The organism is Ruegeria sp. BHSB056 (assembly GCF_059613305.1).
This window is the reverse complement of record NZ_JBXWSG010000010.1, coordinates 1-57,106: the sequence shown is the minus strand read 5'-3', so window position 1 is coordinate 57,106 and position 57,106 is coordinate 1. Positions and strand designations below refer to the sequence as shown.

General features: G+C 57.6%; 54 protein-coding genes. 31 read left to right on the top strand and 23 right to left on the bottom strand.

Features of this window, described 5'->3' with window-relative positions; all coding sequences use genetic code 11:
* Position 1: 1 nt before the first annotated feature.
* The gene (locus tag AC2FND_RS04500) at positions 2-1,159 is read left to right on the top strand and encodes an efflux RND transporter periplasmic adaptor subunit (protein WP_480505461.1); all 1,158 of its coding nucleotides are present in this window, start codon (positions 2-4) and stop codon (positions 1,157-1,159) included.
* 3 nt (positions 1,160-1,162) lie between these two features.
* Positions 1,163-4,300, top strand: a complete 3,138-nt coding sequence (locus AC2FND_RS04495; RefSeq protein ID WP_480869188.1) for an efflux RND transporter permease subunit — start codon at positions 1,163-1,165, stop codon at positions 4,298-4,300.
* Positions 4,301-4,342: 42 nt separating this feature from the next.
* Here AC2FND_RS04495 and AC2FND_RS04490 read toward each other — a convergent pair whose 3' ends face one another.
* Both AC2FND_RS04490 and glpD read right to left on the bottom strand, forming a co-directional pair.
* Positions 4,343-4,888, bottom strand: coding sequence for a DUF2087 domain-containing protein (locus AC2FND_RS04490; RefSeq protein ID WP_480558587.1), 546 nt, complete (start codon positions 4,886-4,888; stop codon positions 4,343-4,345).
* A 194-nt stretch (positions 4,889-5,082) separates the two neighbouring features.
* Positions 5,083-6,669 (bottom strand): glycerol-3-phosphate dehydrogenase, encoded by a 1,587-nt coding sequence (gene glpD / locus AC2FND_RS04485; protein ID WP_496768170.1) that lies wholly within the window; start codon positions 6,667-6,669, stop codon positions 5,083-5,085.
* A gap of 179 nt (positions 6,670-6,848) precedes the next feature.
* Between glpD and AC2FND_RS04480 the strand changes: the two genes are divergently transcribed.
* From AC2FND_RS04480 to AC2FND_RS04455, 6 genes are all read left to right on the top strand, one after another.
* Positions 6,849-7,610 carry a DeoR/GlpR family DNA-binding transcription regulator gene (locus AC2FND_RS04480; RefSeq protein WP_496768168.1) on the top strand — a complete coding sequence of 254 codons (762 nt, stop codon included), beginning with the start codon at positions 6,849-6,851 and terminating at the stop codon, positions 7,608-7,610.
* Between the two features lie 107 nt (positions 7,611-7,717).
* Positions 7,718-7,873, top strand: coding sequence for a DUF5993 family protein (locus AC2FND_RS04475; protein ID WP_209595994.1), 156 nt, complete (start codon positions 7,718-7,720; stop codon positions 7,871-7,873).
* A 10-nt stretch (positions 7,874-7,883) separates the two neighbouring features.
* The gene (locus AC2FND_RS04470; RefSeq protein ID WP_496768166.1) at positions 7,884-8,453 is read left to right on the top strand and encodes a disulfide bond formation protein B; all 570 of its coding nucleotides are present in this window, start codon (positions 7,884-7,886) and stop codon (positions 8,451-8,453) included.
* A 35-nt stretch (positions 8,454-8,488) separates the two neighbouring features.
* On the top strand, positions 8,489-8,851 hold the full coding sequence (locus AC2FND_RS04465; RefSeq protein WP_209504150.1) for a DUF3302 domain-containing protein: 363 nt from the start codon (positions 8,489-8,491) through the stop codon (positions 8,849-8,851).
* Positions 8,852-8,872: 21 nt separating this feature from the next.
* Positions 8,873-10,018 carry an HlyD family secretion protein gene (locus tag AC2FND_RS04460; RefSeq protein ID WP_209595992.1) on the top strand — a complete coding sequence of 382 codons (1,146 nt, stop codon included), beginning with the start codon at positions 8,873-8,875 and terminating at the stop codon, positions 10,016-10,018.
* An 11-nt stretch (positions 10,019-10,029) separates the two neighbouring features.
* Positions 10,030-11,580, top strand: a complete 1,551-nt coding sequence (locus AC2FND_RS04455) for an efflux transporter outer membrane subunit (RefSeq protein ID WP_496768164.1) — start codon at positions 10,030-10,032, stop codon at positions 11,578-11,580.
* Positions 11,581-11,583: 3 nt separating this feature from the next.
* On the opposite strand, the gene mprF is transcribed toward AC2FND_RS04455, so the two are convergent.
* Entirely contained in the window at positions 11,584-14,193 is a 2,610-nt protein-coding gene (mprF, locus tag AC2FND_RS04450) for a bifunctional lysylphosphatidylglycerol flippase/synthetase MprF (RefSeq protein WP_496768162.1), read from the bottom strand.
* A 113-nt stretch (positions 14,194-14,306) separates the two neighbouring features.
* Entirely contained in the window at positions 14,307-14,735 is a 429-nt protein-coding gene (locus AC2FND_RS04445) for an Lrp/AsnC family transcriptional regulator (protein WP_209504154.1), read from the bottom strand.
* Positions 14,736-14,822: 87 nt separating this feature from the next.
* Here AC2FND_RS04445 and rocF point away from each other — a divergent pair, with 87 nt between their 5' ends.
* From rocF to ocd, 3 genes are read left to right on the top strand one after another with little or no spacing between them, the layout of a single operon-like run.
* The gene (gene rocF / locus AC2FND_RS04440; protein WP_496768161.1) at positions 14,823-15,743 is read left to right on the top strand and encodes an arginase; all 921 of its coding nucleotides are present in this window, start codon (positions 14,823-14,825) and stop codon (positions 15,741-15,743) included.
* A complete protein-coding gene (ctlX, locus tag AC2FND_RS04435) occupies positions 15,743-16,663 on the top strand; it encodes a citrulline utilization hydrolase CtlX (RefSeq protein ID WP_496768159.1) in 921 nt (306 codons plus the stop codon). The genes rocF and ctlX overlap by 1 nt, the downstream gene beginning before the upstream one ends.
* A 9-nt stretch (positions 16,664-16,672) precedes the next feature.
* A complete protein-coding gene (ocd, locus tag AC2FND_RS04430; protein WP_496768157.1) occupies positions 16,673-17,713 on the top strand; it encodes an ornithine cyclodeaminase in 1,041 nt (346 codons plus the stop codon).
* Positions 17,714-17,852: 139 nt separating this feature from the next.
* On the opposite strand, the gene AC2FND_RS04425 is transcribed toward ocd, so the two are convergent.
* From AC2FND_RS04425 to AC2FND_RS04415, 3 genes are read right to left on the bottom strand one after another with little or no spacing between them, the layout of a single operon-like run.
* A complete protein-coding gene (locus AC2FND_RS04425) occupies positions 17,853-19,256 on the bottom strand; it encodes a TRAP transporter large permease (RefSeq protein WP_209595979.1) in 1,404 nt (467 codons plus the stop codon).
* 3 nt (positions 19,257-19,259) lie between these two features.
* Entirely contained in the window at positions 19,260-19,889 is a 630-nt protein-coding gene (locus AC2FND_RS04420; protein WP_480565119.1) for a TRAP transporter small permease, read from the bottom strand.
* 56 nt (positions 19,890-19,945) lie between these two features.
* Positions 19,946-20,962 (bottom strand): C4-dicarboxylate TRAP transporter substrate-binding protein, encoded by a 1,017-nt coding sequence (locus tag AC2FND_RS04415; RefSeq protein WP_496768189.1) that lies wholly within the window; start codon positions 20,960-20,962, stop codon positions 19,946-19,948.
* A 430-nt stretch (positions 20,963-21,392) separates the two neighbouring features.
* Between AC2FND_RS04415 and acs the strand changes: the two genes are divergently transcribed.
* From acs to AC2FND_RS04375, 8 genes are all read left to right on the top strand, one after another.
* Positions 21,393-23,357: an acetate--CoA ligase gene (gene acs, locus AC2FND_RS04410; protein WP_209504160.1), complete on the top strand. Its 1,965-nt coding sequence runs from the start codon at positions 21,393-21,395 to the stop codon at positions 23,355-23,357.
* Between the two features lie 7 nt (positions 23,358-23,364).
* Positions 23,365-24,048: an adenylate kinase gene (locus AC2FND_RS04405; RefSeq protein ID WP_496768156.1), complete on the top strand. Its 684-nt coding sequence runs from the start codon at positions 23,365-23,367 to the stop codon at positions 24,046-24,048.
* Between the two features lie 180 nt (positions 24,049-24,228).
* Positions 24,229-24,513, top strand: coding sequence for a DUF4212 domain-containing protein (locus tag AC2FND_RS04400; protein ID WP_209504901.1), 285 nt, complete (start codon positions 24,229-24,231; stop codon positions 24,511-24,513).
* A gap of 15 nt (positions 24,514-24,528) precedes the next feature.
* The gene (locus AC2FND_RS04395) at positions 24,529-26,313 is read left to right on the top strand and encodes a sodium:solute symporter family protein (RefSeq protein WP_480481301.1); all 1,785 of its coding nucleotides are present in this window, start codon (positions 24,529-24,531) and stop codon (positions 26,311-26,313) included.
* Between the two features lie 108 nt (positions 26,314-26,421).
* Complete coding sequence (locus AC2FND_RS04390) at positions 26,422-28,245, top strand: DUF294 nucleotidyltransferase-like domain-containing protein (protein ID WP_496768154.1); 1,824 nt, start codon at positions 26,422-26,424, stop codon at positions 28,243-28,245.
* A 27-nt stretch (positions 28,246-28,272) separates the two neighbouring features.
* The gene (locus AC2FND_RS04385) at positions 28,273-28,791 is read left to right on the top strand and encodes a hypothetical protein (RefSeq protein WP_480481305.1); all 519 of its coding nucleotides are present in this window, start codon (positions 28,273-28,275) and stop codon (positions 28,789-28,791) included.
* A 2-nt stretch (positions 28,792-28,793) separates the two neighbouring features.
* Positions 28,794-30,206 (top strand): 3'-5' exonuclease, encoded by a 1,413-nt coding sequence (locus AC2FND_RS04380; RefSeq protein ID WP_496768152.1) that lies wholly within the window; start codon positions 28,794-28,796, stop codon positions 30,204-30,206.
* A 90-nt stretch (positions 30,207-30,296) separates the two neighbouring features.
* Positions 30,297-30,797 carry a flavin reductase family protein gene (locus tag AC2FND_RS04375; RefSeq protein WP_496768151.1) on the top strand — a complete coding sequence of 167 codons (501 nt, stop codon included), beginning with the start codon at positions 30,297-30,299 and terminating at the stop codon, positions 30,795-30,797.
* Here AC2FND_RS04375 and AC2FND_RS04370 read toward each other — a convergent pair.
* From AC2FND_RS04370 to AC2FND_RS04360, 3 genes are read right to left on the bottom strand one after another with little or no spacing between them, the layout of a single operon-like run.
* Entirely contained in the window at positions 30,794-31,273 is a 480-nt protein-coding gene (locus tag AC2FND_RS04370; protein WP_480920403.1) for a DUF6505 family protein, read from the bottom strand. The two genes, AC2FND_RS04375 and AC2FND_RS04370, sit on opposite strands and share 4 nt — an antisense overlap.
* A complete protein-coding gene (locus tag AC2FND_RS04365) occupies positions 31,270-31,968 on the bottom strand; it encodes a biotin/lipoate--protein ligase family protein (protein WP_209504168.1) in 699 nt (232 codons plus the stop codon). Before AC2FND_RS04365 ends, AC2FND_RS04370 begins: the two co-directional genes overlap by 4 nt.
* Positions 31,965-33,026 carry an Mrp/NBP35 family ATP-binding protein gene (locus AC2FND_RS04360; protein ID WP_496768149.1) on the bottom strand — a complete coding sequence of 354 codons (1,062 nt, stop codon included), beginning with the start codon at positions 33,024-33,026 and terminating at the stop codon, positions 31,965-31,967. The genes AC2FND_RS04365 and AC2FND_RS04360 overlap by 4 nt, the downstream gene beginning before the upstream one ends.
* 132 nt (positions 33,027-33,158) lie before the next feature.
* On the opposite strand from AC2FND_RS04360, the gene AC2FND_RS04355 reads away from it, so the two are divergent.
* Positions 33,159-33,887 (top strand): hypothetical protein, encoded by a 729-nt coding sequence (locus tag AC2FND_RS04355; protein WP_496768148.1) that lies wholly within the window; start codon positions 33,159-33,161, stop codon positions 33,885-33,887.
* Here AC2FND_RS04355 and AC2FND_RS04350 read toward each other — a convergent pair.
* Positions 33,881-35,833: a 4Fe-4S binding protein gene (locus tag AC2FND_RS04350; RefSeq protein WP_496768146.1), complete on the bottom strand. Its 1,953-nt coding sequence runs from the start codon at positions 35,831-35,833 to the stop codon at positions 33,881-33,883. The two genes, AC2FND_RS04355 and AC2FND_RS04350, sit on opposite strands and share 7 nt — an antisense overlap.
* Before the next feature lie 262 nt (positions 35,834-36,095).
* Between AC2FND_RS04350 and AC2FND_RS04345 the strand changes: the two genes are divergently transcribed.
* From AC2FND_RS04345 to AC2FND_RS04300, 10 genes are all read left to right on the top strand, one after another.
* Positions 36,096-36,650: a DUF3305 domain-containing protein gene (locus AC2FND_RS04345; RefSeq protein ID WP_496768145.1), complete on the top strand. Its 555-nt coding sequence runs from the start codon at positions 36,096-36,098 to the stop codon at positions 36,648-36,650.
* Positions 36,647-37,222 (top strand): DUF3306 domain-containing protein, encoded by a 576-nt coding sequence (locus AC2FND_RS04340; protein ID WP_496768143.1) that lies wholly within the window; start codon positions 36,647-36,649, stop codon positions 37,220-37,222. Before AC2FND_RS04345 ends, AC2FND_RS04340 begins: the two co-directional genes overlap by 4 nt.
* Before the next feature lie 4 nt (positions 37,223-37,226).
* Entirely contained in the window at positions 37,227-37,838 is a 612-nt protein-coding gene (locus tag AC2FND_RS04335; RefSeq protein WP_496768141.1) for a TorD/DmsD family molecular chaperone, read from the top strand.
* 57 nt (positions 37,839-37,895) lie between these two features.
* A complete protein-coding gene (locus AC2FND_RS04330) occupies positions 37,896-38,084 on the top strand; it encodes a ubiquinol-cytochrome c reductase iron-sulfur subunit N-terminal domain-containing protein (RefSeq protein WP_496768139.1) in 189 nt (62 codons plus the stop codon).
* 105 nt (positions 38,085-38,189) lie between these two features.
* On the top strand, positions 38,190-41,084 hold the full coding sequence (locus AC2FND_RS04325) for a formate dehydrogenase subunit alpha (RefSeq protein ID WP_496768137.1): 2,895 nt from the start codon (positions 38,190-38,192) through the stop codon (positions 41,082-41,084).
* Between the two features lie 12 nt (positions 41,085-41,096).
* Positions 41,097-41,690 carry a formate dehydrogenase FDH3 subunit beta gene (gene fdh3B, locus AC2FND_RS04320; protein WP_209504177.1) on the top strand — a complete coding sequence of 198 codons (594 nt, stop codon included), beginning with the start codon at positions 41,097-41,099 and terminating at the stop codon, positions 41,688-41,690.
* 75 nt (positions 41,691-41,765) lie between these two features.
* On the top strand, positions 41,766-42,968 hold the full coding sequence (locus AC2FND_RS04315) for a formate dehydrogenase subunit gamma (protein ID WP_496768136.1): 1,203 nt from the start codon (positions 41,766-41,768) through the stop codon (positions 42,966-42,968).
* Complete coding sequence (locus tag AC2FND_RS04310; protein WP_496768135.1) at positions 42,969-44,231, top strand: c-type cytochrome; 1,263 nt, start codon at positions 42,969-42,971, stop codon at positions 44,229-44,231.
* Between the two features lie 13 nt (positions 44,232-44,244).
* Positions 44,245-44,370: a hypothetical protein gene (locus AC2FND_RS04305; protein WP_280922366.1), complete on the top strand. Its 126-nt coding sequence runs from the start codon at positions 44,245-44,247 to the stop codon at positions 44,368-44,370.
* Positions 44,371-45,243 (top strand): substrate-binding domain-containing protein, encoded by an 873-nt coding sequence (locus tag AC2FND_RS04300; protein WP_496768132.1) that lies wholly within the window; start codon positions 44,371-44,373, stop codon positions 45,241-45,243. It abuts the gene before it with no gap.
* Between the two features lie 64 nt (positions 45,244-45,307).
* Here AC2FND_RS04300 and AC2FND_RS04295 read toward each other — a convergent pair whose 3' ends face one another.
* From AC2FND_RS04295 to AC2FND_RS04250, 10 genes are all read right to left on the bottom strand, one after another.
* Positions 45,308-46,123 carry an ABC transporter substrate-binding protein gene (locus tag AC2FND_RS04295; RefSeq protein WP_480898448.1) on the bottom strand — a complete coding sequence of 272 codons (816 nt, stop codon included), beginning with the start codon at positions 46,121-46,123 and terminating at the stop codon, positions 45,308-45,310.
* A 20-nt stretch (positions 46,124-46,143) separates the two neighbouring features.
* A complete protein-coding gene (locus AC2FND_RS04290; RefSeq protein ID WP_496768131.1) occupies positions 46,144-46,878 on the bottom strand; it encodes an ATP-binding cassette domain-containing protein in 735 nt (244 codons plus the stop codon).
* Complete coding sequence (locus tag AC2FND_RS04285) at positions 46,871-47,584, bottom strand: ABC transporter permease (protein ID WP_496768130.1); 714 nt, start codon at positions 47,582-47,584, stop codon at positions 46,871-46,873. The genes AC2FND_RS04290 and AC2FND_RS04285 overlap by 8 nt, the downstream gene beginning before the upstream one ends.
* A 158-nt stretch (positions 47,585-47,742) precedes the next feature.
* Positions 47,743-48,738 carry an ABC transporter substrate-binding protein gene (locus AC2FND_RS04280; RefSeq protein ID WP_496768128.1) on the bottom strand — a complete coding sequence of 332 codons (996 nt, stop codon included), beginning with the start codon at positions 48,736-48,738 and terminating at the stop codon, positions 47,743-47,745.
* Positions 48,739-48,803: 65 nt separating this feature from the next.
* A complete protein-coding gene (locus AC2FND_RS04275; protein ID WP_496768126.1) occupies positions 48,804-49,649 on the bottom strand; it encodes an ABC transporter permease in 846 nt (281 codons plus the stop codon).
* The gene (locus AC2FND_RS04270) at positions 49,646-50,563 is read right to left on the bottom strand and encodes an ABC transporter permease (RefSeq protein WP_209595945.1); all 918 of its coding nucleotides are present in this window, start codon (positions 50,561-50,563) and stop codon (positions 49,646-49,648) included. The genes AC2FND_RS04275 and AC2FND_RS04270 overlap by 4 nt, the downstream gene beginning before the upstream one ends.
* A complete protein-coding gene (locus AC2FND_RS04265; protein ID WP_480481338.1) occupies positions 50,560-51,003 on the bottom strand; it encodes a GNAT family N-acetyltransferase in 444 nt (147 codons plus the stop codon). Before AC2FND_RS04265 ends, AC2FND_RS04270 begins: the two co-directional genes overlap by 4 nt.
* Complete coding sequence (locus AC2FND_RS04260; RefSeq protein ID WP_496768123.1) at positions 50,993-51,790, bottom strand: ABC transporter ATP-binding protein; 798 nt, start codon at positions 51,788-51,790, stop codon at positions 50,993-50,995. Before AC2FND_RS04260 ends, AC2FND_RS04265 begins: the two co-directional genes overlap by 11 nt.
* Positions 51,791-51,844: 54 nt before the next feature.
* Positions 51,845-53,299, bottom strand: a complete 1,455-nt coding sequence (hydA, locus tag AC2FND_RS04255) for a dihydropyrimidinase (RefSeq protein WP_496768121.1) — start codon at positions 53,297-53,299, stop codon at positions 51,845-51,847.
* 91 nt (positions 53,300-53,390) lie between these two features.
* The gene (locus tag AC2FND_RS04250; protein ID WP_496768120.1) at positions 53,391-54,641 is read right to left on the bottom strand and encodes a Zn-dependent hydrolase; all 1,251 of its coding nucleotides are present in this window, start codon (positions 54,639-54,641) and stop codon (positions 53,391-53,393) included.
* A 172-nt stretch (positions 54,642-54,813) separates the two neighbouring features.
* On the opposite strand from AC2FND_RS04250, the gene AC2FND_RS04245 reads away from it, so the two are divergent.
* Positions 54,814-55,422, top strand: a complete 609-nt coding sequence (locus AC2FND_RS04245) for a TetR family transcriptional regulator C-terminal domain-containing protein (protein ID WP_496768119.1) — start codon at positions 54,814-54,816, stop codon at positions 55,420-55,422.
* Positions 55,423-55,469: 47 nt separating this feature from the next.
* On the opposite strand, the gene preA is transcribed toward AC2FND_RS04245, so the two are convergent.
* Both preA and AC2FND_RS04235 read right to left on the bottom strand, forming a co-directional pair.
* Positions 55,470-56,774, bottom strand: coding sequence for an NAD-dependent dihydropyrimidine dehydrogenase subunit PreA (gene preA / locus AC2FND_RS04240; RefSeq protein ID WP_480505528.1), 1,305 nt, complete (start codon positions 56,772-56,774; stop codon positions 55,470-55,472).
* Between the two features lie 18 nt (positions 56,775-56,792).
* Positions 56,793-57,106: hypothetical protein (locus AC2FND_RS04235; protein WP_496768117.1), on the bottom strand; the 314-nt coding region annotated here is incomplete at its 5' end.

Sequence of the window (57,106 nt, the reverse complement as noted above, 5' to 3'; positions counted from 1 at the left end):
CATGTCCCAAGTTTTCCCTTTTCCAACTCAGGCCCGCAATCCAATTGCCACCGCATTATTGCTGATATCCCTGGGACTGGCCCAACCTGCAACTGCACAGGACGAAGGAGCGGCACCGAAAGTCACGATTGCGGCCGCCTACACCGAGGAAATCACCGACGAGGCTTCCTTCATAGGGCGCGCTCAGGCGATCAATAAGGTCGACATCGTCGCCCGCGTGAACGGTTTTCTCAACAGCCGGAATGTCGAGGATGGGGCTACGGTCAAGGAAGGCGACCTGTTGTTCACTATCGAACCTGACCTTTACGAGGCGACATTGGAGGCCCGAAAAGCTGATCTGAACCGGGCCGAGGCAAATCTTGAGTTGGCCAAGGTGGACCTGGCGCGTAAGGAAGAGCTATACAAGCGCGACGCGACACCTGAATCCGAACGCGACATCGCGCGGGCCAACGAACTGGTCGCCGAGGCTCAGGTCAAGGCCGCAAATGCAGCGATCCAGCAGGCCGAACTGGACCTCAGCTATACACAGATCCACGCGCCTTTTGATGGACGTATAGGCAGCATCACCACCAGTGTCGGTGATGTGGTCGGCCCGACCAACCCGCCGCTGGTGAACATTGTAAGCGAGACGCCGATCTATGTGAATTTCTCGCTCAACGAAAAACTCTTTACTTCGGTTCTTCAGACCGTTGGCGCAAATTCCGCTTCTCTTGCGGACAGCCCGCAAAGCCCCAATGTGCATATCACGCTGCCAAATGGAACCAAGCTGGATGAAACGGGCAGGATCGTATTTGTTGACAATCGTATCGACCCGTTGACCGGCGCGATCACAATGCGCGCCCAGTTCGAAAATGCCGACCGTTTGATCCTGGACGGTGCATTCGTGAATGTGCAGATCGAAGCGTTGCAACCGACCTTGCAAGTTCTGGTGCCGCAAGCTGCGCTGCAACGCGACCAGCGCGGTGACTTTGTGCTTGTAGTAAACGACAAACAGATGGTGGAGCAGCGATACATCACCACAGGCAACACGGAAGGTACCGCCATCATCGTTACCGAAGGTTTGCGTGAGGGCGAAAGCGTGATTGTCGAGGGCCTGCAACGGGTCCGCCCCGGCGTGGCTGTTGACGCGGTCGTCGCCTCTGAACAGCCGGGAGAGTAATCGATGTTCTCAGCCCTGTTCATCAGCCGGCCAAAGCTGGCGTTTGTCATCTCACTGGTGCTGACCATCATGGGTGGCATCGGCTATCTGGTGCTGCCGGTCGCGCAGTTCCCGGACATTACCCCGCCCGTGGTCAACGTCTCCACCAAATACACCGGCGCAAATGCGGAAACAGTGGAGAACACTGTGGCCGCACCGATCGAGGCGCAGGTCAACGGTGTGGACGACATGATCTACATGACATCCAGATCGTCTGACAACGGCTCGTATTCGCTGGACGTAACCTTCGAAGTTGGCACCGACCCCGATATCGCCTCGGTCAACGTGCAGAACCGGGTGGCGCAGGCAATGTCGTCGTTGCCCGCCGAAGTGACATCTTCGGGCGTTGTCACACAAAAATCGTCGACCAATATGCTGATGCTGGTCACGCTGACCTCGCCCAACGGCACCTATGACAGCGTGTTTCTTTCCAACTATGCCTCGATCAACCTGCGCGATGCGCTGGCGCGTGTGCAAGGCGTGGGTAAGGCTGATGTTCTGACCAACCTTGAATACGCCATGCGGGTCTGGATGGACCCTGACAAGATGGCAGCCCTGTCCATCACACCAGGCGATGTAATCAACGCGATCCGCGAACAGAATATCGAAGTGTCTGCCGGGTCGATTGGTGCACCGCCTGTGCCCGAAGGACAGACCTTTCAATACACGATCAAATCCAAAGGTCGACTGACGTCAGCCGAAGAATTTGGCGACATCGTGATCCGTACCGGAGATGCCGGCGCAATTGTCCGCGTAAGAGACATCGCCCGGGTTGAGCTTGGTGCACAGTTCTACTCGGCGTCCGGTTATTTTCAGTCTGTACCCGCCACCGTGATCGGCATCTATCAAGCCCCCGGCGCAAACGCCCTCGCCGTTTCAGAGCGCGTGCAGGCGGAACTGGAGCGGCTGTCCCGCGCATTCCCGTCGGATGTCGAATATGATGTCCCCTTCAACACGACCGACTTTGTCGAAGCCTCGTTGAATGACGTTGTTTCCACACTGATCCTGACCTTCACACTTGTGATCTCGGTCGTTTTTGTGTTCCTCGGCAGTTGGCGTGCCACGATCATTCCGGCGGTTGCCATCCCGGTCTCACTGATTGGCACGTTTGCTTTCTTGCTGGCCTTCGGCATGTCGTTGAACACGATCTCGCTGTTCGCACTGGTGCTGGCTATCGGTATTGTGGTCGATGACGCCATCGTCGTTGTTGAAAACGTCGAGCGCATCATCGCTGATGAGGGGCTGCCCCCGGCAGAAGCCACCCGTAAGGCAATGGGGCAGATCACAGGCCCGGTCATCGCGACCACGCTGGTTCTGTTGGCGGTTTTCGTGCCGGTGACATTCATGCCGGGCATCTCAGGGCGGTTGTACTCTCAGTTCGCTGTCACGATCTCGACCGCTGTTGTGATCTCGTCCATCAACGCGCTGACACTGTCACCTGCCCTGTGCGGGCTGGTCCTTAAGGCCCGCTCAGGGCCGCCCAAAGGGCTACTTGCGCTGTTCGAAAACTTCATTGGTGGCGTTCGCAACGGCTATGTCGCTATTGTGCGCAAACTGCTTGTCTTTCCAGCTATCGCGCTGGCCATCGTGGTTGGTCTCGGCATGGGAACAGGGGCAATCATGTCGAACACCTCAGCCGGGTTTATCCCGCTGGAAGACAATGGTTATCTCTTTGTTGACGTGCAACTGCCTGACGCCGCGACGCTGGAACGGACCGAGGCCGTGACAAAGCGCCTCGATGACCAGATACGCGAGATCCCGGGTGTGTCCAGCACCGTTCTGATCAATGGCTTTTCATTGCTGAACGGCACAATCACCAACGGCGCTGCGATCTTCGTGAACCTCGACAACTGGGCCGAACGGCAGGAGGAGGACCTGAGCGCCAAGGCCATTCTGGCCAAGGTGCTGGCCATCGCGAATAACGAAACCGCAGCCTCGACCGTTGCCTTCAACCCGCCACCAATTCAGGGTCTTGGCATGTCTGCCGGGGTTGAGATGGAGGTGCAGCAAACCGGAGGCGGCTCGCCGCAGGATCTGGCTTCGGCTGTGGGGTCGTTTGTCTATTCGGCCAACCAGCGCCCCGAGATCGGGCAGGCCTATACGACATTCCGCGCCAACGTTCCGCAGCTGTTCGTGGATCTGGACCGCGAGAAAGCCAAAACACTGGACGTCTCGGTGGCTGAGATTTTCCAGACCATGCAGGCCCAGCTGGGGTCGTATTATGTCAACGACTTCAACCTGTTTGGTCGCGTCTATCGCGTAATGATCCAGGCGGAAGGCAGCTATCGCGACAATGTCGATGACATTGCCAGCCTCTATGTGCGCTCTCAGAAGGGCGACATGGTGCCACTGGGCACCCTGATCGACGTAGAAAACGTGTTGGGGCCGGTTCTGCTGAAACGGCATAACCTGTTCCGGTCGGCAACGGTTACGGCGGTGCCTGCACCGGGCCTTTCCAGCGGCGATGCGATCACCGCGATGACAGAGGTCTCTGCTTCAGCCCTGCCGCCGGGATACTCGTTCGAATGGACGGGGACGGCACAACAACAGTTGGCGTCAGGCAGCCTGGTGATCATTATTCTGGGGCTGGCCATCCTATTCGGTTACCTGTTTCTTGTGGGACAGTATGAAAGCTGGACTATGCCGGTCTCGATCCTGCTGTCAGTGGTCGTGGCCCTGTTCGGGGCGGTGGCCGCGGTTGCCATCGTCGGCAGTGACATCAACCTCTATACGCAGATCGGTATGATCATGCTGGTGGGTCTGGCCTCGAAGAACGGCATTCTGATCGTCGAGTTTGCAATGGAACAGCGCGCCAAGGGTCTTTCGATCAAGGAAGCTGCCGTCGAGGCCGCTCATCAGCGTTTCCGCGCTGTCATGATGACTGCCCTGTCTTTCCTGTTGGGGGTCGTACCGCTGCTGGCCGCCAATGGTGCAGGTGCGGCCAGCCAGAAAGCCATCGGTGTCGCCGTGTTCGGTGGCATGTTGGCCGCGACGCTGGTTGGCGTGATCGTGGTGCCTGTCCTCTACGCCCTGATGCAAAGCATGCGTGAGTGGCTGAAAGGCAGCAAAAACGATCCCGGCCCTTCAGAAGAAGCGGCCTGATCCAATCAAAGCCCCGCCCTTCGGCGGGGCTTTTTTCTGGCGTCAGTCTGGTCTTCCCCGCCGACGTTCAGAGAGTTCGCGGATCACCACCTTTGCTTCTGGTGTCGGTGCCTGCTCGACCCGGCGATAATCCGATCCATCCCGGTTCCTTGTCAGCAGCCCACAGGAAATCATGGTCCGGCGCAGGGTTGCAGGGTCATCAAAACAATGTTCGGCATTGAGGCACACGTTGACCTCACCCTCTTGCAGCACCGCGGCTGCCGGTATCGCAGACCAGAGCCCCCACAAAGACAACGTCTGCACCGATCGTTTTGACGGCCATTGTCGAAGCCTGCCTTGTGCGTCGAACAGGTGCAATGTACGCTCAACCGTGCGCATGTCAGCAGCCGGTTGTTTCGGACGGGCCTTGATCCGCCTGGCAGCCGCACTGGTGGCGCGCATATGTTGCACGTTCTGAAACCCGGCGGCACGAGCGACCATATTCATCAGTGTCAGGTGCGACGGGCTGGAGCCGCCAAGCTGTTGGGACAGGGTGCGCACGAATCCGGTCAAATCATCGGCGTGCAAGGGTACAGGAGTTTTGCTCATCACAAATCCATATCGGGCGTTTGCGCGATCGTTGGTCGCTGACTTGACGAAACAACGCCCTGATGGTTGCGATAGTTTCACATACACTGGCAGGTTTAGCACTCTGGGTAAGAGCAGCGACGCCTCGGTGTCTGCCGACCGTGACCAACGGCTAGCACAACACGCATCACCCGCCAAGAGGACAGAAAGATGGATCAGGCCGTGCTGCTGATCCGCCGTTCGGTAATCCATCCGTCGATCCGCGCGATCTGCTCCGCACTCAGTCGCAGGCCCAGCTTGTTGCGCCTCCAGACGACATCTTCGGCGGTCCGTGCATATTCCTTGTCGATCAGCCACGCGACCTCCCGCTCGGTCAGGGTTGCGCCAAAATCCTCACCCAGATCAGACAGCTGCTGCGCATCCCCAAGGACATCTGTTGCTTCGGTTCCATAGGCCCTGATCAGGCGTGCAGCCCAGGCGGCACCCAGAAACGGATACCTGGCCAAAAGCTGATCAGTCAGGGCTTCAACAGCGTCAACCGGAAAGTCACCGCCCGGCAGCGTCACACCGGCGGTCCAGGGGCCCGGCATATTCGGAAAGAATTCGCCAACCTTTTCCAGAGCACTTTCCGCAAGCCGGCGATAGGTGGTGATCTTGCCGCCAAACACGTTCAATACAGGCGCCCCACCCTGCGCATCGACCTTCAGTGTGTAATCCCGCGTTGCGGCGGTGGCACTGCTGGCGCCGTCGTCATAAAGCGGCCGCACACCGGAATAGGTCCACACAACATCTTCGCGGGTCACAGCGCGCTTGAAATACTTCGAAGCGAAGGCGCACAAGTACTCCTGCTCGGCCTCGGTACAGACGGGTTTCGTGTCAGGGTCTGGGTGATCCTGATCCGTTGTGCCGATCAGGGTAAAATCCTGCTCGTATGGTATGGCGAAAATGATGCGGCCGTCTTCGCCCTGAAAAAAATAGCACTTGTCGTGGTCATACAGCCGGGGCGTCACAATATGGCTGCCCCGAACAAGCCGAACACCCTCGCGTGAGTTCACACGGATCTTGGTCTGGATGATGTCCCCGACCCAAGGGCCACCCGCATTTATCAGCATTCTGGCCAGGACAAGACGGATTTCGCCGCTGTCGCGATCACGAATGGATACCTGCCAAAGGTCGTCCACCCGCTCGGCCGAAATCACCTCGGTTCGCACCATGATCTGCGCACCGCGCGCCTCGGCGTCGCGGGCATTCAGGACCACCAACCGTGAATCTTCGATCCAGCAATCGGAGTATTCATAAGCCGTTTCGAACTTGTCCTGTAGCGGGGCGCCTTCCGGAGCCGATCGCAGGTTCAGCGACGTGGTGCCCGGCAGAATTTTGCGGCCACCCAGATTGTCATACATGAACAAACCCAACCGGATCAGCCAGGCCGGACGCCGCCCCCGCATCCACGGCATGACCGTGCTGAGTAGCCGTGAGGTCGGCGTTTCCGAGTCAAACCGCATGTCCTTGTGGTAGGGCAGCACAAAGCGCATCGGCCAGCTGATATGCGGCATCGCGCGCAACAGGATTTCACGCTCGATCAGGGCCTCGCGCACCAGACGGATTTCGAAATACTCCAGATACCGTAACCCGCCATGAAACAGTTTGGTCGAGGCTGATGATGTGGCCGAGGCCAGATCATTCATCTCTGCCAAAGCAACTGACAGCCCGCGGCCAGCAGCATCCCGTGCGATGCCGCAACCATTGATCCCGCCACCGATGATAAAAAGGTCCGTTGTCTGAACGTCCGTTGACTGCATGCCAATGATTCCTTGTCAGGATGGATGATAGGCATTTGCCAGAACATTCTTCGCATGGTCAATGTTTATGTTCGAATTTCTTCGTTTTGCAACACTGTCTGATATTTTCGCATGCCGTTCTTGCAAAACCGGCCAGAAAGAACAAAAACGAAAGAAACACTTCAAGTCTGGAAACACCCATGTCGCTGTCTTTCCGCCAATCTGACATTCTGGACATTGCCGGGGCCGAAGGTCGCGTCACCGTTGACGGGTTGGCCGAAAGATTTGGTGTCACGGTCCAGACGATCCGGCGCGACCTGACCGAGTTGGCCGAGGCAGGTAAACTGGATCGGGTGCATGGCGGCGCGGTGCTGCGCTCGGGCGTGTCAAACATCGGATATGAAGACCGCCGTGCCCTGAACGCCGACGCCAAGACCCGTATTGCACAGGCTTGCGCCATCGATATCCCCGACGGCGCATCGATCTTCATGAACATCGGAACCTCGACCGAGGCCGTGGCGCGGCAATTGCTGAACCACAAGAACCTGATGGTTGTGACCAACAACATGAACGTCGCAAACATTCTGATTGAGAACCCGGATTGTGAGGTCGTCATGGCCGGTGGCGTCCTACGGCGCACAGACGGCGGGTTGATCGGAAACCTGACCGTTTCGACCATTCGGCAATTCAAATTTGATCTTGCCGTGATCGGCTGTTCAGCTTTGGACATTGACGGAGATCTTCTGGACTTCGATTTTCAGGAGGTACAAGTCAGCCAGACCATCATTGCGCAGGCACGCCGTACATTTCTGGTTGCCGACCATTCAAAGTTTCACCGCTCTGCCCCGGCGTGCATCGCTTCTTTGGCTGAAATCGACGCGATCTACACGGATGCGCCGTTACCTGGCGATCTGCACCTGCGCAGTCAGGAATGGCAAACGGACATCGTCCTATGTAGCTAGCGGACATTAAGAATAGTCCCCAAATTACCGCGTCGCTTGCCAGATGCCACCCGGCCTGACACTATCGTCTGCATAAGGATATGTGCACGGGAGGGGAGCACCGGGCCATGATTGCGCTTTTATTTGCATTACTTACTGCCACGATGGGGCTCAACTATTTCAACATGACGAAGGCAGGCAATGCGCTGTTCTTCCTTACGATTGCCCTGAGTATCTACTGGTTGAAATTCCACGCCACCAGTCAGTTGACAATTCAGCTTTGAGGGCCTCGTCATGACACCTGAACTGTCACGTACACTGAACGCGATCGGAATGCTGGCTGTCTGTCTTGTTCTGGCGCTGGCGTTCTTCTATCAACTTGTCCTTTACGAACTACCCTGCCCGCTTTGCCTGTTGCAGCGTGTCGGCTTTGTTGCTGTCGGCGTCGGGCTGGGCTTGAACCTGCTGTATGGCGCGCGACCGCAGCACTATGCCATCATGCTGATTGCCGCTTTGTATGGCGGCAGCGTTTCGATCCGGCAAATCCTATTGCACATTGTGCCGGGAACCGGCCACTACGGTTCGCCCGTTCTGGGGCTGCATTACTACACTTGGGCGGGCATCGCCTTTTTCCTTGTCCTGCTGGGTACGTCGTTCATGCTGCTTTTTGATCGCCAATACGACTCGGGTGCGACCAGCGAGGGGCGATTTGGGGGAAACAAGCTGGCCAAAACCGCCTTCTTTGTCATGCTGGCAATGGCCGTGCTGAATGCCGGTTCAACTCTGCTGGAATGCGGACCAGGCATTTGTGATGACCCACCTACGGACTACAAGTTGATTGACGAACTGAAAGCGAATGATTGAGGATACCCTAACCTTCCCCTGATGGAGGCAAACGCATGGGACTATTGGGCCAGCCGCTTGGCTATTATGACTATCTGACATTTGCCGCGCTGATCCTGCTGCTTGCAGCGGTTATGGCGCTGTTCCTGTTCATTATGGGCCTTCCGGGGCGGATCGCGATCAAACGCAATCATCCCCATGCCGAAGCTGTAAAGATCATGGGCTGGATGGGGTTCTTGGCTGTCGTGCCTTGGGTTCACGCTTTCATGTGGGCTTTCCACGATGGCGTCACGGTCGATATTCGCCGCGGCCCGGACGAGGAAAAAGATGCCATTCGCGATGAAATCAAACGTCTGGGCGGCAAGGTCAAGCCCGAATACCAGGATCGTCTGGACACAGACGACACACAACCCGGTTAAAGCCGAAGGACCCTAATACCTATGTTCGTCGCCCTCGGCATCACGCTGTTCTACATCATTTTCGTCTGGCTCATTTTCTTCAAGCTGGAATGGCTGAAGTTCAACATAGCCTGGGGCATTGTTTCGTTCTGGGTGGGCGCACATCTGCTGCTGATATTCCTTGTGGCATTGCGCTTCTTTCAGCCGTTTTCGGCAGACAGCCACGTGGTGCGTTCGACAATACAGATCATCCCTAAGCTGACACAGCCGACGATCCTGTCCGAGGTGCTTGTTGAACCGAACACACCGGTCACAAAGGGCGATCCGCTTTATCGGTTCGACGATACGGTGTTTTCTCTGGCGGTCGATAATGCGCAGGCCCAGTTGGTGGCGGCACAGCAGAACGCCAAGATCCTTGAACAGGATGTCATTGCCTCGACCGAAGCTGTCGAACGGGCCAATGCACAACTGGCTTATGCGCAAACTCAACAGGCAAGGTATGAAAACCTTGTTCCCGCCGGAGGCGCCCGTCAGGACGACCTCGACCGTTGGAACGAACAGGTGACGGAAGATCAGGCCGCCGTCAAACAGGCCGAGGCGAACCTGGCCAAGGCTCAGCTGGCGCTGGAATCGCAGATTGACGGCGTGAACACCGGCATCCTTCAGGCGCAGGCGCAATTGGCCGAAGCCGAGTATTTTCTGGAAAACACAACAATCTATGCGCCTGAAAATGGCATGATCGTCTCGCAGCAGGCTCGCCCCGGATTGGTAGTCGGTGACGTTCGGTTGGGTGCGATTGCCAGCTTTGTGACTGATGAAAGCCCTTATATCCTTGCCACATTCCGCCAGCAGAACCTGAAATTTGTCGAGCCGGGGCAAGAGGTCGAAGTCGCACTTGATCTTTATCCCGGTGAAATCCTGACAGGCAAGGTCGAAGCGATCTGGTGGGCGACCCGGCAAGGGCAACTCATCCCGTCGGGCCGCCTGCCCGGTTTCGAGCTGCCCAAACTGCCCGGTCGGATTGCTGTTCAGATCACCGTCGATGTTCCGGAAGACCACATTTTCCCAGCGGGCGGCCATGCCGCTGTGGCGATCTATACAGGTCAAGGCAAGAGTTTTGAGTTTCTGAGGCGCATCAACATCCGCCTCTATTCTTTCGCCAACTTCATCCGACCTCTGGATATCTGAGGATGCACGCCATGACACTCCGCAGATTGCTGGGAACCGCCATTTGTGCCGCCACTCTTGCGGCCTGCACACCCGTTGGGCCGGATTTCGTGCGCCCCAAATCACCGGTCGTGAAACAGTGGATCGAGGTCAACAACCCCAGCACTGGTCTAAGCGGGCTGACGTCGCGCAGTGCGCCTGTCGTGAAATGGTGGCAGACATTCAATGATCCGACCCTCAACAAACTGATTGCCGAGGCCTACGCCCAGAACCTGACACTTCAGGTCGCTGGCGCGCGGGTTTTGCAGGCCCGCGCACAACTGGGTATCGCCTTTGGCGAGCTTTATCCACAGTCGCAGGCCATAGGCGGCTCGCTTGAACGGCGCCAGATCAGCGACAATCTAGGGCCAATTTCGGATGTCAATCGCGTCATCCCGCTGGATACCGAGTTCTCGACCTCGCAAGTCGGCTTCGATGCCCAGTGGGAGCTGGACGTCTGGGGCGCGCAGCGGCGCGGCGTTCAGGCCGCGCGATCCAATCTGGCCCTGCAAGTAGCAAACTACGACGACGCGCTGGTGACGCTGACCGGGGATGTCGCCGCGCTTTACGTCAATATCCGGGCGTTGCAGGAGACGCTGGCAATTGCGCGCGAGAACATCAAATTGCAGCAGGACTCGGCAGACCTGACTCAGCTGCGGTTCAACAATGGCGTCACCACGGAACTGGACGTGCAAGAATCCACCGCCCTACTGAACAACACTAAGGCGCTGGTACCGGAACTGGAAAGCGACCTGCAACAGACCAAGAACGCGCTTGCGGTGTTGTTGGGCACGACACCTTCACGCATGACCGGTCTGTTGGGCAATACCGGACGCATTCCATCGGCCCGAGCAAATGTGGCTGTGGGCGTTCCCGCTGAATTGCTGCGCCGCCGCCCGGATGTGCGCGCGGCTGAACTGGCGGCAGCCACGCAATCAGCACAGGTGGGCATCGCGATGGCGGACCTGTATCCCCAATTTATCCTGTCAGGCGCGATCGGTCTGCAGGCATCCGGCGGGCGCGATCTGTTCAGCGGTGGCAGCACAACGGGACTGGCCAGTGCCGGTGTGGTCTGGAATGTGCTGAACTATGGCCGCATCAAGAACAATGTTCGCGCGCAAGACGCCGCTTACCAGGCGCTGATTGCGAATTATCAGAACACTGTGCTGACCGCTTATTCCGAAGTTGAAAGTGCCATGGTCGCTTATGCGCAGGCACGTAAGCAGGTCGGGTTCTATCAGCAAAGTGTCGACGCCTCACGCAAAGCTGCCGAAATCGCCGTCAATCAGTATACAGACGGCATTGCCGATTATTCGCGTGTTCTGAACACTCAGACCGCGCTATTGCGATCACAGGCCAACCTGATCGAGGCGCGGCAGCAGGTATCCAGCAACCTGGTCGCGGTTTACAAGGGCCTGGGCGGCGGATGGCAGATCCGGCAAAATCAGGAATTCCTACCTGAAACCGTTCTGGCCGAGATGGCCTATCGCACGGATTGGGGCGATCTGTTGCAGAAAACCCCAACCCGCGCAAGCCTGAATTAGGTGCTACTTGGTTAACCCGCGCAACCCGCCCGAGATCAGGATATTGACCTCATAGAGGATGCGGGGCGCGGCCAGCCCGCCGGGGCTGGCCAGATAATTCGGGCTCCATTCCGGATCGAACTTCTGCTTGAACGCACGAAGACCCTCAAAATGGTAGAACTGTTCGCCATGTTCGTAAACGAACCCTCCGATCCGGTTCCAAAGCGAGGCAAGCTGACGGTTCTCAATCCCTGAGAACGGTGCGGCACCCAGTGAAAACCAGTGAAACCCCTGCTGCGCGCCCCAATCCATCATGTCGGCGAAAAGAGCGTCCATGACGAAACTTGGGCTATCGGGTTCATAACGCATAAGGTCCAGTGACAGCTCGGACTTGTTCCCTCCTTGGAACAGATTGGCAAAGGCCATGACCTTGCCGGTATTGCCATCACGCAGGATCGCATGATCGAAATAGGACAGGTATTGATCATCAAATCCCCCCAGTGCAAAGCCCTTCTCTGCACCGGCCTTTTGCGCAAGCCAGCGGTCTGAAATCCCACGCAAGTCTGGCAACAGAGGCGCCAGTTCTTCCTTCGGAATGATCTCGAACACATATCCTTCGCGTTCAGCACGGTTCTTGGCCTGCCGGAACCGCTTGCGCGACTTTCCGTCCAGCGAGAAGTCGTGCAATGACACCCGCGCAACCTCGCCAATCTTCAGGATCGACAGTCCAAGATCCAGAAAAGTCGGCAGATATTTGGTCGAGACACTGTAGAACGCGCAGAGTTTACCTTCGCGATCCGCCATTTCCCGAAGTTGCCAGATCAGTTGCTGCCCGGCCCTCTCGTCACCAACCGGTTCTCCTTTTGAAATCAGCGCATTGCCCGTGTCGGCGTAGGCAATAAACGCGGTCTCATCCGGTGAGATCAGGAATTGCTTGTCGCCGGTAAGCGAGATCTGGGATTCCGTATCCTCACTCTCCATCACCAGCTGCTCCACAACCTCTGGGATTTCAACCCGCTGCGGTGTCGGTATCTCACGCCCGAACAGAGAGTTCACGGCAACAATGCCCACGATCACGGCCACAACAAGGCCGGACCGCAGAAAGCGCGAAGCGTCACCGTTCCAGGCAAATTGCCACCACAGATCGTTTTGGTATTCGACATGCGAATATGCAAACAGCCCGATCCAGAAAATCACCGCCAGCAGAACCACGACACTGATCAGCCATGGGATGTTCAGCCTAAATATCGACGCGCCGCTGACTCGGTAGAACGCGCCACGAAACATAGCCAGCAGACCAATCGTTCCCAGCATTGAAAGCGCTTCGTGGATGTCGAGCCCCTTTGCAAGCGAAGCAAAGAACCCTGCCCCCATCAGCACCATCGCAACGATCCATGCCCGGTAGAGCTTGCGGAACAACCCGCGCGAAACCAGCAACAGCAATACGCCTACGACGCTGCCTGCAAGATGCGAAGCCTCGACAAATGATAGGGGAAGCAGATCCTTCAGCGTGCCGAGCTTTTGCGCCCCCGCTGGCAAAGCGCCCGACACCAGCAAGATCACTCCGGCCGCCGCGGCAACCCCGGCCGCGACCATCGGAACCATGGGACGGATCACGCGATAGACCCAGATGGCGGCACCACCAATCATGTGTCTTTGCGTCAAGGCAGATGCAACGGCAATGGAAAGGCTGGCGACTGCAAATGGCAGAAAAGTATAAACCACCCGGTACAGCAGCAACGCAGCAATCACATCCGAACGGCCCGACGCCCCCAGACCGGCAATCAATGTCGCCTCAAACACGCCGATCCCACCCGGCGCATGGCTTAGAATCCCAACGGCAATGGCAGCGATATAGATCGTGAAGAAGTACGGGTACCCGACACCCAGATCATCCGGCATCAAAACGTAAAGCACCATGGATGCGCCAAATAGGTCGCCAATGGCAGCCAACGTCAGCAGGCCCGCCAGTTTCCCGCCGGGCAGATCGAAACCGACGCCTGCAACAGCCAACCGCCGGCCACCGCTGGACAACCATATGAACATCGCGACAAATGCAGCCAGCAAGCACAATCCTATGATGGTTTCGGCCGTTTCGCTGACGGGCATCACCTTGGATATTCCATCCGGGTGCAGGGTCAGCAACAAACCCAAAATCAGGATCAGACCCATCCAGAACGCCACCCACGAGGTCGCGATTACGCCAGCCACCCGGCCAAGGTCCAAGCCAAGCGACGCATATATACGATACCGGATCGCAGTTCCTGTAATGTAGGAAAACCCAAGGCAGTTCGAAACCGCGTATCCGCTGGCTCCGGCCATCCCCGCGACAGGTAACGGCACCTTCCCGTCCGCCACGCTTTGTACCGCGAACACATCATAAAGCGACAGCGACAAAAAGCTAAACGCTGTCCAGCACACCGCAAAAAACATCAGTTTCCATGATGTCGCCGAAATATCGGTCTGGACATCCGACCATTTCACATGGGCCGACAGATCGTGCAAAACCGAAAGGGCAATCCCGGTAATAACGACCGGTAACGCGATGCGCAGCCAAGGTTTTTCCAGCAGGGCAACAAGTCGTTCGACCCATTGTCCGGCTAAAGGCTCGTCGCCCTTTTCAGATGTCGTCATGCCGTAAGCCTTCCGGATATACTGACCCCTTAGACGGCAAGCGACCTACCTTAGGGTAAACCGCACCCTGTCTGCTCACAAACTCTGGCACAATTCGCATTCATCTCAAAGCACTAGAGCCGCCCCTTGCGCGTTGACAGCAGCAGGTTCGTTTCCGAACGTGTAACACCGTCAATCTTGCGAATTTGAAACAAAACCTCGTCCAGTTCAGCCAGAGTTTCTGTACTGATTTCCGCAATCAAATCCCAACTGCCGTTGGTCGAATGGACCGCTGTGACCTGCCGCATGGCTCCAATCCGGGACATCACGCGCTCGGTGCCGCGCCCCTCGATTTCCAGCATCATCAGCCCACGTACCGGGCTTTGCGCCAGATCCCGACGCGTCAACACGGTAAAACCGACGATCTCACCGGATTGCTTGAGCCGTTGCAAACGGCTGCGCACCGTCGTGCGGGTCACACCAAGCGTTTCCGACAGCTCTGACAGGCTGGCGCGCGCGTCGCGCTGCAACGCGCCCAGCAGACGACTATCCAATTCGTCCATACCTCTTTCCCATTAAGGAACTTCCTGAACCATTTTGAGCATTTTGTGCTCTTCACGCAAGACACAGTGACGGCCTAAATGAACCACATGAAACGCAAAAAAATCATTTTAGTCGGCGCGCCGATGGACGCCGGAAAACGGCGTCAGGGTTGCCGAATGGGTCCTGATGCATATCGCGTGGCTGGGCTGGATCAGGCCTTGACCGAACTTGGTCACTCGGTTTGCGATTGGGGCAACGTACAACCTGAAGAAACCGCCTTGCCTGAGCATCCGCACCTGTTCGCGCTGCCCGAATGCATCGGTTGGACACAAGCGCTGAGCAAGGCCGCATTAACAGCGGCTGAACAGGGCATTCCAATCTTCATGGGCGGCGATCATGCATTATCCATGGGAACCGTGACCGGGATGGCCGCCTATGCTGCTAAGGTCGACCGCCCGCTGTTCGTTCTATGGTTGGATGCGCATAGTGACTTTCACACCCCCGACAGCACAGACAGCGGCAACCTGCATGGGACACCCGTCGCTTATTTTACTGGAAGGCCAGGCTTCGAGGCGCTTCCACCCTTACCCGCTATCGTGCCAACGGACCGCGTCAGTATGATCGGCCTGCGCTCTGTCGATCCGGCGGAACGTTCTGCGCTGGAACAGAACCGCGCGATGCTGGCCGACATGCGCAGCATTGACGAACATGGGATCAAGGCCCCGTTGCTGGCGTTTCTGGATCGCGTCAAAGCTGAAGACGCCCTTCTTCACGTCTCGTTGGATGTTGATTTCCTGGACCCGGCCATTGCCCCTGCCGTCGGCACCACTGTTCCTGGCGGCGCGACCGAGCGCGAAGCCCATCTGGTCATGGAACTGCTGCATGAAAGCGGACTGGTCAGTTCTCTGGATCTAGTCGAACTGAACCCGTTTCTGGATGAACGTGGCCGCACGGCAAAGCTGATGGTCGATCTGGCCGCTTCACTTATGGGCCGCCGCATCTTTGACCGCCCCACCCGGAGTTTCTGATGCTATCGCTACAAGCACCATCTGCCGCGGTAATGATCCGGCCACATGCTTTTGCCTCCAACCCGGAAACACGCGATGACAACGCGTTTCAAACGCTGAGTATCACGTCTGACGAAACCACGTCGGAAGCTGCAAGAGATGAGCATGACCAGGCAGTTCAACGCCTGCGCGACACAGGAATCACTGTTCACGTATTTGATGATTTTGGCGATCTCGACACACCCGACAGCGTTTTCCCGAACAATTGGTTTTCCACACATCCTGGTGGTCACATAGCAGTTTACCCGATGTTCGTGCCATCTCGCCGACGCGAGCGGCGAACCGATGTAATCGAACTGCTCAAACACGAGTATCGCGTGCAGGATGTCATAGACTATTCCGGGCTGGAACAAGACAACCTTGCGCTGGAAGGGACCGGTGCGATGGTGTTGGACCACATTGCCCGCATCGCGTATACGGTCACGTCAAATCGCGCCGACCCGGTCTTGCTGGAACGGTTCTGCACGCATTTCAACTATGAACCAATTGCCTTTCAGGCCCGTGACGCAAAAGGCAGGGACGTTTATCATACCAACGTATTGATGGGGATCGGCACTCATTACGCCTTAATCTGCCTCGACATGATATCGGACCCCGACCGCCGCATGACTATTCGCAATCGGTTAGAGGAATCCGGTCGAACCGTGATTGATCTGACTCATGACCAAATCGCCGAGTTTGCGGGGAATGCAATTGAGTTGAAGGGACGCGATGGATTGGTGCTGGCCTTGTCGAGCCGAGCGTTAGGCGCCCTAACCCCTGATCAAATCAAAATAATCCAAGCCAGTGCAACGCCTTTGCCACTGTCCGTCCCAACAATTGAAACTGCTGGTGGGTCAGTGCGCTGCATGATTGCAGGCGTCCACCTTGCCCGCCGATAGGAGAGTACGATGCAACCTTCTGACAAGGCACTCGTGCCTTTTGTGTCCGTCGACAACATGATGCGGCTGGTTCACCACATCGGTGTTGAACAGATGATTGTTCAGATCGCCAATCAGATCGAATCCGATTTCAAACGGTGGGAGAGCTTTGACAAGACACCCCGTATCCCGGCGCATTCTCCCCACGGTGTGATTGAATTGATGCCCACCTCGGATGGTGAGGCATATGGGTTCAAATACGTGAACGGCCATCCCAAAAACACCTCAGAGGGGCTGCAAACAGTGACCGCATTCGGATTGCTGGCGGATGTATACACTGGGTACCCCACCCTGCTGACCGAAATGACGATGCTGACGGCGTTGCGCACGGCGGCAACGTCTGCTCTGGTCGGGCGCTATCTTGCCCCAAAGAATGCCACCACCATGTCCATGATCGGCAATGGGGCGCAGTCCGAGTTTCAATGCCTCGCTTTCAAGGCAATGTGCGGGATCGACACTGTCCGGCTTTATGACACCGATCCTGGTGCAACAGCGAAATGCACCGCAAACCTGCAAGGCAAAGGCCTGACGGTCATCCCATGCAAGGCGCCGGAAGACGCTATTGAAGGCGCTCAGATCATCACCACCTGCACGGCCGACAAGAAATACGCCACCATCCTCACCGACAACATGGTCGGCCCCGGCGTCCACATCAACGCCATCGGTGGCGATTGTCCCGGCAAGACTGAATTGCATCGCGATATCCTGCTACGCTCAGACATCTTCGTCGAATACCCTGAGCAAACCCGGATCGAGGGCGAGATTCAGGCGCTGGATGCCGATCATCCCGTGACCGAGATGTGGCAGGTTATGACCGGTGCCGCCAAAGGGCGCACCGACGACCGCCAAATCACCCTGTTCGACAGCGTTGGCTTCGCGATCGAAGATTTCTCAGCCCTGCGCTATGTCAAGCAGGTGATCGAAGGCACTGCGTTCTTTGAGCCTCTGGACATGTTGGCCGACCCGGACGATCCGCGCGACCTGTTCGGAATGCTGATGCGGGCCGGTTAGGCGCGCCTAAGGAGGCTCTGCCCCCGCCGCCCGTGCCGGGCGCCTCCCCCGGGATATTTATTGGCCAGATGAAGCAGGGGATCCGTTCTTCATCTGGCTTTAAATATCCCGGAGCGCGAGGCAGAGCCTCGCATCCTACCTACCCCGCAAGCGATGGCAGGTAGAGTACAATACCAGGGAAAGCCACGAGCATTGCTATGGTCAGCGCGTCGGCCACGAAAAAGGGTGTCACACCCCTGAAAACATCCTGAACACTCAAATCCGGTCGCACCCCGGCGACGACAAAGCAGTTGAGTCCGATGGGCGGTGTGATCAGACAGAATTCGGCCATCTTGACTACCAGAATTCCGAACCAGATCGCGCACATAGGGCCGGACATGCCAAACGCACTGTCTGCGGCACTGACAGATTCACCACCGTTCAGCGCCATGACCGCCGGATAAACAACAGGTAAGGTCAAGAGCAGCATTCCAATCGCATCCATGAACATGCCCAACACGGCGTAGGCAAGAAGAATACAGATCAGGATCAACATGGGCGCCATCTCGAGCCCAGTTATCCAGTCAGAAAAGGCGCCGGGAAGGTCTGCGAACCCTAGAAACCGCACATAGATCAGAACGCCCCAGATGATCGAAAAGATCATCGCAGTAAGCTTGGCCGTCTCTAGCAACGCGGATTTGAACTCGCTCCAACGCATGCCGTGAAACAGCGCGAAGCAGAAGACAATGAAGGCGCCGATTGCGCCGCCTTCCGTCGGTGTGCCCCACGCTTTTTCACCAAACGGGTTATAGACAAAGCAGATGATAATCAGGATGACGGCGACAATAGGAATGGCTCCGGGAAGGGCCGAAAAGCGCTGTTTCCATGTAAAGCCTGTGACCGGAGGACCGACGGATTTAAATATCACAGCGATCCCGACAATCAGCACGGCATAGATGATCGCTGAAAACGCGCCCGGAATGAACCCCGCCAACAGCAGCTTCCCGACATCCTGCTCGACGATGATCGCGTAGATCACCAGAATAGCCGATGGTGGAATCAGTGATGCCAGCGTTCCTCCGGCGGCCACCACACCAGCAGCAAAGCGTTTGTTGTAGCCGACCTTCAGCATTTCCGGGATCGCGATGCGGGCGAAGACGGCAGAGGTGGCAACCGAGGCACCCGACACCGCGGCGAAACCAGCAGTGGCGAATACGGTTGAAACCGCCAACCCTCCGGGAACCCATGCGACCCAGCGTTTTGCAGCCTCGAACAATGCCCGCGTGAGACCTGCGTAGTAAGCCAGATACCCGATCAGGATAAAGGTCGGGATCAGGCTAAGAGTATGAGAGGCAACTTTGGAATGCGGCACTTGCCCGGCGGTTTTGACCGCAACAGTCAGCGCCTTTCCAAACCGCGCCGGATCATACCCAAACTTGGCCCAAAAAATCCAAATCAGCCCAATTAACCCGGCCAAACCCGCAGCAAAAGCCACGCGCATGCCGACCACGACAAAGACCAGAAGCCCGCCTGTGACCCAGAGGCCAATTTCTATCGTGTCCATAAATCAGTCCTGCCCTTCGAACTGTTCGGCCTCAGCCGCTGCTTGTGCTGCCGCGTCCTGAATCAACGGAACGGCCACCGGAGCTTCCAGTCCCAGCAAAAAAGCCCGGCCATATCCCCAGATCTGCAAGGCAAGCCGCAGGCACAGAACAGAAAACGCGATAGGGGCCAGTAGTTTGGCGGGCCACAGCGGAATTCCGATATCAATGGAACTGTCCCGACTCCACAATGGTGCGCCGAAATCAAAGGAGCGGTCGAAGTGAGACCAGCTGCCCCAAACCAACGCAAGCATCAGAAGCAGGATCAAAACTACCGAGATCAGTTCGAACAACCACAGCCCTCTGCCGTGAAGGCGCGACAGAACGATGTCCATTCGGATGTGGCCACCGTCGCGTTGAACATAAGAAATACCAAGAAATGCGATCAATGGCATCGCCTGTTCGATCCAGTCAACATATCCCGGCAATGGGGCATTCAGGGCATTGCGCCCACTGACCGAGATAACGGCCAGGACCATCAAGCCAAATACTGCCAAACCGCTGATGAGCGCCAGAAAACGCTCCAGTTTCAACAACTGCTGATCCAGCTGGCTCAAACGACTTCCGTCCACCAGCACTGTGGCCTGTCCTGCCATTCCAGTGTTCCCCAATATTCGTGTGCCGGGTGCCTGGCAGGCACCCGGATTCAGGATCAGTTGCCGCCGCGCTGTTGCGTCAGCGTCATCTGCACGAGATCATAAAGATCCTGCGCTGGCAGCCCCTGTGCTGTCATGTCCGCGATCCACTTTTCACGGATTGGATCGGCTGCCTTGGTGCGGAACTCCGCGATCACGGCATCGTCGATCATGACTTTCTGCACACCCTTTTCTTGGAGAACGCTGTCCCATTGCTCGAGCAATCCGCCATAATTCGCGAGGTAGTGCGCAATGGCCTCATCAATCGAGCTGTCCAGTGCCTCGCGATGCGCAGCCGGCAGAGCCTCGTAAGCGTCAATGTTGACCACGACCGGGCAGTTTACCGTTCCCGGGTTCAGGTTAGCCGTCCACCAGTCGGCTTCGTTGATCGTCCCGAAAGACAGATGTGCGTGCTGGGCAAAGGCCACGGTATCGACCACACCGGATTCCATTGCATTGAACGCTTCGGTTGCGGGAACTGATGTCGGAACGCCTCCGACTGCCTCGAAGGCTTGCCCCAAACCACCAGTGGCCCGGACCCGCATTCCTTCAAAATCAGCCAGCTCATCGCGCGGCTCGCCGGTGCCGACCAGATTATACTGTGGCATAGGTGAGGTCATGATGATGCGGGCGTTCCATTGGGCCATCTCATCCTTGACTGCGGGATGGTCATATACCGCATGGCTTACCGCCACCTCCTCCTGCAAGTTGTTCACGCCGAGAAAAGGCAACTCCAGAACGGTAATCGCGCGGTTTTTGTCGCGGTGGTAACCCGCACAGAACTGAGCCATCTCGAATGCGCCGATTTCAATACCGTCCAGATTTTCACGCGGCTTGGACAAACCGCCATAGCTGACATTGATGGTGAATTCGCCACCGGTTTTTTCACTGACAAGCTCGGCTAGTTTTTCAACATGTTCGGTGAAGGCTCGACGCTTGCCCCAGACCGATGCGTTCCATTCAGTAGCAAAAGCTTCGCCGACAAAGGCAAAGCTCAGGGCGGCGACGGCGGCGCCGCTCAACATGTTTTTCATCATTTGATCTCCCATTGATGCGCCTCCTCCCGAGGCGCTTGAGGATCAAGCTAGCGCCAACATTCTAATGTGCCAACCCTGCGCTGGTAATCCGCCGGCCTCGGAAGGAGTTCCCGCTTGGATTGCGCACGAAGAAAAACCAGATGTTCACGGACCGACACCCGCTTATGCCAAGCATCGCAGGCAGGAAATGTGTTACACATATCCGTTTATTTTAAATATGTTTTTACGGAATTTTCGAACTTTCTTTACTACGTGCGACCATAGTTAGAAATTTCTTTACAAATAAATTCAGGGATTCCGGCAATTTATTTATTTATTTTCAGAACTCGGTAATATTCGACCTCGGGGAGGAACGGGATCGACATTGCCGGACCAAGTGGCAAAAAATATCCCAACGAAATCCAGTCCAGAGGGAGGAGCCTCAAAAATGACCACCGCTGCCCAGGCAGATGCCAAGACCTATCCGCCATCCGCAGAAACCGTCGCACGTGCGCATGTTGATGCCGAAAAATATTCCGACATGTACGCCGCTTCGATCAGCGACCCCGACGCATTCTGGGGCGAGCAAGGCAAGCGCGTTGACTGGATCAAACCCTTCACCCAGGTCAAAGACGTTAACTACGATTTCGGTTCGGTTAAGATAAACTGGTATGCCGATGGCACCTTGAATGTTTCGGCCAACTGCCTGGATCGCCACCTGAAAACCCGCGGTGATCAAACGGCAATCATCTGGGAGCCGGACGATCCAAATGATCCGGCTCAGCACATCTCTTACGCAGAGTTGCACCGCCGCACTTGCCGCATGGCAAATGTCCTTGAATCTTTGGGGGTGCGCAAAGGCGACCGCGTCGTCATTTATCTGCCGATGATCCCCGAGGCTGCATATGCCATGCTGGCCTGTGCGCGGATCGGCGCAATTCACTCTATAGTTTTTGCAGGCTTCTCGCCGGACGCGTTGGCGGCCCGGATCAATGGCTGTGACGCCAAAGTCGTCATAACTGCGGACGAGGCTCCGCGCGGTGGTCGTAAAACGCCCCTGAAATCCAATGCCGACGCGGCGCTGCTGCACTGCAAGGATACCGTCAAGTGCCTTGTCGTAAAACGCACCGGTGGTCAGACCACCTGGATCGACGGTCGTGACTTTGATTACAACGAAATGGCCCTTGAGGCGGACGACTACTGCGCACCAGCCGAAATGAGCGCCGAAGATCCGCTGTTCATCCTATACACCTCTGGCTCGACCGGTCAGCCAAAAGGCGTTGTTCACACAACCGGCGGCTATCTGGTTTACGCCGCAATGACGCACGAGATCACCTTCGATTATCACGAAGGCGACGTGTATTGGTGTACTGCGGATGTGGGCTGGGTGACCGGCCACAGCTACATCGTCTATGGCCCGCTGGCCAACGGTGCGACGACGCTGATGTTTGAAGGTGTACCAACCTTCCCGGACGCCTCGCGTTTCTGGCAGGTCTGCGAAAAGCACAAGGTGAACCAGTTCTACACCGCGCCTACAGCGATCCGCGCCCTGATGGGTCAGGGCAAAGAGTTTGTCGAGAAATGCGACCTCAGCGATCTGCGCACTTTGGGAACCGTGGGTGAGCCGATCAACCCCGAAGCCTGGAACTGGTACAACGATGTCGTCGGCAAGGGCAAATGTCCCATCGTGGATACATGGTGGCAAACGGAAACCGGCGGTCACCTGATGACCCCCCTGCCCGGTGCCCATGCAATGAAACCCGGATCGGCAATGAAGCCGTTCTTTGGCATCGAACCGGTGGTGTTGGACCCGCAGTCCGGCGTCGAGATCGAAGGCAATGGTGTCGAGGGTGTGCTCTGCATCAAAGACAGCTGGCCGGGCCAGATGCGCACCGTCTGGGGCGATCATGAGCGGTTCGAAAAGACCTATTTCTCGGATTACAAAGGCTACTACTTCACTGGTGATGGCTGCCGTCGCGATGAAGATGGCGACTACTGGATCACCGGGCGCGTGGACGATGTGATCAACGTGTCGGGCCACCGTATGGGAACGGCCGAGGTGGAAAGCGCACTGGTTGCGCACGCCGCCGTGGCAGAAGCTGCTGTTGTCGGATATCCTCATGAAATCAAGGGGCAAGGCATTTATTGCTATGTCACTTTGATGAACGACCGTGAACCAAGCGAAGAGCTCCGCAAGGAGTTGCGCACCTGGGTCCGGACCGAGATCGGACCGATCGCCAGCCCCGATGTGATCCAGTGGGCCCCGGGCCTGCCCAAAACACGTTCGGGCAAGATCATGCGTCGCATCCTGCGCAAGATCGCCGAAAACGACTTCGGTTCGCTGGGTGACACTTCGACGCTGGCCGACCCGTCGGTGGTCGAAGACCTGATCGAAAACCGCGCGAACAAGTGAGGATGTGATGGAAGCTGCCACAATCACCACACCCGCAGTTCTTATCCTTCTCGGCCCTCCGGGCGCCGGGAAGGGCACGCAGGCCCGGATGCTGGAAGAAAAATTCGGACTTGTTCAACTCAGCACGGGTGACCTGCTGCGCGAAGCCGTTGCCGCAGGTACCGAAGCAGGCAAAACCGCCAAAGCCGTGATGGAAGCCGGTGATCTGGTCAGTGACGACATCGTCATTGCGATCCTGCGCGACCGTATGGCGCAACCAGATTGCGCCAAGGGTGTCATTCTGGATGGGTTCCCCCGCACAACGGTTCAGGCCGAGGCGCTGGATGGTCTGCTGGCGTCCAATGACCAAAAGATCAACGCAGCAATCAGCCTGGAAGTGGAAGATGCAGAAATGGTGATCCGCATCTCGGGCCGCTACACCTGCGCGGGCTGCGGTGAAGGGTACCACGACCAGTTTAAGAAGCCTGCCGAAGACGGTAAGTGCGACAAGTGCGGCAGCACCGAATTCAAGCGCCGCGCGGATGACAACGCTGAAACAGTGGCTTCGCGCCTGGCGGCTTATCACGCACAGACCGCGCCGTTGATCACCTACTACGACAGTCACGGTGTTCTGAAACGCATCAATGCTATGGGCAGGATCGAAGATATCGCAGGCGATCTCGAAGGGATCGTCAGCGACATAATGAGTTAAGGGGAGGAGAAAAGCCACAAGGCTTTGATCCTAAAAAGAATACTTCAAAAGACCGCCTTGGCGGACTGGTGGAGTTTTGCCTGTCACCACACGGTGTTGGGCATTGTCGAGAAGCGGACCGACGCACTGGAGGAGTTGGGCACCGGGCCGCCAAACGAGGAAGCGAAGGAGGAACCCGCAATGGCGGATCAATCTACAAACTCCGCGCAGGCAGCCGAAGCCGACAAGGGCTATTGGCAGGCCAACCTGCGCCTCATCTACATCAGCCTCGTAATCTGGGCGCTGGTGTCATTTGGATTCGGCATCCTGCTGCGTCCGCTGCTGTCGGGCATCGCCGTCGGCGGTACTGATCTGGGCTTTTGGTTCGCTCAGCAAGGATCGATCCTGGTCTTTCTGGTGCTGATCTTCAACTACGCCTGGCGCATGAACAAGCTGGACGCCGAACACGGCGTGGATGAAGAGTAAGGGAGAGCGGGGATAATGGATCAGTTTACCATCAACCTGCTGTTTGTCGGCGCATCCTTTGCGCTGTACATCGGCATCGCGATCTGGGCCCGCGCGGGTTCCACATCAGAGTTCTACGCCGCCGGTCGCGGCGTACACCCGGTCACCAACGGTATGGCGACAGCGGCAGACTGGATGTCTGCGGCCTCGTTCATCTCGATGGCGGGCCTGATTGCCTTTACCGGCTATGACAACTCGACCTTCCTGATGGGGTGGACGGGTGGCTACGTGCTGTTGGCCCTGCTGCTTGCGCCTTACCTGCGGAAGTTCGGCAAGTTCACCGTGTCGGAGTTCATCGGCGACCGCTTCTACAGCCAGACAGCACGCATCGTTGCGGTGATCTGTCTGATTGTTGCATCGGTGACCTACGTTATCGGTCAGATGACCGGTGTTGGGGTTGCCTTTGGCCGCTTCTTGGAAGTGTCGAACACCACCGGGCTGTTGATCGGTGCAGGCGTTGTGTTTGCCTACGCGGTGTTCGGAGGGATGAAGGGCGTGACCTATACACAGGTCGCTCAGTACTGCGTGCTGATCACCGCTTACACCATCCCTGCCATCTTTATCTCGCTACAGCTGACTGGCACTCCGATTCCGGCGCTGGGTCTGTTTGGCGACACTGCAAGCGGTGTACCGCTGCTGACCAAGCTGGACGGCATCGTGACAGAGCTGGGCTTCAACGAATACACGGCCCATCACTCGAACACGCTGAACATGGTGCTGTTCACCCTGTCGCTGATGATCGGTACTGCCGGTCTGCCGCACGTTATCATGCGCTTCTTCACCGTTCCCAAAGTTGCTGATGCACGCTGGTCGGCTGGCTGGGCGTTGGTCTTCATCGCGCTGCTGTATCTGACCGCTCCGGCTGTTGGCGCAATGGCCCGTCTGAACATCACCGACATGATGTGGCCCAATGGTGGCATCGAAGGTGGTGCCGTTACAGTCGAACAGATCGACAATGATGCTCGGTACGACTGGATGGCCACATGGCAGAAAACCGGTCTGCTGGATTGGGAAGACAAGAACGGCGACGGCAAGATTCAGTACTACAATGACAAGTCTGAATCGATGCAGGCGATTGCGGAACAAAAAGGCTGGGTCGGTAACGAACTGACCAAGTTCAACCGCGACATCCTGGTCCTGGCCAACCCCGAGATTGCCAACCTGCCCGGTTGGGTGATTGGTCTGGTCGCTGCCGGTGGTCTTGCGGCTGCTCTGTCGACTGCTGCGGGCCTGCTGCTGGCGATTTCGTCGGCCGTGTCTCACGACCTGATCAAGGGCGCAATCAACCCGCAGATCTCGGAAAAAGGCGAGCTTCTGTCGGCACGGATTGCGATGGCTGTGGCGATTGCTGTAGCGACCTGGCTGGGTCTGAATCCTCCGGGCTTTGCAGCACAGACTGTTGCTCTGGCCTTTGGTCTGGCGGCAGCCTCGATCTTCCCGGCACTGATGATGGGGATCTTCTCGACCCGCATCAACAACACCGGTGCTGTTGCAGGTATGCTGGCAGGTCTGGTCGTTACACTGGTCTACATCTTCCTGCACAAGGGATGGCTGTTCATTCCGGACACCAACTCGTTCACCGATGCCGATCCGTTGCTGGGTCCGATCCAGTCGACCTCGTTCGGCGCTGTCGGTGCCATGGTCAACTTCGCTGTCGCCTATGTTGTGGCTGGCATGACCAAGGAAACTCCGCAGGAGATCAAGGAACTGGTCGAAAGCGTTCGCATTCCCCGTGGTGCGGGTGCAGCTCAGAACAAGTGAGCATGATGCGGTCGTTGGCTCTTGCCTTCGACCGCGTCTTTCGATCCACTACTCCCGCCCGGCATACCACTGGGCGGGATTTTTTCACCAGAACATCGGAGACATCAGATGCCCCTGTCCCACGATGAAATCGCCCGGTTTCTGAAATCCGTTCATCCCTATGACGCGTTACCGGCTGATGCACTGGATCAGATCGTAAAACAGATCGAGGTCTGGGAAGTCGAGGAAGACACCTCAGTCTATGAACTGGGCCATGCGCTTCCCGGTGTGTTCGTGATCTATGAAGGACAGGTTGAAATCACCGATGAAAATGGTGCCGTTGTCTCTCAACTGGGCTTGCGCAATTCTTTTGGAGAGCGCGGGCTGCTGAAAGACGGCAAGGCAGCTACCAAGGCGCGTGCGCACACTCCGTCAGTCCTGATTGTTTTGCCACCGGATCTGGTGCGCGAGTTGATCGATGGTCACGATGTGGTCGCCAAATTCTTCGACCGGACACGCGGCGACCGCAGCAGCCCGCAAAGCCTTGCGACCAGTTCCATTGATATTCTGATGGCACATAACCCGGCCACCTGCCCCGCGGATACGCCAGTTCAGAAAGCGGCGCAGATCATGCGCGACAAGCACATCTCGTCGCTGTGCATCACGGACGGCGACACGTTGCAGGGCATCGCGACGCTGCGGGATATCTCGGGCAAATACGTTGCGGACGGCCTGCCTCCTTCCACGCCAATTTCCGAGATCATGACCGCGAACCCCGTCACCCTGTCACCCGGCGACATCGGTTCCGACGTTCTGCACATCATGATGGAACGCGGCATCGGCCACGTCCCGATTTCCGAGGGCGGTCGGCTGGTCGGTATTGTCACACAAACCGACCTGACACATTATCAGGCTGTGAACTCGGCCGAACTGGTGCGACGCATCGCGCAGGCAAATACCGCCGAAGATATGGCGCGGGTAACGGCAGAAATCCCACAGCTGCTGGTGCAACTGGTTGCAGGCGGGAACCGGCACGAAATCGTCACGCGCCTGATCACCGACATTGCTGACACGGTTACCCGGCGCCTTCTGGCCCTTGCCGAACAGAAACTGGGCCCGCCCCCTGTGCCGTATCTGTGGCTGGCCTGCGGCTCGCAAGGGCGGCAGGAGCAGACAGGCGTGTCGGATCAGGACAACTGCCTGATGTTGGATGACGGCGTGACCGATGCGGATATGGAATACTTTACAAAGCTGGCCAGGTTCGTGTCGGACGGGCTGGATACCTGTGGCTATTTCTATTGTCCCGGCGACATGATGGCGACCAATCCGCGCTGGTGTCAGCCGGTGCGTGTCTGGCGCGACTATTTCAAGGGATGGATCGCCAAACCGAACCCCGAAGCGCAGATGCTGGCATCAGTCATGTTTGACTTGCGCCCGATTGGCGGCGCGTTCGACCTGTTCGCCGACCTGCAGGCCGACACATTGGCCGCAGCTCGGGCCAATTCGATCTTTGTTGCGCATATGATCTCGAACTCGTTGAAACACACGCCGCCGCTGGGGTTGCTGCGTGGGTTTGCGACCATCCGGTCGGGCGAACATCGCAATACGCTGGATCTGAAACACAATGGTGTTGTTCCGGTAGTGGATCTGGCGCGGATCTACGCCTTGCAAGGCGAACTGCCCGAGGCCAATACCCGCGCCCGCCTGAAAGCGGCTGAGGCCAATGGCGTTCTCAGCGCGTCGGGCGCACACGATTTACTGGACGCCTATGATCTGATCGCCGAAACCCGGCTGGAACATCAGGTCCAACTGGTCAAATCGGGCAAGAAACCAGACAATTATCTGCCACCTTCCGATCTTTCGGACTTTGAGCGAAGTCATCTTCGTGACGCCTTCGTTGTGGTAAAAACGATGCAATCGGCGGTCGGCCACGGCAAGGGAATGCTGGGCTGACATGCATCTGAAGAACGGAGTGACACGATGTTTCTGGAATTGATCGGCACTGTTTTTGCGGGCTTCGCGTTTGCGGGCATCGTACTTGTGCTGAACAAGCTGACCGGAGGGCGGTTGCCCAAATGGGTTACTCCGGTCGCGGCGGGTTTGGGGATGATCGCTGTGACAATTTCCAGCGAATATTCCTGGTATGACCGTACGCGCGAACAGCTTCCCAAGGAGATGGCAATCGTGCAAGAGGTTGAAAGCCGCGCCCTCTACCGCCCGTGGACCTACGCCATGCCCTTCGTCGACCGCTTTGCCGCCATCGATACCGTGTCGGTGCGAACAAACGAAAACGTGCCAGATCAACGGCTTGTCGATCTTTACTTCTTCGGCCGCTGGGCCCCGGTTTCAAAACTGCCCGTGGCCGTAAACTGTGCCGAGAATCGTCGCGCCAACCTTGCGGACGGTGCTGAGTTTTCCGATGACGGACGTCTGCTGAATGCAGACTGGATATCTGCCGGGCCTGCCGACCCCATCATTGACGCCACCTGCGGGGTTTGACCATGCTCACAGGGTTAAGCCTCAGGCTCAGGATATTTCTGTTTTTCTGTCTGCTCGCGCTCGGCGGGATATCAATTAGTTCCGCCGCCCTGTGGATCACCTATGCCCGGGCCGCACAACCTGACCTGTTTGATGACTTCATCTTTGCCGAGGTTCTGATCGGGTTTGGGTTGCTGGCTTTGATCGCAGGTGTCTGGCTGTTGTTTGACGACAATGTCGCCAAGCCGATCGAACGGCTTTCAGCGCAACTGCGGGCCCGCGCTCATGCCGGTGTCAGCACCGATCTGGACATGCAGGCCGCGCGATACCTAGGCGATCTGGCCCCAGCAGCGGCCGGCCTGGCCGAGCAACTTGCCGCAAATGCCATGCACACGGCCGAGGCGGTGGCAGCCGAAACCGCTCATCTGGCGGCGGAAAAACAGCGCCTCACTGCCCTTCTGACCGAAATCCCGGTCGCCATGTTGCTGGCCAGTCCGAAACACCAAATCGTTTTGTATGACGGACAGGCGGCCGAGGTGCTGGCCCAGATCGCGCATCCCCGCCTGAACGCCTCGCTCTTCGAATACATCGAATCGACGGGGTTGACGGACGCGTATGGGAAGTTGTGCAAATCTGGTAAGGATGTCTTCTGCACCCTGACCAGCGTGGACGGCCGACAAACCTATTCGGCCCGCATGAAGCCACTGGGGGACGCACCCGGTTACATGCTGGTGTTCGAAGACAGCGTTGCCCGTATGTCGCCAGATGAGGCCCGCCCGTTGGTCTATGATTTTGAATTGCTGGACACGCCGGGTGACGGCGCGTTCGAAAACCGCTCTTTGCTGGATCTGTGTTTTGTGGTCTTCGACACGGAAACAACCGGCTTGCTGCCACACAAGGATGAGATCGTTCAAATCGGCGCGGTCCGCGTTGTGAAAGGCAAGATCGTCGCGGGCGAGCATCTGGACATGCTTGTTGATCCGGGTATTCCGATCCCTGCCGCCTCGACCCGCGTGCACAAGATCAGTGATCGCATGGTTCAGGGCGCGCCGGATATCGTCAAAGCCGGGCGTGTGTTTCACCAATTCTCACGCGATGCGGTGATCGTAGCCCATAACGCCCCGTTCGACATGGCGTTCCTGCGCCGCCATGCCATGCGTATGGAAGTCGAATGGGATCACCCGATACTCGACACTGTTCTGTTGTCGGCTGTTTTGTTCGGCGCGAGCGATACACATACACTGGACGCACTTTGTGAACGGCTGGACATCACTATCCCCGAGGCGCTGCGCCATACGGCATTGGGTGACGCAGTGGCAACAGCCGAGGCACTGGTCAAGATGCTGCCCATCCTGCAGGCCCGCGGGTTGAACACCTTTGGCGAAGTCATCGTCCAGACCCGCAAACACGGGCGTCTTCTGGAAGACCTGAATTAACGCTGAAATTTGCAAACGCCGTTCAGCTTTTCGTGGACAATCCGGGCCACGCATGGCACCTGATGCGCGGCCAAGGAACACGCGCGCGATATGACGGAAAAGATTTTCACACCGACCCCGGATCAAAGCCACGCCTTTCGTGAGGCGCTGGGATGTTTCGGAACGGGAGTCACCGTGATAACTGCGCAAACCGAAGACGGCCCGCGTGCAATCACCGTAAACTCGTTCGCGTCAGTGTCCCTGAATCCGCCGTTGGTGTTGTGGTGCCTGGCCAGAGAGTCAAACCGCTTCGACACTTTCAGCACCTGCACGCATTACTCGATCCACGTCATGGCTCAGGATCAACAGGATCAGGCGCTAAGATTTGCTCGTGACGGTGTCGATTTCACCCATGCCGAGTGGACGACGGACGAGGCTGATCGCCCGCAGCTGGCCAATTGCCTGGCACGGTTTGACTGCCGTTTGCATGCCCGGCACGAGGCCGGAGATCATCTGATCATTGTCGGTCATGTGGATCAGGTCATGTACCGCACCGGCAAGGGTCTGATCTTCAAGCGCGGTCAGTTCGGCGGGTTTGTCGACCCTTACTAGTCGTCCAGCGACCCATGCACCGCCAGAACCTCTAGCTGTGCGTCTTGCGGAGTGATCACACGAAAGGCTTCGTGCACTCCTGTCTCAGACAATTCTCTGGCGACGGTCAGCAGCGTGTTGGCGGCATGGTCTTCACACAGCTCTGACATGTGATCGATTTCGTTCTGTGCCACGATCAATGCCGCTTCGACCGAGGGCGCTCCGTAATACTGCACGAAATGTTCTGCCAGATTGCGGGTGATCTGATCCCTTTCAGCCGCTTCGATCTGGGTTACCGCCACAAACGTCACTCGGCCAAAGGTTTCCAGCCCCAGCCAGCCATTCGCAAAAGCCTGACGCGCCTTGCCTTCCAGATCTGCGCCGCTCCAGTTCGAAAACTCGAATCCGCCCGAAACGCACCATTCGCCGGTACGTGCCGGAGAATGGAACACGTTCATGTCGCTTTCATCGAAATGGATCGCGCGGGCCAGTTTCATCGTCCGTTCTCCAATAGTTCCGTCAGCGGGCGCAGACGGGTGTTGACCCCGTCGCGGATCAGCATTCCAAACCGCTCATCCGTACCAAGGAATACACCGCCATCGACCAGTGGCTCACCTACGCCACGCAGCAGGCCCATCCATTCGGCATGCAGGGGCGCGTTGCCATCCTCCTGCCAGCGGTTGAGCCAGGTCAGCATATGGCGTGACCAGCTTTCGACCAGTTGCGTGGCCGAAACCTCGGCACAGCCTTCATCATAAAGGGCTGTGACATCCGGCGTTTCGCCGGGCGCGGTGCTGGTTTGCATCAATGCGAGCTCCCAGCCGACAATCAACCAATCCGGTTCTTCTTCCGCGTTTTCACCGGAGGCCGAAACACGGAACACACCGCATTTCGCGCCATTCACACAGATCAGACCGTCCCACCCCAAATGCACCGCCACTTCGGGTGGGGCCAGAGCGCCCAGCGCATTCTGAAACCCAACAGCACAAAGCGGCAGCATCGCCATCGCGTCCCGAAGCGGCACCTCGGGCGCAAATACGATCGCAACGCGCAGGTAATCAGCATGAATGTTATGAACAACCGCCCCCGCATCGCAGCCCAGCGCCGCCATAGCCTGGGCGCGTTCAAACGGGTCTTCCCCACCCTGAACCGGGTGGCCCGTCAACAAAGGGGGAAAGACCGGTTGGCTCATGCGGTGCCTGTGGCGATCATGTCGCGGGCGATCTTGCGGAAAGCCTCGGCCTGAGGGCTGTCCGGTTTGCTGACCACAATAGGCGCGCCACCGTCTGCGGCGACACGAATGTCCAGATGTAACGGGATTTCACCCAGCAGTGGCACGCCCATCGCCTCGGCCTCGGACTTGACACCACCATGACCAAAGACGTGTTCTTCATGCCCACAGTTCGAGCAGATATGCGTGGACATGTTTTCGATCATCCCAACGATAGGTGTCTTGAGCTGATTGAACATGTCGATCCCTTTGCGGGCATCAATCAGCGCCACATCCTGCGGCGTCGAGACGACAATTGCGCCGTCCACTTGGAACTTCTGGCTCAGCGTCAGTTGCACGTCACCGGTGCCGGGCGGCAGGTCGACGATCAGCACGTCCAAGGCACCCCATTGCACCTGGCTCATCATCTGTTGCAACGCGCCCATCAGCATCGGACCCCGCCAGACAACCGCCTGCCCTTCATTGGTCATCAACCCCATCGACATCATGGTGACGCCGTGGTTGCGCAGCGGCAGGATAGTCTTGCCATCGGGGCTGGCCGGACGGCCCGAGACACCCAACATCCGAGGCTGCGACGGCCCGTAAACATCCGCGTCCAGCAAACCCACGCGCCGCCCTTCTGCGGCCAGTGCACAGGCCAGATTGGCCGACACGGTGGATTTGCCCACCCCCCCCTTGCCAGAGGCAACCGCGATGATCCGGTCAACACCGGGAACGGCCTGCGGTCCAGTTTGCGAGGGCTTGGGTTTCGGCTTCAGATCCGGCGGCGCCTTATCGGAATGCGCAGTCAACAGGGCCGATACATTTACGACGCCCTCAACCATCTGTGCGGCCTTTTCAGCTGTTGCGCGCACAGGTTCCATCTTTTCGGCATGCTTGGGATCGATCTCCAGGACAAAGCGAACGGTATCGCCCTCGACATTCAGCGCACGCACGATACCTGCACTGACAATGTCCTGACCTGAAACCGGATCGGTGATCTTTTTCAGGTTCGCCAGAACCGCGTCACGAACACTCATGCTGTTCTCTCCTTTATCTGTCCCGCCGACAGGGGCGTGCGTGCCGACATGTATTGGTCGCCGCTCATTGCATGTGTCTCCGTCTCTTTCTGTTCATTTGACGCGTAATGGCCTTCATAGTTAGGCTAAACCATGCGCCTTGTCTTGTTGTGCCTGAGCCTGACGCTCACCGCCACCCCCTCCTTGTCGCAGGAGGCAATCGGCCTTGCGGCCCCGGCAGAGGTTAACGACTCCGGTCTGTTGCAACATATCCTTCCTCGCTTCTCTCTCAAGACCGGGATACGCGTTGTCGCAGATGATGCCGGTGTCATGGTGCTGGAAACCGCGCCGCCCGGCGATCCTGTCTTTGCCCGCGACGACGTGATCTATCACCTGCGGATCGAAGACAACGACCGCCAGGGCCGTTTTCTTGAATGGCTGCAATCAGAGATCGGCAAGCGCACTGTCGAAGGTTTTCTTCCTGCGGTGGGTGAACCGTTCAGCGCCAGTTTTGATCCCAAGATCACCCAGTCGGACGATACCCTGGACGGCAACACCGTGTTGGGTGAAGAACTATCGATGACCCATTGTGGTCGATGTCACGTGATTGGCCCCCGCAACCGGATGAGCGGGCTTGGATCAACCCCCTCTTTCGCGGTTCTGCGCGCGATGCCTGATTGGTCGGAACGGTTCGAGGCGTTCTTTGCCCTTAACCCTCACCCCGCATTCACGCAGATCGACGGGTTGACACCCCCCTTTGATCCCGAACGTCCATCCCCAATTTACCCGGTCAAGATGACATTGGACGATCTTGAAGCCATCCTGGCATTTGTTTCGCGCATTGACGCCGCAGATCTGGGCGCGCCGCTAAAGCTTCAGTGATCCTTTCTGTCCGAATAGTAATCCTCGGTGGTAACGACCCGAGGCTTGGGTTTTGACTGGAACGGATTGTCCTGCTGCTGGAAATGGGCATTCACCCGACAATTGTCACACATTTGGATCATTCGTGCTTGATCCGTAGTGGCAAACATCGGGTGCGTGCCCGAAAGCCTTTCCATGATCCGTTCAACGGTTGATTTAACCCCAAACAAAGCCCCGCATTCGATGCAGGCAAATGGCTCTTCCTCGTTCAACACCTGCTGAGACAGAGCGGCATCGCTCAGGTCCAGTTGCGGCACCAAGGTGATCGCGTCTTCGGGGCAGATCGTCTTGCACAATCCGCATTGCAGGCACGCATCCTGCTGAAAGTTCAGCTGGGGCTTGTCAGGGTTATCCATCAAAGCCCCGGACGGGCACAGCGACACACAACTAAGACAGAGTGTGCAACTGTCTGTATTCACTGCAACTGCACCGTAAGGCGAACCTTCAGGCAATGGCAGCGGGGCACCAGCCTGCGGGTTAAGGGCCTGTGCTGCCAGCCGTGCGATTTGTCGGCGGTTGCCAAGCGGCAAGACCGGATCTGCCAACGGTTGGGGTACCTTTTGCGCATACAGCAAGTCAGCCATCGCATCAGGGTCCACCTCTTCAATGAACCCGATCCCACCCAAACTGGTTATGGCACGTGCCAGTTCAATTTCGCGATCCAGCGCATCCCGTTCCGTTGTCGGTGCCAGCAGCACATCCACACGCGCAAATCCATGCGCCAGCGCGGCCAGCATTTCCGAATGACCGAACCCGGATATCACTTTCAATTCCAGCGGAATAACATCCGAAGGTAATCCCCGGCCGAACCTTGCTGCAAGCCTTATCATTTCGGCCCCGTGGGCGTCGTGCACAAGCAACCGGGGTGCGATACCGCCTGCCCCTCGGTACGTGCGCGCCAGAATATGCATACGTGACAACAAGACCGAAACAGGTGGATCTTCGTAGGTTATCGCTGTTGACGGGCAGACCGCCGCGCATTCGCCGCACCCGGCGCAGACCATCGGATCAATCGCCACATGCTCGCCCGAGGGCGTGATTGCACCGGTTGGGCAGATATCCACACAGTTTGAGCACCCGACCTGTTCCGCCCGCGAATGGGCGCAAAGTGTTTCCTCCAGTCGCACGTACAGGGGTTTTTCGAATGTTCCGACCAGTTGGGCGGCGTCAAAAGCCATGCGTTCTACAGAAACCGCATCCTTGGGATCAGCCCGCAAATACCCCTCGCGCTTGGCCGGAGCCTGCACAAAGGGCGTGCCTCCGGTCAGATCAACTATGAGGTCGCAGGCCGATTGCGCCCCATCTCTTGGTTCCGTCCAATTGAAAGCTCCCCTGCCTGCGGGAGCCACTTGCTGCACATTGTCCAGACGCAAGGAAAACCCACCCAGAGCACCCGAAACAGACCGCAATTGCCCCCGAATGACGTCGAAGGCCCGAGAGTCCGGCTCAGCCTGATCCGTGACCAGAACGGTTACCGCCAGTGTTCGGGCCAACCTTTCCGCCAGTCCGAAGGCAACGTTGCCCGGACCTATGATGAAACACGTGCCTTCGCTGATGACATCAACGCTGGGCGTCACGGGTTGCGGCAGGAACGCTTCGGCGGCTAAGGCAGCCATTTTGGCTGTCGCATCCGCGCCCTGATCGGACCAACCGGCGCGATCCCGCAGGTCAACAAAGCCGGGGATTTCGATATTCATATCTTCGGCAAGCGACCGGAACACCTCTTGTTCTTGCAGACAGGCAATGACGGTATCGCCCTCTTGCATCAAGGCCGCAGCGGATTGTAGTTCTTTTGTACAAAGCGCGGTATGCACCTTTGAACAGGTAATTCCGCAGGCGCTTTCGATCCTGTCCGGATCCAGCGCCTGAGTTCCCGCGCAATCGCAGAGCAAAAGTTTCGTACCCATGTCCCCTCCCTCGGGAAGCAATCCCGATCCTTTGCACTTTAGGCTGCATTCCCGATGAGGCAACTTCAACCCTGCACAGCATGCGTTAGGCGGTCAGAATTTCGCGGCAAAATCCCCTAAAACAAAAGCCTTCTCAGACTTTGATCACGAAGACGCTACTGGGAATACGACCAAAGTATTAACGCGCAGGCTTGGCACGCGGCTATTTTGTGTACCATAGTGGACATGGAAAGGCAGGGGAGAGCCTTTAGGGGAGGATCCAGTGGCCAAGGCCGCAAGCCAGATCGACATGCCGGTTGGCGTAATTGTGCGCAAAACACCCGGGGTCACACGTTGGGCCCGCTGGAACTGGCGCGCGGTCGCCGTGTTGCCCGGTGCAGGGCCAGCCGAATGGCAGGAACTGCGCCGCGAAGGCGAGGCGGTCGAATACCACGCTGCCACCCTTCCCCTGACCCTCTGGGCGGACGAGACTGAAGCCTACCTGGTCAACCTGTCGGACGGGCAGCCTTCGATCTATCTTGTACTGCGGAATGAGCTGAAGGGCGACACGCCGCTAAATGCAGTTCTGATCACCGCTTCTCCATTCCAGGGGCAGGATTACGCAGATACCGGCGAAGAAATTGTCGAGAAAATCCCAATGACGGAAGGGCTGATCGCCTGGGTGCGGGATTTCACCCTGAAACATCACCAGCACGAAGTGTTTATCAAACGCCGCCGCGACAGAAAGCAAACCGATTTGGTGGAGGATGGTAAGGGCGACGCGCGCATCCGTCAGACATCGGATGTATTTCGCGCACCAAGACGGGTGCTGCAATGACAGAGCGGCGTGATTTCTGGTCGCGCCGGAAGGCAGCCGTTCAGGCCGAAGCTGAAGCCGAGGCGCTGGCCCTCGAAGAACAGGTGATCGCAGCCCATCACGCCGAACTTGAAGAAAGAAGTGACGCCGAGATTTTGGCCGAATTCAACCTTCCCGATCCGGATACCCTCGGGCCCGGCGATGATGTTTCGGGCTTTATGTCCAAGGCAGTGCCTGATCGCCTGCGGCGCCGCGCCCTGCGTCGGCTGTGGCGGTTGAACCCTGTTCTGGCCAATGTCGACGGGCTGGTTGATTACGGCGAGGACTACACCGATGCGGCCTGCGTGATCGAAAACATCCAAACCGCCTATCAGGTTGGAAAAGGCATGCTGGCGCATGTCGAAGCACTGGCCACCGACGCGCAAGAAACGGAAGAAGACGAAATCGAGGCTGATACGCTCTCTGAACCAGAGGTCGTGCCGGTTGATCCCGATCCCCTGCCACAGCCGGTTTCAGTTGCTCAGGTCGAAGAGCCGGAAGAACTCGAGCGTCCCCCGTCGCCACGTCGAATGACATTTGAATTTGAAGGATGACCGAATGACCGCAAGTGACGCGCACACTCTGGATGTTTCAGCCGAGGATCGCCTGCGCGCGGATTTCTATAACTTTCTGGGTCTGTTACTTGCAGGTCCTCCGGATCAAATGTTGCTGGACCAAATGGCTGGTCTGGTCGGAGATGACACGGATCTCGGCAAGGCCATTCAATCCATGGCACGGGTTGCCAAGGTCACCAAGCCAGCCGCTGCCGAACGGGAATTCAATGCGTTGTTCATCGGATTGGGTCGCGGCGAATTGCTGCCATATGCCAGCTTCTACCTGACGGGCTTTTTGAACGAGAAACCCTTGGCTCAGCTGCGCAATGACATGGCGGTTCGCGGGATCACACGTGCCCCAAACGTGTTCGAGCCAGAAGATAACATCGCCTCATTGATGGAGATGATGGCCGGAATGATCGTCGGGCGTTTTGGCGGCCCGGCTTCCCTGGATGACCAAAAGGCATTCTGGAGCAAGCACATCGGCCCCTGGGCCACGCATTTCTATTCGGATTTGGAAGCAGCCGAGAACTCGGTCCTTTATGCATCCGTCGGCACTGCCGGGCGGGTGTTTATGGAGATCGAGCGCGAAGCGTTCCGGATGACGGCGGGGTAATCCGCACATCGCCGGTGTCCCATGGGCACCAAACCGCAATTGGGAAAGGAGGTTCCCATGAGCAAGACCAAGGAAGAAAGCGCCTCGCGCCGTGACTTCCTCAAACTGGCCGGTACCGCAGCGCCTGCTGCCGTTGCCGCCGCCAGCCTGACCGGGAAGGCCGAAGCCGCAGCGCTGCCGACCGACGAAACCCGCATTCAGGATACAGCGCATACACGCGCCTACATCGAGAGCACCCGGTTCTAGGACCGGACGCTTTCACACCCGACAGACGGTTGCGATTGGCCCTGACGTCGGTTTCAGCAGTACCAAGCCAGCCGTGGCTTACACGGTGCGCAAGGGAGGAAAGACATGCTTAGGAAAAAGACCAACGGGGTTGCGAGACGCCCCCAGCGGACAAGTATCCTGTCCCAGGTCGGCGAGAAAACCGTCGATCGCCGCGCATTCCTGCGTGGCTCGGGCCTGACGATCGGCGGCCTTGCCGCGATCAGCGCCACGGGTGGAACCGTGACGCCAGCCAGTGCCCAGACTGCGGCCAATCAGGCCGTCGAAAACATCAAATCCGTATGCACCCACTGTTCGGTCGGCTGTACTGTTGTCGCCGAAGTGCAGAACGGTGTCTGGGTCGGGCAGGAACCCGGCTGGGACAGCCCGTTCAACCTGGGTGCACATTGTGCCAAGGGAGCGTCGGTTCGCGAGCACGCCCATGGTGAGCGTCGCCTGAAATATCCGATGAAAAAGGAAGGCGGCGAGTGGAAGCGCATCAGCTGGGAAGAAGCGATCAACGAGATCGGCGACGGCATGATGAGCATCCGCGAGGAATCCGGGCCCGACAGCGTGTACTGGCTGGGCTCTGCAAAACACAATAACGAACAGGCTTATCTGTTCCGCAAATTCGCTGCCTACTGGGGCACGAACAACGTGGACCATCAGGCCCGTATCTGCCACTCGACCACCGTTGCGGGTGTTGCGAATACATGGGGCTACGGTGCCATGACCAATTCGTATAACGACATCCACAACTCGCGCGCCATCTTCATCATTGGCGGCAACCCGGCTGAGGCGCACCCTGTCTCTCTACTGCACGTTCTGCGCGCGAAAGAGCAGAACAACGCCCCACTGATCGTCTGCGACCCGCGATTTACGCGCACGGCGGCCCATGCGGATGAATATGTCCGTTTCCGCCCAGGCACAGACGTTGCGCTGATCTGGGGCATCCTGTGGCACATCTTCGACAACGGTTGGGAGGATAAAGAATTCATCCGCACCCGTGTCTGGGGCATGGACCAGATTCAGGATGAGGTGGCGAAATGGACGCCCGAAGAAACAGAACGCGTCACTGGCGTGCCCGGCTCGCAACTGAAACGTGTTGCCCGAACCATGGCGAACAACCGCCCCGGCACGGTCATCTGGTGCATGGGCGGCACACAGCACACCAACGGCAACAACAACACCCGCGCCTATTGCGTGCTTCAGCTTGCGCTGGGCAACATGGGTACCTCGGGTGGTGGCACCAATATCTTCCGCGGCCACGACAACGTGCAGGGCGCGACAGACCTTGGTGTGTTGTCCCACACTCTGCCCGGCTATTACGGGCTGTCCGCGGGTGCATGGGGCCACTGGAGCCGCGTCTGGGGTGAAGACCTGGATTGGCTGAAGGGCCAGTTCGCCACGATCAAGGGCAAAGACGGCAAGGACAAACCGCTGATGAATGAAAGCGGTATCCCGGTATCCCGCTGGATCGACGGTGTTCTGGAAGACCCTGCGAACATGGATCAGGACAACAATGTCCGTGCCATGGTTCTGTGGGGGCACGCGCCGAACTCGCAAACGCGGGGTCCGGAAATGAAAACGGCAATGGAGAAGCTGGACATGCTGGTCGTGATCGACCCGTATCCCACCGTTTCCGCTGTTCTGCATGACCGCACCGATGGCGTCTACCTTTTGCCCGCCTGTACGCAGTTCGAAACCCGTGGCTCGGTCACCGCGTCAAACCGCTCGCTACAGTGGCGTGACAAGGTGGTTGATCCGCTGTTCGAAAGCCTGCCGGACGAGGTCATCATGGCCAAGTTCGCCAACAAGTTCGGTTGGGCGGATCGCCTGTTCCGCAATATCGAGATGGAAGACCCCGAGACCCCGAATGTTGAAAGCATCACGCGTGAGTTTAACTCGGGCCTCTGGACCATCGGATATACCGGGCAGTCACCGGAACGCTTGAAAAGCCATATGGCCAATCAGCACACGTTCGACAGAACCACGCTGCAAGCCATTGGTGGACCAAACGACGGCGAGTATTACGGCTTGCCGTGGCCATGCTGGGGAACGGCTGAGATGGGTCATACGGGGACACCGAACCTCTATGATATGTCCAAGCCGGTGGCCGAAGGTGGCCTGACCTTCCGCGCTCGTTTCGGGGTGGAACGCGATGGTGACAACCTGCTGGCCGAAGGGGTCTATAGCGTTGGGTCGGAAATTCAGGATGGTTATCCCGAATTCACGATGCAGATGCTGATGGACCTTGGCTGGGACGGTGATCTGACGGCTGAGGAACGCGCAGCCATCGACGCCGTTGCGGGACCAGAGACCAACTGGAAGACCGACCTGTCGGGCGGCATCCAGCGGGTTGCGATCGAGCATGGCTGTGCGCCCTTCGGGAACGCCAAAGCCCGCGCGGTTGTCTGGACCTTCCCGGATCCGATCCCACTGCATCGCGAGCCGCTCTACACGAACCGGCGCGATCTGGTGGCGGACTATCCAACCTACGAGGACCGGCACGCATATCGCCTGCCCACCCTTTATGCTTCGATCCAGAAGAACGACTTTTCAAAGGATTACCCGATAATCCTGACGTCAGGTCGTCTGGTCGAATATGAAGGCGGCGGCGAGGAAAGCCGGTCTAACCCATGGCTTGCTGAACTTCAGCAGGATATGTTCGTCGAGATCAATCCGCGCGATGCCAACAACCTTGGCATTCGGGACGGTCAACAGGTCTGGGTCGAAGGTCCGGAAGGCGGTAAGGTCAAGGTGATGGCGATGCTGACCAATCGGGTCGGTGCCGGTGTCGCCTTCATGCCTTTCCACTTTGGCGGCCATTTCCAGGGCGAGGATCTGCGGCACAAATACCCCGCAGGCGCTGACCCCTATGTTCTGGGCGAAAGTTCCAACACCGCCCAGACTTATGGCTATGATTCAGTGACCCAGATGCAGGAGACCAAGTGTACTCTCTGCAAGATCTCGGCAGCGTAAGGAGGACGATTAATGGCTAGAGCAAAGTTTCTCTGCGACGCTGAACGCTGCATCGAATGCAACGCCTGCGTAACCGCGTGCAAGAACGAGCATGAGGTACCCTGGGGTATCAACCGCCGCAGGGTGGTGACGATCAATGACGGCAATCCGGGCGAACGCTCGATCTCGGTGGCCTGTATGCATTGTTCGGATGCGCCCTGCATGGCGGTGTGTCCGGTCGACTGCTTCTATCAGAACGAAGAAGGTGTTGTCCTGCACTCCAAGGACCTGTGCATCGGTTGCGGTTATTGCTTTTACGCGTGCCCGTTTGGCGCGCCGCAATACCCGCAGGCGGGCAATTTCGGTTCACGCGGCAAGATGGACAAATGCACCTTCTGCGCCGGCGGTCCCGAAGAAAACCACTCGACCGCAGAGTTCGCCAAATATGGTCGCAACCGGATCGCCGAGGGCAAACTGCCCATCTGCGCCGAAATGTGCTCCACCAAGGCCCTGCTTGCCGGTGACGGCGACGTGGTGTCGGCTGTTTACCGTGAACGCGTCGTGGCGCGCGGTTTCGGCTCGGGTGCCTGGGGCTGGGGTACTGCCTACGACCAGAAAGACGGCTAAGCTGCTGTCTGCACAAAGCAATGTACAACCCGCTCGGCGCGGGTTGTCCGATCTTGGAATTTGACCGAGGTTCAGATGCTCCGCTTTTTCATCGCTTTTCTGTTGACCCTTGGGCTGACCCTTTCGGCAGCCGCCCAAACGACCGATGACAGCAACGCAACGCCTGAAAGGGCGGGAACCGGCGGAGCGACGACCCTCGAAGACATCCTCGCCCGGCAACGTGGCGAGAAGGTGAATAACCGCTATCGCTCCGGCAATACCGGTCAGAGCAATGTAGAAGGCCTGATGGGTCAGCTTGGCACCCGTGGTGTCGCGTCGGATAGTGATGTGTACCGTGCGTTGCGTTATGGCTCGGCCGATGTGACCGTATCGTCAAACGGCCCGGCGGCAAGCGTGCTAATACAGGATGGCGGCATGTGGTGGCTGAACTTCCGCAGCGGACCGCTGCGCGAATATGGCACCTATATCATCGCCGGGATGCTGGGCATCATTCTGCTGTTCTTCCTGATCCGTGGGAAAATCCGCATCGATGGAGAGAAAACAGGCCGCACAGTCACCCGTTTCAACGGAATTGAACGATTTGGCCATTGGCTGTTTGCAGGATCGTTCCTGATCCTCGGCATTACTGGTTTGCTCACGCTCTATGGCCGCGACTTCCTGATTCCGATCTTCGGCAAGGAGGGTTTCGCTACCATCGCATTGGGCTGTAAGTGGCTGCATAACAATCTGGCCTGGGCCTTTATGCTGGGTCTGGTCATCGTCACGGTGAATTGGATTGCTCATAACATTCCCAACCGGACCGACCTGAAATGGCTGGCCGCTGGCGGGGGGCTGTTCACCAAGGGCGACCACCCGCCCGCCCGGAAATTCAATGCGGGGCAAAAGATCATTTTCTGGGCCTGTATTCTGTTAGGCGTGTCGATCAGCCTGTCCGGCTTGTCACTGCTGTTCCCGTTCGAGATGCCCTTGTTCGCCAAAACCTTCTCGGTCGCAAACGCGACGGGCATTCCACAGGCGCTGGGTCTGACCTTGCCGGTGCAGATGTCACCGCAGGAAGAGATGCAATTCGCCCAAGTCTGGCATGTCATGATTGCCTACGTGTTCATCGCGATCATCGTTGCGCATATCTATCTCGGCTCGGTCGGGATGGAGGGTGCGTTTGACGCCATGGGAACCGGAGAGGTCGAGGAACAATGGGCGCGCGAGCATCACTCGCTCTGGCTGGAAGAGGTGAAGAAAAAAGAGGCTGACACAGCAGCCGCCTCACCCGCTGAATAGATGCGTGGGCTGGTTCTGGCGCTGGTGCTGGTTCCCCTGCCCGCCGTGGCAGAATTCTTCACGCTGAAAGGGCATGGCGGCCCCATCATGGGCATCGCCACCGCACCTGACGGTCGCATCGCAACGGCCAGTTTCGACAACTCTGTGGGCCTTTGGACCGGGCAAACACCAGAATGGTACGAAGGGCACGAAGCCGCCGTGAACACAGTCGCGTTCAACGGCTCCGCTTTCTATTCTGCCGGAGACGACTTCACCCTACGCAAGTGGCCCAGCGGTGAAGTCATTGGCCGACACAAGGGCAAGATTGTCAGCCTTGCGGCTTCAGAAACCGTAATTGCAACCGCCAGCTGGGATGGAACAATCGGCCTGTGGCCTGTCGATGGCACAGAACCCACGCGGCTTGAACCGACCGGCAGTGGCGTGAATGCGGTCGCATTTTCACCTGACGGCACGCAACTTTATTCGGCGGGAGTCGACGGCGCTTTGCGGCTATGGGATGTATCCAGCGGGCAGGAAACAAGGCGTCTGGTCGAGCACGGGTTCGGCATCAATGAACTGGCCCTGAATGCGCAGGACAACTGGATCGCCTATGGCGCGGTTGACGGCGTCACGCGTATCCTTGACCTTGCCACCGGGGAAGAGCGGGATTTCACTCTGGACCGCCGCCCGATCCTTGCCCTTGCACTCAGCCCTGATCGGAGACTTTTGGCCGTAGGCGATGGCGAAGGGTATATTATGGTCATCGACGCCGTCGATTGGCGCATTGCACAGGATTTTCGCGCCACTTTGCGCGGTCCGGTCTGGGCTTTGGCATTTTCCACAGACGGTAAGAACATCCATGCGGGCGGGCTTGACGAGGCGATGTACAGCTGGCCTGTGGAAGCGTTGTCCGACCAACACCAGATGGCCTCGGCAGAACCAAGTTTCCTGAAGGATCCTGACGAGATGGACAACGGAGAACGCCAGTTTGCGCGCAAATGCTCGATCTGTCACAGCCTGTCTTCCGATAACGAACGACGTGCAGGCCCCACCCTGCACGGTGTATTTGGACGTCAGGCCGGCACGGTTCAAGGATATTTGTACTCGGATACATTGCAAGGCTCTGATATCATTTGGAATGACGAGACAATAAATGCCCTTTTCGACGAAGGGCCAGACCACTACATTCCAGGGTCGAAAATGCCGATGCAGCGGATTGCCAAATCACAGGATCGCCAGGACCTTATCGCTTTTCTGCGTCGCGCAACAACTGACCGGAACTGAACCGGAGGAGCCCATGAAAGCCTTTCTCGCCGCTGTCGCCGCGATGGTCGTTATTGCAGGCGCAGCCCCATTTGTGCTGGAACAGATCGGGTTCAGCACCGCTGACACCACATCCGGCGCCGCCGTGCGCCTAGACTGAATGCCGCAATATCTGACCACCCGTGAACTGGCCGATCTGCTGCGCATTGGCGAGCGGAAGGCTTATGACCTTGCCTCGTCAGGTGAGGTACCGTGCGTGCGCGCCATGGGCAAACTGTTGTTTCCGCGGGCCGAGATCATTGCCTGGCTCAACGCGTCGCGATCTGGCCCACAGGTTGCCGAACCGCCCCTACCCCCGATCATAGCGGGCAGCCACGATCCTTTGCTGGACTGGGCGCTGCGTGAAAGTGGGTCGGGGCTGGCCACCTATTACGACGGTTCTTTTGACGGGCTGATCAGGCTCAGCGAACGCAGCGCGCAGGCCGCTGTGTTGCACATCCACGAAAATGGCGGATTCAACAGAGAATCCCTGCAAGACACTTTGGGCGAAGCCCCGGTAATCCTATTTGAAATCGCCCGACGTGAGCGTGGGTTGCTTCTTGCTCCGGGCATATCCGACATCAATTCTTTTGACGACCTCAAGTCCCGCACCGTCATACTGCGTCAGGACAGTGCGGCAAGCCAGCGCCTGTTTGACGCCCAACTGGGCGCTCACGGCCTGCGCCGGGATGATCTGGATATTCGACCAGGCTGCGCACGCACAGAAGAAGAGCTTGCGATCGCGCTGCATGACCGGAAGGCCGAGGCCGGTTTTGGGCTTGGCGCCCTAGCCGGTCTCTACAACTTGGGTTTTGTCCCCACTCATTCCGAGAGGCTGGATCTTGCCATCTGGCGTCGGGCCTTTTTCGATCCGCCAATACAGAAACTGCTAATTCTGTTGCGCTCGGGTCAGTTCGCCCAGCGGGCACGCGAGTTTGGCGGCTATGACCTGTCTGGTCTTGGCACGATCCACCACAATGGGGCCAGCGGGTGAACCTCTACCCGCGCCTTCATCTTTTTATAAATACTCGCCCCGCAGGGGCTGGCCGCAGGCCAGCTTATTGCGCATTGGGGAAAAACACCTGCTGACCGTCCAGCCGGAAAGAAGCGATCGCCTCCTGCCCGTCCGGCCCGGTCAACCAGTCGATGAACCGCTGACCAGAGGCAGCGCGCACATGCGGATGCTTTTCGGGATTTACGAGGATCACACCGTATTGATTGAACAGACGCGGATCACCTTCAACCAGGATCTCAAGATTGCCTCTGTTACCAAAGGACAGCCAGGTCGCCCGATCTGTCAGAGTATACGCATCCATGCCGCTGGCCACGTTCAGAGTCGCACCCATACCTGAACCGGTTTCCCGATACCAACTGCCGGACGCGCCGGTCGGATCCGCCCCCGCAGCCGACCAATGCCGCAGTTCAGCCTTGTGCGTTCCGCTATCATCGCCGCGCGACGCAAACGGGGCTTCAGCCTTTGCAATCGCTGTAAGAGCGCTCAGAATGTCGGCACCACCGCGAATTCCGGCGGGATCTGCCTTGGGGCCCACCAATACAAAATCGTTATACATCAGGTCCTTCCGCTCCACGCCATATCCATCAGCGACGAATTTCTCTTCGGCGGATTTGGCGTGAACCAGCAGGACGTCCCCGTCACCATTGACCGCATTGCGGATTGCCTGACCGGTTCCTACGGCCACAACCCGCACGTCAATGCCCGACTCGGCCTCGAACCACGGCAGTATATAGTCCAACAGCCCCGAGTTCTGGGTGGATGTCGTAGACTGCACGACAATGAACGGTGTCTCTGCCAAGGCCGCATTTGCCGACAGACCAAGGGCCATCACTGCCGCCCGAAGTATTGCGCGGAACATCATTTTCTCCGTTTTATCTTTTAGGTAACCAATCCACCCGCGAGATAGCGACGCGATGCTTCACTTTCGGGGGTATCCAAAACCTGTTTTGCGGGGCCGTGTTCAACCACATGACCGCCCTGCATCATGACCACATCCGAGGCCAAACGACGGGCCTGCCCAATATCATGTGTCACCATCACGATCCGTACACCCCGCGCCGAGGCGCGCAGAACCATACGTTCGATCATCTGTGTTGCGCCGGGATCAAGGGCGCTGGTCGGTTCGTCCAGAAACAGTGTTTCGGGCTCCAGCGCCAAGGCACGCAAAATGGCCAGCCTCTGGGCCTCGCCCCCCGAAAGCGACCGGGCAGATTGGCAGGCCTTCCCCTCCAGCCCGCCTTCGGCCAGCAACTCGATGATACGTGCCTTTCTCGCCGCTCGCCCCATGCCCTGACGCTTGAGGACAAAGCCCAGGTTTGCAGCAACAGAGCGTCGCAACAGAACCGGTCTCTGAAATACCATGGCTTGGCGCGCTTTCTGCGCAGCGCCCAGAGGGTTTCCATCCTGCACCACCCGCCCGCGATCCGGCGAAATCAGGCCGTGCAAGCACCGCAGCAACAGGCTTTTGCCCGCACCGTTAGGGCCAAGAAGCAACGTCGGCCCCGGACCATCCAGAACCAATGAAGGAACATCCAGCAAAACCTTGCCGTTGCTGCGAATTTGCACGTTTTCAACCGTCAGACAGTTCGACATGTCACAGATCACGTCACGCATGGCGCAACCCCTCCTGTTCGGCCCGCAAACTGACCGCGCTGACCATCGCGTTTACGGCAACTGCAATCCCGATCAGGATCGCCCCCAGCGCCAGTGCCAGCGACAGATTTCCCTTCGACGTTTCAAGCGCAATGGTTGTCGTCATCACGCGGGTCACATGATTGATGTTTCCGCCAACGATGATAACCGCGCCCACCTCGGCGATGGCGCGTCCGAAACCGGCAAGCAGGGCCGTGACAAGCGCCAGTCGCGCATCCCACAACAAAACCGGAACCGAGGCCAGCCGTGACACACCCAAGGACCGCAGCTGTTCGGAATATTCCTCAGCCAACATTTCAACAACCTGTCGCGTCAGAGCCGCGACAATGGGGGTGACCAAAACGACCTGCGCAATGATCATGGCGGTCGGAGTGTACAAAAGCTCAAGCACTCCCAAAGGACCCGAACGGGACAGCATCAGATAGACCAGCAGGCCTACGACAACCGGCGGAAACCCCATCAGTGCATTCATCAGGACGATCAGCATCCGGCGGCCGGGGAACCGGGCGACGGCCAATGCAGCCCCCACGGGCATTCCGATCAGAGCAGAAACCAGAACCGCAAACACGGACACTTTCAGAGACAACAGCACAATTGCCCACAGCTCAGAATCTCCCCCGAGGATCAAGGCAATCGCAGCGCTGAATTCTGATGAAAATTCCTGCATTTTCTTCTCAAACACCTGCGCTTCGTACAAAACACATTAGATTACATGGAAATACTACTTCATATCGGTGCCAAGTACAGACACAATTCCGACACCACGAATACGAAACGCGGCCCCGATTGGGACCGCGCTTTTGACCTTCAAATTAACGGTTAGCGTCAGTTCAGAGCAGCGTCCGTGATCTGGTGCGTCCAGGCCCCTTCGGGTTCCTTGGTGATCGCCGGATTTTCCGCAGATACGGCCGACAACAGCGTTTTCACTGTCTGCTCGTAGTCCGCTGGATCTAGCGCACCGTCGGATCCTTCGATCAGCTTCGCTACCTCGCCCATCATGTAAACCTGATGGTCCAGCTCCTGCGCGCCGGTCTCGTCAAACTCCAGAACGATTTCAGCGGCCTCTTCCTGATTTTCAGCCGCGTATTTCCAGCCTTTCATCGACGCCCGAACAAAACGCTCCATTTTGTCGACAAACGCTGGGTCGTTCAGGTTTTCCTCCATAACATAAAGCCCGTCCTCCAGCATACCGAACCCCATCTGCAAATAGTTGAAAGTCACCAACTCTTCCGGGGTGATACCAGCCTGAAGGATCTGGCGGTATTCGTTATAAGTCATGGTCGAGATGCAATCCGCTTGCCCTTGGATCAAAGGATCTGCGGAAAACGCCTGCTTCAGAACAGTAACGCCGTTCTCATCAGCACCATCGGTCTCGACGCCTAGAGACGCCATCCAGGCGTAGAATGGGTATTCATTGCCAAAGAACCAGACCCCCATGGTGCGACCTGGGAAATCCTCAGGAGATTCAACTCCTGTGGATTTCAGGCAGTTAACTTGAAGACCGCCTGTTTTGAATGGCTGAGCAATATTTACTAGCGGAACACCGCGCTCGCGTGCAGCCAAGCCGGCGGCCATCCACGTGGTGATAACGTCTGCACCGCCACCAGCGATCACTTGCTCCGGTGCAATATCGGGGCCGCCCGGTTTGATTGTGACATCAAGCCCCTCTTCGTCGTAGAAACCCTTTGCTTCTGCCACAAAGTAGCCAGCAAACTGCGCCTGCCCAACCCATTTCAGCTGCAACGTCACTTCATCTGCCGCAAGCACCGTGCTGGCTGCCAAACTGAAGGCGGCAACCGCCCCGCTAAGTAGCTTGTTCATTTTCCTATCTCCTAGTTGCTTTTGATTGCCCCGTTGTCGAGGTCTGTTGAATTATTCCTTCGTATTCATCGACGCTGCGACGGGTGCCAGAACGTCACGACCTTCTCGATACCAGCGACAAGCCCGTAAAAGGCGGTCCCGGCAAGTGCGGCTACGACGATCTCAGCCCAAACCATATCAAGCGACAGCTGGCCGACGCTGGTAGAAATCCGAAAGCCCATCCCCACGATCGGCGATCCGAAGAATTCAGCCACGATAGCGCCAATCAAAGCCAAAGTTGTTGAAATCTTCAACCCGTTGAAAATGAAAGGCATCGCCGCAGGCAGCCGCAGCTTCAGAAAGCTCTGCCAATAGCTTGCTGCATAGGTTTCCATCAAGTCACGCTGCATCGCGGTGGCCTCGCGCAGTCCGGCCACGGTGTTGACCAGCATCGGAAAGAACACCATCACAACGACCACCGCCGCTTTGGAATGCCAATCAAACCCGAACCACATGACCAGAATGGGTGCCGTCCCCACGATGGGCAAAGCCGCGACGAAATTCCCGACTGGCAGTAGCCCCAAACGCAGGAAATCCCACCGATCAACGGCAATCGCCATAAGGAAGGCCGATCCACAGCCGATGACATATCCGCTGAGCGCTCCTTTCAGGATTGTCTGAACAAAGTCGGCCCAAAGAATATCAAGGCTACCTGCAAATCGCACCGCCATGGCAGACGGTGCTGGCAGAATGACCAACGGAACTTCAAGCCCGCGGACCACCAGCTCCCAGACTCCGACAATGGTCAGACCAAAAACCACCGGTGCCAAGAAGCGTACCATCTGGCTGTCGGCTTGCGGGCCACTGGCCAATCGGCTGTTCAACCACCAGCCGAAAGCCCACAGCAGCAAAGCAAAGACAACCAACATCATTGCGCCATCCCCATCCGCTTCAGAACCGACCGTTCAATCAATCCCAGCAAACCGACCAGGCAGGCGGCCAGAATGGCCGCAGCGAACAGCGCTGACCATATCTGCACGGTTTGTCCATAGTAACTGCCCGCCAGCAACCGAGCACCCAATCCTGCGACAGCGCCTGTCGGCAGCTCGCCAACAATTGCGCCGACCAGCGACGCCGCAATACCGATCTTCAACGATGTGAACAGGTATGGCATCGACGCAGGAAGGCGCAGTTTCCAAAACCCCTGCGATTGGCTGGCATTATAGGTCCGCAACAGGTCAAGTTGCATCGCGTCAGGGCTGCGCAACCCTTTGACCATGCCGACGACAACCGGGAAAAAGCTCAGATACGCTGAGATGATCGCCTTGGGAATGATCCCCTGAACCCCGACCGAGTAAAGGACCACGATAATCATCGGTGCCAAAGCGATAATCGGGATCGTCTGGCTCACGATAGCCCATGGCATGACTGACAAATCCATCACGCGGCTATGCACGATCCCAACGGCCAACAAGACACCCAGCCCGGTTCCGATGACAAAGCCCAGCATCGTGGCGCTGAGTGTCACCCATCCATGAAAGACCAGCGATCTTTTCGAGTTGATTTTCTTCAGGACGGTTGTATCCCACAGTTCAATCGCCACCTGATGAGGGGATGGCAAACGGGGCTTGCCCTGCTCCCAAGCAGCTGGAATTGCGAACGAATTATCCAGAACCAGACCGAACTCTCCCAGATCCCGGCGCGCACTTGCGGTGGGTGGCTGAACCTCGGCACCGCCACGTTCAAGCTCGGTCAAAACCCCTTTGATGTTCATCGGAACGCAAGCGACATACCAGAACAAAACGATCACGGCAACGACGGTGAAAACGGCAATGATCTGCTTCATGCGTGCCACTCCATTCGATAGACGGGCACTGTATCCGGCGGTACGGGTGGTTCTTCGGCAGTTACCTCGAACCCTTCACGACGGTAAAACCTCTGCGCCGCCTGATTGGGTTTGTGTGTTGTTAGCCAAAGATGGGTCCGACCCTGCTTCGCCTTGGCAACGAAACGCTTGCCAATTCCCTGCCCCGTCCGGCTGCAATACAACGCACCGATTTTACACTGCGCCGGATCTATGGACATGTAGCAATCAACCGGATCACCCGCGACCCAGATCTCGCGACTGTCGAACGCTTCGTGGATCAGGGTCGCCAATTCCTCCACCGGCAATTCATCAGGCATCCATTCCGTCTGCGAGGCCCAGTTGTAAATCACGCGGGCACAAGCCGGCACGTCACCTACCACGGCCCGTCTGATGGTTTCTGCCGCCGGATCAGTCGTCATAAGAATGCCCCGCCCGCAACCCGTCACGAACACGATGGGCCACTTCGATGAATTCCGGAGTATCACGAATGTCCAACGGCCGTTCCTTTGGCAGCGGGCTGTCGATCACATCCGTAATCCGCCCCGGCCGCGGGCTCATTACGACAATTTTAGTGCTCAGATATACCGCTTCGGGAATCGAATGCGTCACGAATCCGATGGTCTTTTCGGTTCTTGCCCAAAGCGCCAAAAGCTGCTCGTTCAGGTGGTCGCGCACAATCTCATCCAAAGCGCCGAACGGCTCATCCATCAACAAGATATCAGCATCAAAGGACAAGGCCCGCGCGATGCTGGCGCGCTGCTGCATCCCGCCGGATAACTGCCATGGAAACTTTCCGCCAAATCCTTCAAGATCAACCAGTTCCAGGACTTTTCTCACCCTTTCTTCCTGCTCGGACGCGGAATAGCCCATGATCTCAAGCGGCAACTTGATGTTCTTTGCTATGGTGCGCCAAGGATAAAGGCCCGCCGCCTGAAAGACATACCCATAGGCCCTGTTCCGCCGCGCTTCGTCCGCGGTCATTCCGTTGACAGTCAGCGACCCGCCGGTCGGTGTCTCCAAGGCCGCGATGCAGCGCAGGAAAGTGGTTTTCCCACAGCCCGAGGGGCCAATGAAACTAACAAATTCACCCTTGTCGATCGTCAGGTTCACGTCTTTCAACGCGTGAACAGGCCCGTCATTGGTTTGAAAGGTGAGGTCAAGCTGCCTTGCTTCGATGACGTGCTGGGTCGTGCTTTCAGTGGTCATTCTACTGCCTTGAAAAGAGTGGTGCCGGGGCCACCCAGACAGCGGCCCAACGGATCAAACCCCCGTCGCCGGGATACCTGTCCGCTCAACCGGCCGAGGGGCGGTTAGTTCCTTCCACGCGCTCAAAGCCTTGTTGACAGTCGTATTTGCCTCGCGCGCAACGAACTCGCCATGGCCTTCCTGCGTGCGGATTTCACCATCATGTACCGCAATCTGTCCACGGGTCAGCGTAAAGCGCGGCAGGCCTTTGACCTCTTTGCCCTCAAACACGTTGTAGTCGATCGAAGATTGCTGCGTACTGGCTCTGATCGTTTTCGTTTTTTCAGGATCCCACACGACGATATCCGCATCCGCTCCAACAAGGATCGCGCCTTTTTTCGGATAGCAATTCAGTATCTTGGCGATGTTTGTTGAAGTCACCGCAACAAATTCATTGGGCGTCAGGCGTCCGGTATTCACGCCATGCGTCCACAGCATCGGCATCCGATCTTCCAGACCGCCGGTCCCGTTCGGGATCTTGGTGAAATCCCCAACTCCAAAGCGTTTCTGTTCGGTCGTAAAGGCGCAATGGTCGGTTGCCACAACACTCAGCGATCCTGATTGCAGGCCATTCCACAAGCTGTCCTGATGCTGCTTATTGCGGAACGGGGGGCTCATGACCCGCCGCGCGGCGTGGTCCCAATCCTGATTGAAATATTCGCTTTCATCGAGGGTCAGATGCTGAATCAACGGTTCGCCCCACACTCTCTTGCCCTGCATTCGGGCCCGACGAATGGCTTCATGAGATTCTTCGCAGGATGTATGAACAACATATAGCGGCACCCCCGCCATATCAGCGATCATGATGGCCCGGTTGGTGGCCTCACCCTCTACTTGCGGCGGTCGGGAATAGGCATGCGCTTCGGGGCCAGAGTTCCCCTCGGCCAGCAGCTTGGCGCTCAGTTCGGCAACGACGTCTCCGTTCTCGGCATGCACCATTGCGATGCCGCCCAGTTCGGCCAAACGCCTGAACGAGGCATAAAGCTCATCATCATTCACCATCAGCGCGCCTTTATAGGCCATGAAATGTTTGAAGGTGTTGATGCCGCGCGTCTCAATCACGGTCTTGAGGTCATCAAATACCTGTTCCCCCCACCATGTCACCGCCATGTGGAACGAATAATCGCAATTCGCCCGTGTCGATTTGTTGTCCCAGCGCTTCAGGGCATCCAGCAGGCTTTCGCCCGGATTGGGCAGCGCGAAGTCAACAACCATCGTCGTGCCCCCTGCCAGGGCCGCCCGTGTACCGCTTTCAAAATCATCGCTGGAATAGGTGCCCATGAACGGCATTTCCAGATGGGTATGCGGATCAATCCCACCGGGCATCACATAACAGCCGGTCGCGTCCAGCTCGTTATCCCCTTTCAGACCCATCCCGATCCCGGTGATGACGCCGCCTTCGACCAATACATCCGCCTTGTATGACAAATCCGCGGTGACAACGGTTCCGTTTTTAATAACAGTACTCATTTTGAACTCCCTGATGCGGTCTGCGCCGCTTGCTTCATCTGGCCAAAAATATCCCGGGGGAGTCGCCCTTGGGCGACGGGGACAGCGCCCCCTATTCCACGATTTCGGCGGTCTCGACCACGGCATGCAGCAGGACATCTGCCCCGGCTGCCGCCCAATCCTTGCTGATCTCTTCAGCCTCATTATGGCTCAGCCCGTCGACACAGGGGCACATGACCATGGCGGTCGGGGCCACACGGTTGATCCAGCAGGCATCATGCCCCGCGCCCGAGATGATATTGGTATGCGAATAGCCCAGTCTTTCAGCCGCATTGCGCACGGCTGACACGCAATCGTCGTCGAACTTCACCGGATCAAAACCCCCGACTTTCTCGAATTCGATCTGCAGGCCCATTTCTTCGACAATGTCCTCCGCCGCCACCCGCAGGCGGTTTTCCATATCGGTGATCACCTCCAGCTCGGGCGAGCGGAAATCGACCGTGAACACTACCTTGCCCGGGATTACGTTGCGAGAATTCGGAAAAACGTCAATATGACCCGCTGCTCCGACTGCATGCGGCGCATGAGACCAGGCAATGTCGTCCACTTTCTCAAGAATGCGCGCCATCGCAAGCCCGGCGTTCTTGCGCATCGGCATCGGGGTCGAACCGGTATGGGCATCCTTGCCGGTCACCTTTATCTGCGTCCAGCTCAGACCCTGACCGTGGGTGACGACGCCGATATCCTTGCCTTCGGCTTCAAGGATCGGGCCCTGTTCGATATGCAACTCAAAGAAAGCGCGCATCTTGCGCGCGCCAACTTCTTCTTCGCCGCGCCAACCGATCCGGTTCAGTTCATCCCCGAATTTCTTACCCTCGGCATCTTCACGGTCATACGCCCAGTCCTGCGTGTGCATTCCCGCAAAGACGCCAGACGACAGCATGGCAGGCGCATATCGCGTCCCTTCCTCGTTGGTCCAGTTGGTTGCCACTATGGGATGTTTTGTCTTGATCCCGAGGTCATTGAGCGTGCGGATAATCTCCAGCCCGCCCAGAACGCCCAGAACGCCGTCATATTTTCCGCCAGTCGGCTGCGTATCCAGATGCGATCCCACGTAGACCGGCAAAGCGTCCGGGTCGGTGCCCTCACGATGCGCAAACATGTTGCCCATCTGGTCAAGGCCCATGGTGCATCCAGCCTCTTCACACCATTTCTGGAACAAGGCGCGGCCTTCGGCATCCTCGTCAGTCAGAGTTTGCCGGTTGTTCCCCCCCGCAACACCGGGACCGATCTTGGCCATCTCCATCAGGCTGTCCCACAACCTGTCGCCATTGATCCTGAGATTCTGCGCCGGAGCTGCCATTGTCTTATTCCCTGTTTGCTTGCGATTTTGCTCGCTATTGGTGTCTTGATTTGACCAACTGGTCAAACTCACGCTATCACGGGTTCGGTATCAGTCAAGAAATTGCGCGGCAAAGCCTGACATTTCAGTGTAATCCGCGCCTATCCGACGAAAAAAGAGACATACTGAAATCATGCCGAAAGACCGCGCACCGACTCGAATCCAGAAGAAGAACCGAGCCGCGATTCTCGAGGCTGCCCTGAATGTGTTTTCCGCATACGGGTTTCGTGGGGCAACCGTCGATCAGATTGCCGCCGAGGCGGGGTTGAGCAAACCCAATCTCCTCTACTATTTCGCGTCGAAAGAGGCGATCCACACCGAATTGCTTTCGGGCTTGCTGGAAACCTGGCTGGCGCCCCTGCACGATCTGGATAAGACCGGTGATCCGATGGAGGAAATGCTGTCCTATATTCGCCGGAAACTGCAAATGAGTCAGGAGCTACCACGGGAAAGCCGCCTTTTTGCCAATGAGCTTGTGCAAGGCGCGCCCCGTATTCACGACGCTTTGTCCAATGATCTCAAACAACTGGTTGACGAAAAGGTCACCATACTCACCAATTGGATGGATCAGGGCAAAATCGCACGGTTGCACCCTTATCATTTGATGTTTTCGATCTGGGCGCTGACGCAGCATTATGCCGATTTCGACGTTCAGGTGCGGGCTATTCTGGGCCACGAAGACCCGTTTGAGGGTGCGGAACCCTTTGTAGAGACGTTGTACCGAAAGCTCCTGACGCCATGAATGCAGGGGCCGCGTCAGCGGCCCCTCAGGGATATTCCCTGTCTCGATCATTCCGCTGCTTTGGCCATCGGATTGTTCGGGTGCGTGGTCCAGTTCGCGTAGGTCGGCTGAACCTCTTTCCCGGTGCGCGGATCGATTTCACCTGCCGCCATCGGCACCATCGAAATACAGCCTTCCACCGGGCATACATCAACGCAGAGGTTACAGGCGACACATTCGTCATCCATCACCTCGAACACACGGTCATCCGATATTGAAATCGCCTGATGGCTGGTATCTTCACAGGCGGCATAGCAGCGGCCGCATTTGATGCATTGGTCCTGATCGATCTTGGCTTTGGCGATGTAGTTCAGGTTCAGGTATTGCCAATCGGTGACATTGGGCACCGCGCGCCCGATCACCTCATCAATGCTGGTATACCCCTTTTCATCCATCCATTCCGACAGACCTGCCGTCAATTCATCAATGATCTTGAACCCATAGGTCATAGCAGCGGTACAGACCTGCACCGTGCCACATCCCAGCGAGATAAACTCGGCCGCATCACGCCATGTGGTGACACCCCCGATGCCCGAGATCGGCATGCCGTGCGTCGCCTCGGCCCGCGCGATTTCGGACACCATCGACAGGGCGATCGGTTTCACGGCAGGGCCGCAATACCCTCCGTGGCTGCCCTTGCCATCGATCGAAGGTTCAGGGCTGAACGTGTCCAGATTGACGCTGGTAATCGAATTGATCGTATTGATCAGCGACACCGCATCCGCGCCACCGTTTCTGGCCGCCGCCGCAGGTTTGCGGATATCGGTGATGTTCGGTGTCAGTTTCACGATGACCGGTCGGTCATAGTATTGCTTGCACCACCGCGTGACCATTTCGATATATTCCGGAACCTGCCCTACGGCGGACCCCATACCGCGCTCGCTCATCCCGTGCGGGCAACCGAAGTTCAGTTCGATTCCGTCCGCGCCGGTTTCAGCCACGCGGGGCAGAATGGCTTTCCAGGCTTCTTCCTCGCAGGGCACCATAATCGAAGCGATCAGGGCGCGATCCGGATAGTCGGACTTGACCCGCGCCATTTCCTCAAGGTTCACCTCAAGCGGGCGGTCGGTGATCAGTTCGATATTGTTTAGTCCCAGCAAACGACGGTCGGCACCGTAAATCGCGCCATACCGCGGTCCGTTCACATTTACAACCGGCGGCCCCTCGGACCCCAGCGTCTTCCACACAACACCGCCCCAACCGGCCTCAAACGCGCGACGAACATTGTATTCCTTGTCCGTCGGCGGCGCAGAGGCCAACCAGTAAGGGTTGGGGCTGGAAATGCCCAGAAAGTTAGTCGTCAGATCGGCCATGGCTTCTCCCTTCCCGGCTCAGCCGGATTTTTTGAATATCATTTCGGTCGGGCGTATGCGCCCGGCCTTGAGGTTTTTGACGTAGTTCTGGAACTTTTCGGGTGCCGTCTCGCCCATCATCAGATGAATGCCCAGCGGTGCCGGGCCGGATTCAGCAATCTTTGCAAAGACGTCCTCGAAGAACTGTATCGCGAATTCGGTGCGATCCGTTTCTGTCACCAGTTCAAGACCCGCGGCACTTGCCGCAGACTTATAAACATCCGGCGCATCCACGAACGAGGTTTCGGCAACAGTGGACCACGGCAGAGGGAAAGCCAGCGGCTCGTCCACGT

Bases quoted from the DNA above. Each gene is read 5' to 3' on its own strand.
- AC2FND_RS04500 (WP_480505461.1), top strand. From the start codon at position 2: ATGTCCCAAGTTTTCCCTTTTCCAACTCAGGCCCGCAATCCAATTGCC.
- AC2FND_RS04495 (WP_480869188.1), top strand. From the start codon at position 1,163: ATGTTCTCAGCCCTGTTCATCAGCCGGCCAAAGCTGGCGTTTGTCATC.
- AC2FND_RS04490 (WP_480558587.1), bottom strand. From the start codon at position 4,888: ATGAGCAAAACTCCTGTACCCTTGCACGCCGATGATTTGACCGGATTC.
- glpD (WP_496768170.1), bottom strand. From the start codon at position 6,669: ATGCAGTCAACGGACGTTCAGACAACGGACCTTTTTATCATCGGTGGC.
- AC2FND_RS04480 (WP_496768168.1), top strand. From the start codon at position 6,849: ATGTCGCTGTCTTTCCGCCAATCTGACATTCTGGACATTGCCGGGGCC.
- AC2FND_RS04475 (WP_209595994.1), top strand. From the start codon at position 7,718: ATGATTGCGCTTTTATTTGCATTACTTACTGCCACGATGGGGCTCAAC.
- AC2FND_RS04470 (WP_496768166.1), top strand. From the start codon at position 7,884: ATGACACCTGAACTGTCACGTACACTGAACGCGATCGGAATGCTGGCT.
- AC2FND_RS04465 (WP_209504150.1), top strand. From the start codon at position 8,489: ATGGGACTATTGGGCCAGCCGCTTGGCTATTATGACTATCTGACATTT.
- AC2FND_RS04460 (WP_209595992.1), top strand. From the start codon at position 8,873: ATGTTCGTCGCCCTCGGCATCACGCTGTTCTACATCATTTTCGTCTGG.
- AC2FND_RS04455 (WP_496768164.1), top strand. From the start codon at position 10,030: ATGACACTCCGCAGATTGCTGGGAACCGCCATTTGTGCCGCCACTCTT.
- mprF (WP_496768162.1), bottom strand. From the start codon at position 14,193: ATGACGACATCTGAAAAGGGCGACGAGCCTTTAGCCGGACAATGGGTC.
- AC2FND_RS04445 (WP_209504154.1), bottom strand. From the start codon at position 14,735: ATGGACGAATTGGATAGTCGTCTGCTGGGCGCGTTGCAGCGCGACGCG.
- rocF (WP_496768161.1), top strand. From the start codon at position 14,823: ATGAAACGCAAAAAAATCATTTTAGTCGGCGCGCCGATGGACGCCGGA.
- ctlX (WP_496768159.1), top strand. From the start codon at position 15,743: ATGCTATCGCTACAAGCACCATCTGCCGCGGTAATGATCCGGCCACAT.
- ocd (WP_496768157.1), top strand. From the start codon at position 16,673: ATGCAACCTTCTGACAAGGCACTCGTGCCTTTTGTGTCCGTCGACAAC.
- AC2FND_RS04425 (WP_209595979.1), bottom strand. From the start codon at position 19,256: ATGGACACGATAGAAATTGGCCTCTGGGTCACAGGCGGGCTTCTGGTC.
- AC2FND_RS04420 (WP_480565119.1), bottom strand. From the start codon at position 19,889: ATGGCAGGACAGGCCACAGTGCTGGTGGACGGAAGTCGTTTGAGCCAG.
- AC2FND_RS04415 (WP_496768189.1), bottom strand. From the start codon at position 20,962: ATGAAAAACATGTTGAGCGGCGCCGCCGTCGCCGCCCTGAGCTTTGCC.
- acs (WP_209504160.1), top strand. From the start codon at position 21,393: ATGACCACCGCTGCCCAGGCAGATGCCAAGACCTATCCGCCATCCGCA.
- AC2FND_RS04405 (WP_496768156.1), top strand. From the start codon at position 23,365: ATGGAAGCTGCCACAATCACCACACCCGCAGTTCTTATCCTTCTCGGC.
- AC2FND_RS04400 (WP_209504901.1), top strand. From the start codon at position 24,229: ATGGCGGATCAATCTACAAACTCCGCGCAGGCAGCCGAAGCCGACAAG.
- AC2FND_RS04395 (WP_480481301.1), top strand. From the start codon at position 24,529: ATGGATCAGTTTACCATCAACCTGCTGTTTGTCGGCGCATCCTTTGCG.
- AC2FND_RS04390 (WP_496768154.1), top strand. From the start codon at position 26,422: ATGCCCCTGTCCCACGATGAAATCGCCCGGTTTCTGAAATCCGTTCAT.
- AC2FND_RS04385 (WP_480481305.1), top strand. From the start codon at position 28,273: ATGTTTCTGGAATTGATCGGCACTGTTTTTGCGGGCTTCGCGTTTGCG.
- AC2FND_RS04380 (WP_496768152.1), top strand. From the start codon at position 28,794: ATGCTCACAGGGTTAAGCCTCAGGCTCAGGATATTTCTGTTTTTCTGT.
- AC2FND_RS04375 (WP_496768151.1), top strand. From the start codon at position 30,297: ATGACGGAAAAGATTTTCACACCGACCCCGGATCAAAGCCACGCCTTT.
- AC2FND_RS04370 (WP_480920403.1), bottom strand. From the start codon at position 31,273: ATGAAACTGGCCCGCGCGATCCATTTCGATGAAAGCGACATGAACGTG.
- AC2FND_RS04365 (WP_209504168.1), bottom strand. From the start codon at position 31,968: ATGAGCCAACCGGTCTTTCCCCCTTTGTTGACGGGCCACCCGGTTCAG.
- AC2FND_RS04360 (WP_496768149.1), bottom strand. From the start codon at position 33,026: ATGAGTGTTCGTGACGCGGTTCTGGCGAACCTGAAAAAGATCACCGAT.
- AC2FND_RS04355 (WP_496768148.1), top strand. From the start codon at position 33,159: ATGCGCCTTGTCTTGTTGTGCCTGAGCCTGACGCTCACCGCCACCCCC.
- AC2FND_RS04350 (WP_496768146.1), bottom strand. From the start codon at position 35,833: ATGGGTACGAAACTTTTGCTCTGCGATTGCGCGGGAACTCAGGCGCTG.
- AC2FND_RS04340 (WP_496768143.1), top strand. From the start codon at position 36,647: ATGACAGAGCGGCGTGATTTCTGGTCGCGCCGGAAGGCAGCCGTTCAG.
- AC2FND_RS04335 (WP_496768141.1), top strand. From the start codon at position 37,227: ATGACCGCAAGTGACGCGCACACTCTGGATGTTTCAGCCGAGGATCGC.
- AC2FND_RS04330 (WP_496768139.1), top strand. From the start codon at position 37,896: ATGAGCAAGACCAAGGAAGAAAGCGCCTCGCGCCGTGACTTCCTCAAA.
- AC2FND_RS04325 (WP_496768137.1), top strand. From the start codon at position 38,190: ATGCTTAGGAAAAAGACCAACGGGGTTGCGAGACGCCCCCAGCGGACA.
- fdh3B (WP_209504177.1), top strand. From the start codon at position 41,097: ATGGCTAGAGCAAAGTTTCTCTGCGACGCTGAACGCTGCATCGAATGC.
- AC2FND_RS04315 (WP_496768136.1), top strand. From the start codon at position 41,766: ATGCTCCGCTTTTTCATCGCTTTTCTGTTGACCCTTGGGCTGACCCTT.
- AC2FND_RS04310 (WP_496768135.1), top strand. From the start codon at position 42,969: ATGCGTGGGCTGGTTCTGGCGCTGGTGCTGGTTCCCCTGCCCGCCGTG.
- AC2FND_RS04305 (WP_280922366.1), top strand. From the start codon at position 44,245: ATGAAAGCCTTTCTCGCCGCTGTCGCCGCGATGGTCGTTATTGCAGGC.
- AC2FND_RS04300 (WP_496768132.1), top strand. From the start codon at position 44,371: ATGCCGCAATATCTGACCACCCGTGAACTGGCCGATCTGCTGCGCATT.
- AC2FND_RS04295 (WP_480898448.1), bottom strand. From the start codon at position 46,123: ATGTTCCGCGCAATACTTCGGGCGGCAGTGATGGCCCTTGGTCTGTCG.
- AC2FND_RS04290 (WP_496768131.1), bottom strand. From the start codon at position 46,878: ATGCGTGACGTGATCTGTGACATGTCGAACTGTCTGACGGTTGAAAAC.
- AC2FND_RS04285 (WP_496768130.1), bottom strand. From the start codon at position 47,584: ATGCAGGAATTTTCATCAGAATTCAGCGCTGCGATTGCCTTGATCCTC.
- AC2FND_RS04280 (WP_496768128.1), bottom strand. From the start codon at position 48,738: ATGAACAAGCTACTTAGCGGGGCGGTTGCCGCCTTCAGTTTGGCAGCC.
- AC2FND_RS04275 (WP_496768126.1), bottom strand. From the start codon at position 49,649: ATGATGTTGGTTGTCTTTGCTTTGCTGCTGTGGGCTTTCGGCTGGTGG.
- AC2FND_RS04270 (WP_209595945.1), bottom strand. From the start codon at position 50,563: ATGAAGCAGATCATTGCCGTTTTCACCGTCGTTGCCGTGATCGTTTTG.
- AC2FND_RS04265 (WP_480481338.1), bottom strand. From the start codon at position 51,003: ATGACGACTGATCCGGCGGCAGAAACCATCAGACGGGCCGTGGTAGGT.
- AC2FND_RS04260 (WP_496768123.1), bottom strand. From the start codon at position 51,790: ATGACCACTGAAAGCACGACCCAGCACGTCATCGAAGCAAGGCAGCTT.
- hydA (WP_496768121.1), bottom strand. From the start codon at position 53,299: ATGAGTACTGTTATTAAAAACGGAACCGTTGTCACCGCGGATTTGTCA.
- AC2FND_RS04250 (WP_496768120.1), bottom strand. From the start codon at position 54,641: ATGGCAGCTCCGGCGCAGAATCTCAGGATCAATGGCGACAGGTTGTGG.
- AC2FND_RS04245 (WP_496768119.1), top strand. From the start codon at position 54,814: ATGCCGAAAGACCGCGCACCGACTCGAATCCAGAAGAAGAACCGAGCC.
- preA (WP_480505528.1), bottom strand. From the start codon at position 56,774: ATGGCCGATCTGACGACTAACTTTCTGGGCATTTCCAGCCCCAACCCT.